Raw genomic sequence first — 44,942 nt, forward strand, 5'->3', positions numbered from 1 at the left:
TATGGTATTATTACCAGTTTTTGTTGTTTTTGTTTCAATAAATTCATACTATAATGGGAACTTTACATCTTTTTTTGCAGTTCAATTAATATGGGTTTTATTTTATTTTCTACAACATAGAAAAAGAATATTAAACGAAAAAGCTAATCTTATAGATAAATATAATAAAGATAAGGAAAATTACAAATTACTGTTAAAAGAACTAAATTTAAAAGAAGAAGGAGATTTAAGGGATGAAATCAATAAATTGAATCAAGAATTAAGCAATTTAAATCTAGATAAAAAAGATATTGATAGAATGGATATGAGAATTAAAGAACTAGAAAGAAAAAAAATTTCTCTTCAAACAGACTATGAAAAACAACACAAAGAACTAGAGAAAGAATTGCTTATGTTTGAAGTGGATAATTTAGAAAACTTAATAAAAGAGCATGAAAAACAAAAGGAGAAAGAAACTTTAATTAATGAGTTAAGAATTAGTAAGGAACTATTAAAAGTTATTTTAGAGTCTGATAGTTTTGATGATTTAGATAGAGAATTTTCAGGCATAACTAACTTAGATATTCCACTAGACTATGAAAATAAGAACGACTTAGTGCTGGAAATAGAGGCAAAAGAAAAAATGATAATTGAATTAGAAAAAAAATTAAGTAATATAGAAGGATCATTGAAGACTATAGGTAACTTATTCGAAGAAGAGTCTTTTTTAATAGAAGAAAATGAACTGCTATCACATAAAATTAAAGAATACGATTTAGAAATTAATGCAATAGATATGGCAATAAACAAAATCAACAAAATTTCTGAAGAAATACATCAAAATTTTGCCCCTGAATTTAATAGGATTATAGGTGAAAAAGTTAAATATATTACAAAAGGTAAATATTCTTCAATTAAAATGGATAAAGAGATGGGTATTTCAGTTTTGGAGCCAAAAACAGATATACTTATCAGTTTAGACAAACTTAGTTATGGGACTATAGACCAGATAAACTTTGCTTTGAGGTTAGCTTTAAGTGAGGAAATAGGCGCAGAAAAATTTCCTCTTATTATCGATGAAGCTTTTGTTTATTTTGATGAAGAGAGGCTGAGGAATACTTTGGAAATACTCAATAAGATTAGCAATCAAAGACAAGTAATCATATTTACATGTCATGATAGGGAAAAAAGATTGCTAGATGAGTTTAAGAATGAAATAAATTTTATACAATTAACTGATGAATAGAGGTGTAAAATGATTTATGCAATTGGTGATTTGCATTTAGATTCCACAAATACTAAGCCAATGGATATATTTGGAACAGAATGGGAAAATCATGAAGACAAAATATTCAGAAGTTGGTCAGAGAATGTAAAAGATGAAGACTTGGTTTTAATTCCTGGAGATATATCATGGGCACTAAAATTAGAGGAAGCTAAAAAAGATTTAGAAAAAATAGATAATTTACCAGGAATCAAAATTTTAATAAAAGGAAATCATGATTATTGGTGGGGTAGCACATCTAAATTGAAATCATTAGGTTTTAACAGCTTAAATTTTTTGAAAAACAATTCGTTTATATACAATGATATAGCTATAGCTGGAAGTAGAGGTTGGCTTCCAAGAGATTCTGATTTGTTTACTGAAGACGACTTAAAAGTATACAATCGAGAACTTATGAGATTAGAACTTTCTTTATCTAGTTTGCCTAAAAATGCAAAATTAAAAATTGCAATGTTGCATTATCCGCCATTTAATTTGAGCTTAGAGCCTAATGATTTTTTTGAGATTATGAAGAAATATAGTGTTGATATTTGTGTATATGGGCATTTACATTCTCAAGGGCATAAATATGCAGTCGAAGGAGATGTGGAGGGCATAATGTGTTATCTTGTGTCAAGCGATTATTTAGATTTTAAATTAAAAAAGATTTGGAGTGATGATATTGAAAGTAATAGTAAAAGAGAATTACGATGAGATGAGTAAAGTTTGTGCACAAATGATTGGATCAAAAGTAAAAGAAAAACCTAACATCATATTGGGGCTAGCTACAGGTTCCACACCTATTGGAACGTATAAGGAGTTAGTAAAAATGTATAAAGAAGGCCAAATTGATTTTAGCAAAATAACAACATTCAATCTAGATGAGTATGTGGGATTGGATAAAGACAATCCTAATAGCTACTATTATTTCATGATGGAGAATCTTTTCAAGTGGATAAATATCGATTTGAAAAATGTAAATATCCCAGATGGAAAGGCTTTAGATTTAAGTAAAGAAGTGGAGGAATATGAGAATAGATTAGAAAAGTCAGGAGGAGTTGATGTTCAGCTATTAGGAATTGGTGGCAATGGTCATATTGCTTTTAATGAGCCTGGCGAATATTTAAATACTAAGACATCTGTTGTTGACTTAACTGAAGATACAATTATAGCTAATTCGAGATTTTTCAATTCACTTGACGATGTTCCCAAAAAAGCAATCTCTATGGGAATTGGTTCAATATTAAAAAGTAAAGAAATAATCCTATTAGCCAGTGGAAAAAGTAAAAGTAAAGCACTATTTGAATTTTTGACTAAAGACAGAATTACTACGTATCTACCTGTGTCTTTCTTGCATCTACATTCTAATTTAACTGTCATATGCGATAAAGATGCTTATTCTTTAGTGGAAGAGAGTTGCTTATGCAAAAAGAACTAGAAGTAAAAATACTAAATGTTGATTTAAATGAAGTTGAGAGGAAGGTAATTGATCAAGGAGGTACGCTCATTTCAGATGAGGAACAGGAGAATATTTTAATAGATTCCACAAAAAATCCAATTAAGTCTTACACCGATGCATATCTTAGAATAAGAGAGACTAAAGATAGGTTAAATTCAAAAACTGACTTAACTTTAACCCTTAAGAAGAACATTAAGAATGATGATTTGAGAGAAAACTTGGAGCTAAATGTTAAAATAGACTCCAAAGAGACAATGTTGACTTTGTTAAGAGAATTGGGATTTGACAAAATAAATATTGGATATAAGAAAAGAAAGGTATATGAATTTAGGGATGCACAAATATTCTTCGATATTTGGGATGAAGCAACATACCCTTACCCCTATATTGAAATAGAGGTAGGAGATGAGAGCAAGCTATACGAAATACTTGATCTATTAGACATAGATAGAAGCAAAATTAGTCTAAAGTCTATTGTAGAATTGCAGAATGAATTAAAGAAGTAAACATAAAACCCTTTTTATCTACTATAATCACAATTTCGATAAAAAGGGTTTTGTGTAAATATTGAAAAAATAATTACATTTTTGTAAACAAAGTTATATAATTAACAAAGAAGAACAAATAGCTTTATTTATTGTTTATTTTCTAACTATAATATATAATGCTATTGAAGGCTAATATCTTTTGTAAAGGAGTTGGTATTGTGGAGTGCTGTGGTGCTAAAGATTTAAAAAAACACTTCAGAGACGAAGAAGTAGATCTAAGATTGATGGATGAAATCTTAGACAAGTACAAAAATGTACCGGGAAGTTTGATAACTATTTTACAGCATACGCAGGAAATTTACGGGTATCTTCCATTATCTGCTCTAGAACATATTTCTAGAGAGACTGGGATTCATACCTCACAAATTTATGGAGTTGCAACTTTTTACACACAGTTTAGGTTAAAACCAGTTGGAGACAATTTAATAATGCTTTGCAAAGGCACAGCATGCCATGTTAATGGCGCAGACAGAATAGAAGAAGCTATCAATGAAGAATTAGGAATTAATAATGGAGAGACAACTGAAGACAATGTATTTACACTAAATAATGTGGCATGTCTAGGATGCTGCAGCTTATCACCTGTAATGATGATTAACGGAATAACATATGGTAGTTTGACACCCGATAAAGCTAAAAACATATTGAGGGAAATAAAAGAAGCTACATTACAAAAAAGAGGTGAAAAGTAATGAAAGTAGTAGTTGGCTTAGGAAGTTGTGGTATAGCTGCTGGCGCAAAAAAAGTATACGATGTATTAAAAGAACAAGTAGACCAAGGATTAGATATAAAGCTCGACATAACAGGATGTGTCGGGATGTGCCATTTAGAGCCTATAGTCGATATATATTATGATGATGGTCAATTTGATAGATTTGTTAAAGTAAAAGACGATGAAATACTTGATTTAGTAAATAAAGCAATGGATAAGGACATAATTGCAGAAAAAAAGATTTCAAATGAAGATGAAGAAGCATTAAACAAACAAGTTAGGATTGCGATAGAAAATTGCGGAGTAATAAATCCCGAAAGAATTGAAGAATACATAGCTAGGGGAGGGTACAAAGCTCTTGAGAAATGCCTGACTCAATTGTCACAAGACGACATAATAGAAGAGATTAAGGTATCCGGACTAAGAGGCAGAGGTGGAGCTGGATTTCCAACATGGTTTAAATGGAATGCTGCTAAGATTGAGAAAGAAACACCTAAGTATATGGTATGCAATGCAGACGAAGGCGATCCAGGTGCTTTTATGGATAGATCCGTCCTTGAAGGAGATCCACATAGGGTATTAGAAGGCATGATAATTGGTGGGTATGCAATCGGAGCTCAAGAGGGAATTATATATGTAAGAGCTGAGTATCCACTTGCAATAAAGAGACTTGAAATAGCAATACAACAAGCTAAAGAGAAAGGTTACTTAGGGAAAAACATACTAGGAACAGGTTTTAATTTTGATATAAGAATAAAAGCAGGTGCTGGAGCATTTGTCTGTGGAGAAGAAACTGCATTAATAGCATCATTAGAAGGAGAAAGAGGTATGCCAAGGCTTAAGCCACCTTTTCCAGCACAAAAAGGTTATTGGGGAAAACCCACTAATATAAATAATGTGGAAACATTTGCAAATGTACCTTGGATTATTAGGAATGGGGGAAAAGCTTTTGCAAGTTTTGGCACTGATAAATCGAAAGGCACAAAAGTATTTGCTTTGACAGGTAAGATAAAAAAAGGCGGACTTGTAGAAGTACCAATGGGTATTCCAATTAAAGATATAATATATGACATCGGCGGCGGAATATTAAACGACAAGAAATTCAAAGCTGTTCAAATGGGAGGACCATCTGGAGGATGTGTTCCAGCATTTTTAGAGGATGTAACTGTTGACTATGAATCTTTGACAAAAGTAGGAGCTATAATGGGCTCTGGTGGGATGGTCGTAATGGATGAAACCACATGCATGGTTGATATGGCTAGATTTTTCTTAGATTTTACCAGAAAAGAATCTTGCGGTAAATGCGTTCAATGCAGACTTGGAACTAAGAGAATGTTAGAAATACTCGAAAGAATCGTAGATGGAAATGGACGAGAAGGAGACATAGAACTACTTGAAAAACTAGCAGTTGAAGTAAAAGATGCTTCACTTTGCGGACTTGTCAAACTGCACCAAATCCTGTATTGAGCACAATTAGATACTTTAGAGATGAGTACGAAGCACATATAAGAGATAAGAAATGCCCTGCAAAATCATGCAAACCTTTAATACATTATGAAATAGCAGACAATTGTATTGGATGCGGAGTTTGTAGAAGAAATTGCCCAGTTGGAGCAATAAGTGGAAAAGTTAAAGAAATTCACGTCATAGATCAAGAAATCTGCATTAAATGTGGAAAATGCTATGAAGTATGTAAATTTGATGCTGTAAATATATTATAAGAAGGTAGGGGTGAAATATGTCTTTAATTCATTTGAACATAGATGGAAAAGAAGTAGTTGGTAGGGCAGGACAGACTATATTGCAAATCGCTAGAGAAAACAATATAGATATCCCTACTTTATGCTATGATGAGAAAGTTGAAATATACGGTTCTTGTGGACTATGTGTTGTTGAAGTTGAAGGGAATCCTAAACTTCTTAGATCATGTGCTACTATGGCTAGTGAAGGGATGGTTGTTACTACTAATTCAGAAAGAGTTTTAAGCTCAAGAAAAAATACACTTGAATTACTTTTATCTGATCACACTGGAGATTGCAGACCACCATGTGTACTAGCTTGCCCTGGTAATACAGATTGTCAAGGATATGTTGGCTTAGCTGCAAATATGGAATTTAAAGAGGGATTGAAACTTATAAAGGAACAGTTGCCATTACCTGCTAGTATTGGTAGGGTATGTCCACATCCATGCGAAGATGCTTGTAGAAGACAATTGGTTGAAGAACCAATTTCGATAGCTCACATGAAAGCATTTTTAGCAGATTTAGATCTAAATAGCGAAGACGTATACATTCCAGAAATCCCAGCGCCTACAGGAAAGAAAGTAGCTGTAATAGGTGGAGGGCCTGGTGGATTATCATGTGCTTATTTCTTAAGAACTTTTGGGCATGAAGTCGATATTTATGATCAAATGCCTCAAATGGGTGGTATGCTAAGATATGGTATACCAGAATATAGGTTGCCATCTTATGTAATAGACAGAGAGGTTGAAATCATTCAAAGAATGGGCGTAAAAATGCTAAACAATATAAAAATAGGCAGAGACTTAGATCTTAATTATTTAAGAAAAAATTACGATGCTGTTTATATTTCTATAGGAGCATGGAAGAGTTCTAGCTTAAGAGTGCCAGGTGAAGATCTAGAAGGAGTAATGGGTGGAATAGACTTCTTAAGGAAAGTCACTATTAATGAACCTCTTGCAATAGGTAATAGAGTAGCTGTTGTCGGTGGTGGAAATACTGCGATGGATGCTGCTAGAACTGCAGTAAGATTAGGCGCAAAAGAAGTGTATGTTTTATATAGAAGGACAGAAGCCGAAATGCCTGCTGAAGAAATAGAAATAAAAGAAGCTAGAGAAGAGGGTGTGGAATTTAAATTTTTAGTTGCACCAATTGAGATAATTGGAGAAAATGGGAAAGCGACTAAGATTAAATTACAGAAGATGATGTTAGGAGAAGAGGATGCTTCGGGAAGAAGAAAGCCTATACCTATTGAAGGAGAATTTGAATTTATTGATGTAGACCTCGTAATTGGTGCAATTGGGCAGGAGTCGAACCTTGAAGGCTTTGAAATAATTGAAAAAACAAGAAAAGGAACTATTGCAGCTGATGAAAATGCTTTTACTACAAATGTAGAAGGCATATTCGCAGGTGGAGATGTCATTAACCAAGGAGCCAATATAGCTATAAAAGCAATAGGAGATGCTAAAAAAGCTTCAAAAGTAATCAATTCTTTCTTAGAAGGGAACCTAGTACCTTATAGAAAACCATATGTTGTAGAGAGAAAAGATTTTTCTAAAGAAGATGTTAAGGATAAAGAAATAAAATATAGATCAAAAATGAGACATCTATCTGCTGAGGAAAGGAGAGATAATTTTAGAGAAGTTAATCTAGGATTTTCAGTAGAAGAAGCAGTAGAAGATGCTAAGAGATGTTTAGAATGTGGTTGTCATGATTACTTTGAATGTAAACTTTATAGATATGCAAACGAATATGATGTAGAACCAGAAAAATATGATGGGGAAAAACATCACAGAGAAGATAAAGACAATCATCCATTTATAGTTCGCAATGTTGATAAGTGTATCTTGTGCGGATTATGTGTGAGAATTTGTGATCAAATAATGGATAATGGGGCTTTAGGCCTTGTGAATAGAGGATTTGATACAATTGTAAAACCAGCTATGGAATTAGATTTAACAGAAACAAATTGTATTTCTTGTGGACAATGTGTTACAGCTTGTCCTGTAGGAGCTTTACAAGAAAGGCTTCAAATTGAAAAATCTGTACCTGTTGAAACCGAAGAAACGAAGACAATCTGTTCATATTGTTCTGTTGGATGCAATATATACCTTAACACAAGAGGAAATATGCTTTATAGAGCATTACCAAAAGAAAACAGTGAAGTTGACAATGGGCTACTTTGTGCTAGAGGGAGATTTGGATACAATATTGCAAAACAGAATAAGAGGTTAGTAAAACCACTATTGAAAGTAAATGGAGAGTTTAAAGAAACAACATTTGAAGAAGCTCTATTAGTTACTGCTAAGAAACTTCAATCTACAATAGCTAAGTATGGGCCAGATTCAATTGCGATAGCAATATCAGATAGATATACAAATGAAGAGATATATTTAGCAAAGAGATTGGCTAACGATATATTAAAGACAGATAATATCACATGCTTTAACAGAAACTATGGAGGTATAGAAGAAGTTATTGGAGTAGATGCTTCAACTAGCACATTTAAGGAATTAGAAAATGCTGATTTTATATTGGCAATAGGAACAAATATGATGAAAAATCATACTATCGCTGCATTAAAAGTAAAAAATGCTGTTGAAAAGGGTGCTAAATTGATAACCATAAATGATTCCTATGATCAAATAAATGATTGGGCTAAGTTAAATATAACTCCTGAAAACAATTTAGATATTCTAAAACAGTTATTAAAAGCAATAATTGATCTAGGATATGAACCAAAGAAAGCAGATGGATTTGTAGAACTTAAAGAAAGCCTAAATGGAGTAATAGCTACAGAAGATATAATCAACTTAGCAAAAGATTATACCACAAGTAAGAAAGCTATAATAGTATTTGATGAAAACAACATAACTGACGAAGCTGAAAGACTCATAGCAAGCATAGCTGTTGTTTCTGGGCAAATAGGAAAAGCTAGAAGGGGAATAATTCAACTGAAACCAAAAAATAACAGTCAAGGATTAGCTGATCTTAAAATAGACAAGCCTAACTCTGAAATTAAAAATAAGATTGAAAACAATACAATCAAAGCGATGCTTATACTAGGAGAAGACATTGAAGGACTGCCTCTAGAAAAATTAGAATTTTTAGCTGTTAGTGATCTTTACTTGACAACTACTGCTAAAAAAGCAGATTGTGTAATTCCAGCAGTAAGTTATGCAGAATCTAAAGGGACTTTCACCAATAGCGAAAGAAGAATACAAAAATTACATTCAGCTATTCCAGCACTATCAGGATATCAAAACTGGGAAATAATATATGCTATGATGCAAATGTTAGGCGAAACCAAAAAATACAATTCAGTGAATGAAATTACTGTTGAAATGGCAAGAGAAACATATAATTATTTCGGTTTTGAGGATTTCGGAGAAAGTGTAATCTGGCCATTAAATTGTCAGGAAGTATTCTTACATGATGGATTTATGTTTGAAGATAAAAAAGCAAAATTGAAAGCTGTAAAAGATGCAAAATTATTTGAACCTAAAAAAACTACTGACTATGTAGAAAAAGAATTTAAAGAAAAATATGAATCTATTTATTAAAAGGTATTGAAATCAAAAAAAGTAGAGCTGATATAATTCAGCTCTACATTGCTTTTGAGTAGTATTCCACAACTAATTGATCTTCTATCTCAATTGGGATTTCTTCTCTGTTAGGCATTCTTTCTAGTTTTACTGACATATTTGATTCGTCCTTTATTAGATAGGGCAGTGTGTTTAATAAATTACTTTCAAAGTTGTTTTTAAAAAGTTCTACTGATTTCGATTTTTCTTTCAAAGTAATTATGTCACCGACGGATATAATATAAGAGGGTATATCCACTTTTTTATTGTTCACTAAAATATGACCATGGACTACCATTTGTCTAGCCTGCCTTATAGAACTTGCGAATCCAGCCCTATATACTATATTATCCAATCTAGTTTCTAATAGCTTAACAAGTGCATGTCCAGTTTGATCTGGAGATTTCTTTGCCATTTTTACATATTTTGTAAATTGCTTTTCCATGACACCATAATAAGCTCTTAATCTTTGTTTTTCTAATAATTGCCTTCCATATTCGGACAATTTTTTGTCAGCTCTAGAAGTGCCTTTTTGGGCTCTGTCCATAGCTTTAGGATGACCACAAACATTAAGTCCCAATCTTCTAGATTGTTTGAATCTAGGTTGTTTCATATTCGCCATTAAATTATCAACTCCTTTAAAATTGCCGCGATAATTTAAGCCGAATTAATTATAGCACAATATATGACCGTTGTAAATGATAATTATTATCAAATAGATGATCTTATTTTGAATTTTTATAAGCTTCTCTAGACCTTTCAATAGCCTCAATGGCTTCTTCTACGCCAGTCCATCCTCCAACTATGACTTCTTTACCTTCCAATCTCTTATATTCTTTAAAGAAATGCTCAAATTCTTTTTTTAGATGCGAACCCATATCATCTACGGATTTCATATCTTCATATCTAGGATCATTTAAAGGTACTGCTATTATTTTTTCATCTTTTCCTTTTTCATCCTCCATCATAAACATTCCGATAACTCTAGCTGTTATTAAGCATCCAGGGAAAGTAGGATGAGCTAGCAATACCATTATGTCTATAGGATCACCATCTTCTGCTAAAGTATCAGGTATGTATCCATAATCAGTCGGATAAAACATTGGAGAAAACAAAGCCCTGTCAAGTTCAAATACTTTGTATTCTTTATTATATTCATATTTATTGCTGCTGCCTTTTGGTATCTCGATAAAAGCTTTAACTATATAGTCCATAAATTTCCTCCTAATATGGTTATTGTATTAATAAATTATACCAAATAGTTTTAGAATTTACATTAAATAATATAGCTTTTATATTAAATCTGTTATATTATTTAGAGTATAGAAACTTAAGGGGGATATTTATGAAAATATATGTAAGTGCTGACATAGAAGGGATAACTGGTACTACTTCCTGGGATGAAACTGAAAAAAAAGAGCAGTCATATAATTACTTTTCTATGCAAATGACAAAAGAAGTAAATGCATGTTGTATGGCACTAAATAAAATGGGAGCTAAAGAGATTATTATTAAAGATGCTCATGATAGTGGAAGAAATATAGATCATAGTTATTTACCCAAAAATACAAAACTCATAAGAGCGTGGAGCGGAAGTATATTTTCTATGGTTGAGGGACTAGATGAAAGTTTTGATGCAATACTTTTCATAGGATATCATTCGCCAGCATCATCTTCAAATAATCCCCTATCCCACACTATGAGTTTAAAAATATCAAAAATAATGATTAATGGGAAGATAGCAAGTGAATTTTTAATTCATGCTTATATAGCTGAATACTTCAAAGTACCAATAGCATTTTTATCAGGAGATAAGGGTTTGTGTGAAGAAGTAAAACTATATAATCCGAATATAGCTACAGTCGCAGTAAAAGAAGGAGTAGGCAATTCCACTATTAATATTCATCCCGAATTAGCATTAGAGCTTATCGAAGAGAATGTAACCAAAGTATTTGAAACAAAATTGATAAGTAACAATATAGGCTTGCCAAAATATTTTTCTGTTGATATAGAATATTTCAATCATTATGATGCCTATAGATTTTCAACATATAAAGGAGTATCTAGATTAGGAGATAAAACAATCCATTATGAGTCAGATGACTATTTAGATGTTTTAAGATTAATAAGTTTCTGTGCTTAGAGGAGAAATCTATGGAAAATGACAAAAAAATTAGATCTAGAATTTTATCAATGATTATTCCTATTACTGGAGAAAATATATTGCAGATGACAGCAGGTGTTGTTTCTATGGCAATGGTTGGAAGAATTAGTGAAATTGCAGTTGGAGCTGTAGGATTAAGCAATATAATTTTCAGGATAATTTGGGCGATTTTCAAGGGGATCTCAACAGGAACCTCAGTTTATGTAGCGCAAGGGTTTGGGGCTAAAGACAATGATAAGATTAGAAAAACGACAATTTGTGCATTTGCTATATTAATATTTTTATCCTTGTTCTTCGTTTACATAACCAAGAGATATAGTTTGCAATTACTATCAATTTTTAATCCAACGTTTACTTTGTTGGAATCAGCAAATTCATATCTAAATATTATTGTGTTTAGTTTACCTTTTACAGCATTAATATTGCTAGTTTCAGGTGTTTTTCAAGGGATGGGAAATTCTAAGACTCCAATGTTTATAGTATTGGTTTTAAATTTTTTCAATATAATATTAAGTTATGTATTAATTTTCGGAAAACTTGGTTTGCCAGCTTTAGGGTTAAAAGGGGCTGCAATAGCATATGTGTCTAGTTATTTAATAGCTGCTATAGTTGGAGTAGTTGTATTGATTTACAGGGAAGAAATCTTTAAATTGAAATATTTAAAATTTAAGAAATTTATAAGTTTCAATGAAATCAATAAGCTAGTTAAATTTTCAATGCCTACAGTATTAGAGATGAGTTTTTGGCAATTTGCATCGATAATAATTACAAGAGCTATACTTAATTATGGGGAAACAGCTTATGCAGCTTATCAGTTAGGGCTACAAGCAGAATCCTTATCATATATGCCAGCAGCTGGCTTTGGAATAGCAGCTTCAACATTTGTAGGACAATCTATTGGTTCGAGGGATAACGAATTAGCAAGAAAATATATGAGATACATATACAAATACTCAATTATAATTACAACCATTGCATCTTTAGCATTGCTTATATTTCCTTACCAAATAATGAGACTGTTGACACCAGAAATTGAAGTTATAGCATTAGGTGCACAATATTTATTTGTGATGGGATTAGTTCAATTGCCTCAAAATATTGCAGGAGTTCTTAATGGAGCTTTAAGAGGAGCTGGATATCCTAAGATTAGCATGCTCAATATAGGAGTTGGCCTCTGGGGAGTTAGAATACCATTAGTGTTATTATTTACTCATTATTTTAATGCAGAGATATATTGGATATGGATTGCTATGGGTATAGATTTAACAGTTAGATTTATATTATCTCTAGTGACATTTAGAAAAAAAGATATCTACAATGTAAATACTATATTAAATTAGAGGAGGAAACGATGAGAATATTAATAAAAAATATAGATATAGTAACTATGGATGAGCAGGATAACGTATTTAAAAAATCCAATATTTTAATTGAAAATAATTTAATTAAATTTATAGGAAATGATGAAATTAATCCAAATATTGTAGATTATACAATAGATGGATTAAATAAGTTAGCGATGCCGGGGCTTATTAACTGCCATACTCATTTAGGAATGAGTATTTTTAGAAATTATGCTGACGATATGAATCTCTCAGAATGGCTAACGAAAAAAATTTGGCCTGCTGAAGCCAAACTACAAGCTGAAGATGTTTTTTGGGCTAGCTTGTTGAGTATGGCTGAGATGATTGCTTCTGGAACGACTGCATTTTGTGATATGTACTTTTTTATGGATAAAGTAGTAGAAGCATTAGAAATATCTAAGATGAGAGGGACACTTGCTAGAGGGATAGTTGAAGAAAATAATTTATCAGACTTTAAAATTAATGAGAGTGAAATGCTTTTTAAGGAATATAATAATTCTCTAAATGGCAGGATAAAAATAATGTTTGGGCCGCATGCTCCATATACTTGTAGCCCTGAATTTTTAGGGAAAATCATAAGTTCAGCATCAAAATTAAATGCAAGCATACATATTCATTTATCAGAAACAAAAGATGAAGTAGAAAACAGCTATAAAATTCTCAAAAAATCACCAATCAGACATGTTTATGACCTGGGGTTATTTGAGCTACATACAATTGCTGCACATTGCGTTCATATAAATGATGAAGACATTAATATATTGAAAGAAAAGAATGTTTACCCAGTGAATAACCCAAGTAGTAATTTCAAGTTAGCTAGTGGTTTTTCTCCTGTAAATAAAATGCTAAAAGAGGGAATAAAAGTAGCATTGGGAACAGATGGAGCAGCATCAAACAATAATCTTAATATGTTTAAAGAAATAAGCATGGCGAGCATAGTTAACAAAGCAGTTGACAATGATCCGATGAGCGTATCAGCTTTAGAAACGCTAAAAATGGCTACATTAAACGGGGCATACGCATTAGGATTAGAAAAAGAGATAGGCTCATTAGAAGTTGGGAAAAAGGCAGATATAATAATTTTAGACATGGATAAACCACATCTTTGCCCAAGAAATAATTACTTCTCAACATTAGCATATTCTGCTTATGGAAGTGATGTTGATACTGTAATTGTAGATGGGAATATTTTGATGGAAAAAAGAGAATTTAAAACTTTAGACATTGAGAAAATAAAGTATATGGCAAATAAAATTTCTAATGATTTATTAAATAATAGATAAATAATGGTTGCAAAACAAAATAATATATGGTATATTATCGAATAGATACTAAAATGCTAGGAATTGGTAAAGTACCATAATGATTACATCAAAGAGAGAACTTCATTTGCTGGGAGAAGTTTATGTATAGTTATAGGGAAGTGCACCAATGAGCAAAAAAGTTGAATATTTAGTAGACTTTTTCGGCTGCCACCGTTATTTGGCTAAGATATGAAAGTATCTAAAGAGATGGGATTTCCCAAACAGAGTGGAACCGCGAAGTAGACCTTTGCCTCTGTATATTTAATATACAGTCGCATAGGTTTTTTTATTTGAAGAAATATTAATAAAACAGGAGGCATTATTATGGTATATGAAAATATCTTAGAATTAATTGGAAACACTCCAATTGTTAAAACGAAAAAAGTAAATGAAAATCAAGCTGATATTTATGTTAAAATTGAAAGCTTCAATCCTGGAGGAAGCGTTAAGGATAGACCAGCATTATATATGATTAACGATGCATTAAAAACAGGAAAGCTGAAAAAAAATCAACCAATAATCGAAGCTACTAGTGGTAATATGGGAATTGCTTTAGCTATGATAGGAACAGTTTTAGGAAATCATGTAATTTTAGTTATGCCTGAGACAATGAGCATAGAAAGAAGAAAAATCCTAAAAGCATATGGTGCAGAGTTGATTTTGACCGAGGGAGCAAAAGGCATGAAAGGAGCAGTAGATAAAGTACAGGAATTATTGAAAGACAATGACTATTTTTGGCCAAGACAATTTGAAAACAATGCAAATGTGCTAGCACATTATGAAACTACTGCAAAAGAAATATTGAGGGATTTTGGAGGAAAGATAGATGCATTTGTTGCTGGAGTAGGCACTGGTGGAACAGTGTCAGGAGTGGGAAAAGCACTTAAAGAATTAGACAGAGATATTAAAATAGTTGCAGTTCAGCCTGAAAAATCCAAAGTTCTATCAGGAGAAAATCCATCATCACATGGGATACAAGGGATAGGAGCGAATTTTATTCCAGCAATTTACAACAACGATGTAGTTGACGAAATTATAAGCGTTAAGGATGAAGATGCTTTTGAATGGGCTAGATATTTAGCTAAAGAAGAAGGACTGTTAGTTGGTATTAGTTCTGGGGCAAATTACTTTGGAAGTCTTGAAGTAGCAAAAAAATTAGGTACAGGGAGAAAAGTTATTACCGTTTTGCCAGATACAGGAGAGAGATATCTTACTACTGCATTATTTAATTTGGAGTGATAAAAATGATTAAGACTTTAATAGAAGAAGGTAAAAATGTTTTACAAAAAGATCCTGCAACAAACAGTTTGTTTGAAGCAATCTTTTTTTCGCCAGGAGTTAGAGCCATAGCTGCCCATAAAATATCTCATTCATTGTATAAAAAAGGTCATTTTACTTTAGCAAGATGGATATCTTACAGGGCTAGAAAAAAAACAGGTATAGAAATCCATCCTGGTGCAAAAATAGGAAAAAGAGTTTTTATAGACCATGGAATGGGAGTAGTTATTGGTGAAACAGCAGAGGTTGGAAATGATGTTACTATTTATCACGGAGTTACCTTAGGTGGAGTAGGAACACAAAAAGGAGTAAAAAGACATCCAACTATTGGAAACAATGTAATGATTGGCGCAGGTTCTAAAATTCTAGGTCCAATTTATATTGGAAACAATTCAAAAATTGGAGCAAATGCTGTAGTCCTAAAAGATGTACCTGAGAATGCAACTGCAGTGGGTGTACCGGCAAAAATTATAAAAAAAGATAGTCATGATTATATTTATGCAATATAAAGGCAGAATTTGACTGCCTTTATTTTTTTACGCAAATTTTTGAATTATTATTAAAATAAAGTATAATATAAATGAGCGATAATTAATGGAGGAATAAAATATGAAATGTGAATATGATTTGATGAAACCATCTTGGTGCCCAGGATGTGGGAATTTTATGATTAGAGATGCTTTAAAAATTGCTTTAGAAGAACTATCGATACCTCCTTCTCAAGCAGTTTTAGTATCAGGAATAGGACAAGCTGCTAAGATGCCACATTATATAGGTATAAATGGCTTTAATGGATTACACGGTAGAGCATTACCACCGGCAATAGGAATTAAGATGGCAAATAAAGACTTAACTGTTATAGTAGAATCTGGAGATGGAGATACTTATGGAGAAGGCGGAAATCATTTTATTCACGCAATTAGAAGAAATATAAACATTGCTCATTTTGTTCATAATAATCAAATCTATGGACTAACCAAAGGGCAAGCTTCTCCTACAACTGCATTAGGGCAAAAAACGACTCTGCAGTATGATGGAGTTAAACTTAACCCTATTAATCCAGTAGCATTAAGTTTAACTATGGGAGCAGGCTTTGTAGCTAGAGGTTTTTCTGGAGATATAAAACATTTATCTTCAATAATGAAAGAAGCTATATTATATAAAGGATATGCACATATAGATATATTGCAACCATGTGTAGTATGGAATAAAGTCAACACATATAAATGGTACAAGGACAGGGTCTATAAACTAGACGAAAGCCATGATTTTACTAATTTTGATATGGCTTATAAGAAAGCATTAGAATTTGGGGATAAAATACCTATAGGCATTTTATACAAAGTGGAAAAAGAAACATATGAACAAAAGTTTTCATTCATTGAAAGTGGAGAGCCTCTTGTTAATGCCAAATTAGATCCTAACAATGCTAAACATCTGCTAAAAGAATTTTATTAGGAGGAGAATATGGACTATTCGATTTTGATAGGCGGTGCTGCGGGCCAAGGCATTGAAACTGTAGCAGAGTTAGTGGAAAAGATGATAAAGAGAACTGGTTATCATATATTTACTTACAAAGACTATATGTCTATGGTTAGAGGAGGACATAATTTTGTACAAATACGGTTTTCTGACAATGAATTATACACTTATGATAACAAGGTAGATATTATTTTTGCGATGACACAAGAAACAATTGATAAGCATAGTGCTAAACTTAAATCTGGTGGGCTTATAATTGGAGATGAAAGTTTTGTTGAGGAAAACTATTTAAAATTACCATTAAATAAAATCGCAAGAGATATAGGAAACAATAAAGTAATTGGGACAATTGGAGTAGGGTATATAGCTAAGCTATTTGGGGTTCCAAAGGATATTGCTAAAAATTCAGTTGAAGAAATATTTAAGAATAAAGATGTAGATTCAAATATTAAAGCATTTGAGGCTGGATACGAAATTGGGATACAAAAATATAAATTAGACAGATTTGAAGATGATAAAATATTAATAAACGGAAATCAAGCTTTAGCTTTAGGGGCTATAGCTGCAGGATTAAAATTTTATTGTGGATACCCTATGACGCCATCTACTAGTGTGATGAGCTATATTTCTAAGCATGCAGATGAAATGGAAATAGTTGTAGATCAAGTTGAGGATGAAGTCGCAGCTTTGAATATGGCCCTAGGGGCTTCATTTGGAGGAGTTAGGGCAATGACTGGTTCTTCTGGTGGAGGATTTGCCCTAATGATAGAAGCTTTGAGTTTAGCTGGAATAATGGAAATACCAATAGTTCTGTTCAACGCACAAAGACCTGGACCTGCAACTGGATTATCTACAAGAAGTGAGCAAGCTGATTTGAGATTTGTAATACATGCAGGGCATGGTGAATTTCCGAGAATGGTAATTGCATTAAGAACACCTGAGGATGCTTTCTATCAGACTGCCAGAGCATTCAATATAGCTGAAAAATATCAAATACCAGTAATACTATTGACGGATGAGTATTTGGCTGACTATGATATTACAATAAGACCTTTTGACTTCAATAAAATCAAAATAGAAAGATATATTTCTAACGAAAATGATATTGAAGACGAAAGATATAAACGATACAAATATACAACAAGTGGAATTTCCCCTAGATTAATTCCGGGGATTGCTAAAGAAAAGTTAATTTTAGTTGATAGCCATGAACACAATGAATATGGGAACATAGATGAATCTATAGAAACAAGAGTTAATATGATGAAGAAAAGAATGAAAAAATTAGAGGCTTTAAAAGAAGAGCTAATAGAACCTGAATTTATAGGAAATGAGGACTATGACTATCTATTAGTGGGATTTGGGTCTACTTATGGAGCTCTGAAAGAAACTGTTTCAAGGTTAAATGATGAAAACATTAAATTTGCAGCTTTAGTTTATGGAGACATATTTCCATTTCCAGTTAAGAGTCTAAATTTTTATGCTAAGAAAGCAAAAAAAGTTATGGTGGTTGAACAAAATTATTCGTCTCAATTAAAGAGTTTAATTGATGAGTATACAGATATAAAAGTAGAAAATTCAATACTAAAATATGATGGAAGAGCTATGAATGCTAATTATATAATAACTGAAATCAACAAAATCATAAAAAATAAACACTAAAATAGAGGTGTTAAAATGGAAGAGAATAGATCAACACCTAGATATGAAAAAATAGCATTAGACATAGCTAATGCAATATATAAGGGACAATATGAAGAAGGCGATAAACTCTACGGGAGATCTACTTTAGCCGGCACTTACAATGTTTCACCAGAAACTATAAGGAGGGCTATAAAAATACTTGAAGATGTAGGGGTAGTTGAATCATCTAAGGGAAGTGGCATAACTATTATATCCAAAGAAAAAGCATTTAAATATATAAATAGATTTAAAAACATTGAGAGCGTGACTTCATATAGGATTAAATTACAAGAATTATTTGATAAAAAGAATGAAATAGAAGAAGAAATATTACAAATTGTTGATAGAATAATAGAAAGAAGTAGTGTTTTAAGCAACATAACAGCATTGACTCCTTTTGAACTAGAAATTACTGATAAATGTAATTTTATAGGCAAGACAATAGGAGAGATTAATTTTTGGCAAAATACAGGAGCTACGATAGTAGGTATAAGAAGGCGGAATGAAACATTATTATCACCAGGTCCTTACGCAACAATAGAGCGCGGAGACATTCTTTTAATAATCGGAGAAGATGGAATTGTAGAAAGTGTAAAAAGATTTCTTGAAGGAGATTGATTTTAAGAGATTTATGGGTATCAATAACCAAAGGAGGTATTGAAATGAAAAAGATATTAGTGCCTGTAGATGGGTCTGAGTATTCAAAAAAAGCTTTATTGAAAGCAAAAGAATTCGGTATGTATAATGAATCTCAAATAATTATTTTGTGCGTGGTAAACAGCTTAAAAGACAATCCTTATATAATCGATCAAGATTTTACTACAGAATTGAGTAAAAAGAATATAGAGATTGGTAAATCGATACTTAATGAAGCTCTTGAATTATTTGCTGACTATCCTTATAAAGCAGAGGCAAGATTAAAAAACTCTGAAGACATAGCAGAAGCTATAATTGAAACTGCAGAAGAAGAAAATGTAGATTTGATAGTTATGGGAAGAAGAGGAATGAACGAATCATCTAGATCTCTTTTGGGAAGTGTTTCTAATAAAGTATTAAATTATATAAACAAGTCAGTTTTAGTAGTAAAATAGGTAGCTTAAGCTACCTATTTTACTTTGTATAATTATCAAAATACCCTTGAATATAAACTAGAGGGGTACCTTTATCTCCACTTCCAGATGTCAAATCTGCTAATGAGCCAATCAAATCAGTTAGTCTTCTTGGAGTTGTTCCTTGGGAAATCATCTCTCCAACTAAGGAACCATCTTTATTAGCAATATAATCAGAAATTGCCTTTCTTAATTCATCACCAGATAAATCTTTGAACAAATCATCTGCTAAGTATTTTAGTTTAACTTCATTTGGAGTTCCCTCTAAGCCTTTGGTATAAGCTGGTGAAACAACAGGGTCAGCTAGCTCCCATATTTTCCCAACAGGATCTTTAAAAGCACCATCACCATAAATCATAACTTCGATGGTCTTTCCAGTTAAATTTTTAATTTCTTTTTGAATAGCTTCAACAATTGGTTGACCATCTCTTGGGAATAATTTAATTTTCTCTTCACTTGATTTATTGGAACCTAATAGCCCATATTGAGGATTATAACCACTACCATTAATAGGAGATGTTAATATTTCATCTAATCCATATATCTTGATTCCACCATATTTTTTTAGAAGACTTTTAGTGCGTTCTCGTGTATGGATATCGCAAGCTAATACATTCTTTGTATAATCCAAAATTGTAAGAGGATTATTTGAAAATATTATTTCATATTCTACATTGAATTCGTCTAATATTGATTTATAGTACTCTATATAATCTACACCGGTGAATTTATGCTTGTTGTAGCCAAAATATTCTCTAAATTGTTTTTCTGTTAAAACATCAGTCCAAGGATTAACTCCTTTTATATCTAAAACGTCCATATCGACTAGGTGATTACCAACTTCATCTGAAGGATAGCTTAACATAAGAGTTATTTTTTTTGCACCTTTAGCAATTCCTTTTAAAATAATCCCAAATCTATTTCTGCTCAATATTGGGAATATCAATCCAAAATGTTCACCTGAAAATTTATTCATGATATCTACTGATATATCATCAATAGTAGCATAATTACCTTGTGCACGAGCGACAACAGATTCTGTTATACACAAACAATCTCTATCATTAAGCTCAAAATTAACTTCTGAGGATGCTTTCAATAAAGTGTCAATAGAAATTTTAACAATGTTATCTCCTTCTCTTATTATGGGAGTGCGTAAACTTCTAACGGTTGTTCCAACAATTCTTTCCATGATAACCTCCTAAAATATTGGCTTAGTTTATGAATTAAGTATATAATATATTATGTCATTAGTAAAATAAATATATTTAATAACAAACATAAGGTGAGATTATATGGTAGAAAAATTAGATTTGTATAAAGTCTTTAATGAAGTTGCTATACAAAAAAGCATCACAAAAGCAGCAAAAAAGCTTTACGTTAGCCAACCAGCTATTTCTCAAGCTATATCTCAATTGGAAGATGAATTAGGAGTAACATTATTTATTAGAAATTCAAAAGGAGTAAATTTGACCACTGAAGGCAGAATATTGTTTAAACATGTAAATGCAGGGATAAATCAGATTTTAATGGGGGAAATAAAGATACTTGAATCAAAGAAAATGGACTTTGGTTCATTGATAATTGGAGTTGGGGATACAATATTAAGGTATATGCTGATAGACACTTTGCTTGAATACAAACAAAAATACCCTAAAATACAACTAAGGATTATAAACAGAACGTCAGATGAATTAGTTAAACTTGTTGAATCTGGGGAAATTGAATTGGCAATATGTAATTTACCAATTGATAATTCGAATTTAAAAACAAAAAAAATAAGAGAAATTCAAGATATTTTGGTAACTAGCCCTAAACATTTTAAGAATATAGACGATAATATATCTTTAAGAGATGTATTGGAGTATCCACTAATAATGTTAGATAAGAGATCAAATACTAGAAAATATGTAGAAAATTATTTGTTTTCAAAAGAAATAATTATTCGGCCTCAAATCGAATTGGGTTCTCATGATTTGGTATTAGAATTTGTAAAAAACGGATTTGGTTTTGCATTTGTGGTAAAAGAATTTTCAGATGAGTACATTGTTAGGGGAGAAATCATTCAAGTTAAAACAGAAATAGATATACCCAAAAGGAGTATTGGCATTTGTTATATAGATGAAAAAACATTATCACATGCAGCATATGAATTTTTAAATATTTTACAAATATAATCTAATAGACTGGGTATAAATCCACTATAAATATTTATGGAGGGCAATATGACTTTAAAAGATTACGATGATGAAAATAAAATAAGTTTGCTCAACGATAAAAATCCCAAAAAAGAAAGTTTAAAACTGACATTTATATATTTAATAATTGGGACCGTATGGATTTATTTCTCGGACAGAGTCGTGCTATTGTTTACAGATAATCCTAGAACTATATATTTGATTTCATTATATAAAGGATGGTTTTATATTTTTATAACTGCATTTATATTCTATTATGTCATAAAAAATCAGTTTGAAAAGTACATTATAGCTTTGAGAAACACCTTGAATGCATATGACGAAATTTCCAATCTAACTGTAAAACTTGATAAATTGAAAAAAGATTATAACATTTACGAGGACAAGTTAAAAGACATGCAACAATTTTTCGATTTATCTATAAAAGGATCAGAAAATGGGATATGGCGTTGGGATATAAGAGACAACAAATACTACACATCTATATTAACAAAACCTCAATTTGGATATTCAGAAGAGTATCAAAATCAAGTTAATACAATTGAAAAATGGAGAGAACATATTCACAAGGATGATTTAAAATATTCTATTGAACGCTTTGAAAAGGTATTGAATTCCGGTGATGAAATTTATGAAAATGCTTTACGAGTGAGAACTAGAAGCGGAAATTACAGATGGATAGTAACATCTGGGAAAATCTTGCGAGATGATTCAGGTAATCCTATAGCAATTGGTGGTTCACATTTAGATATAACAGAAAAATTAAAGTTAGAAGAAGAATATAGAAAGCAAGGAGATTACTTAAATATATTATTAAATGATATATCTTTAATAGTAATCAACTGTGATGTAGAAGGTAAAATTCAAAGCATTAATAAATTCGCACAGCAATTTCTTGGATATGATGAATTTGAACTAATTGGTAAAGATATTAGATATTTAATACCTGATGAAGAAAACAAAAGAGATGTTGAGCAATTTATCCCGCTTATCTTAGAAGGAGTAATGATAAAAGATACTGAGACGGAGTTATTAACTAAGGAAAATATTAAGAAAACAGTATTATGGAGTAATACTTATTCATATGATGACTATGGAAAAGTAAGTGAAATTATATTTATTGGAAGTGATATAACACAAAGGAAGGAAATGGAGAAACAATTATATAACTTAGCTTATTATGATCAGCTAACAGGTTTACCTAATGTATATAAACTTCAAGAAGATATTCATAAATTTATAGAAAAAGCGATAAATGATGATTTGGAAATTGTATTTGTATATTCTGACATAGATGATTTCAATATAATTAATGAGATTTATGGTCATAGTGAAGGAGATAAATTACTTGTTGATATTTCAAAAAAAATAACTTCTTTTTTTCCGTTTGAAAACTATGTTTATAGATTTGGTGGGGATGAATATGTAATTATATTGTTACTTAATAGCAAAGAACGAAAAAATAAATTAGATGATAAAATAAATGAAGTATTAAAATATTCAAATGAAGCTCATTCTATGTTACATAGAGAATATAATATAAGTTTTAGTGCTGGAGTAGCTTTTTATCCTATTCAAGGAAGGGATTATGAGGATCTGCTTAAGAAAGCTGATTTAGCTTTAAATCATGCAAAAAAATATGGGAAGGGAAGGACTGTTGTTTATTTTGATGAACTTGATAAAAAAATAAAGGAAACTGTGCAACTAAATGAAGATTTAAAATTAGCTATTGATCGAAATGAATTTTTCCTATTATATCAACCTCAGATAGATTTAAAAACAATGAAAATTTTCGGAGCAGAAGCTTTGATAAGGTGGAAAAGACCAAGATATGGGATAGAAAGCCCATTATATTTCATTCCACATGCTGAAAAAACCGGAGATATTATTAAAATAGACTGCTGGGTAATCGAAGAAGCTTTAAAAGAGATTAATCAACTCTCTTCAATTGGATTAAATGATATCAAAATATCGATTAACATATCAGGAAATTTAATAAGCAATTTAGAAGAACTTAAGCGTATTATTAGCTGTCTGTCTTCAAAATATGAATTTAAAAATACTTGTTTTGAGATAACAGAAACTAGCTTGATAGAAAACCTTGAAAGCAGTTACGAAGCAATTGAAACAATAAAGAATGTTGATGGGAAAGTTGCACTAGATGATTTTGGAGTTGGTTATTCTTCTTTGTCATATTTACAAGTCTTATCTATAGATTTACTAAAAATAGATAAATCATTTGTAGAATTGATTGATAAAAATATTGAAGATAGAAAAATCATGGAGATGATAGTGCGCTTGTCTCATGAATTAGGAATGGAAGTCTTAGCTGAAGGGATAGAGACCAAGGAACAGCTAGAACAAATTAAAGAGATAGGATGTGACTATGCTCAAGGTTATTATTTTTACAAGCCAATGCCTAAAGAAGAATTTGAAGAATTGATGCGAAAGCAATTAAACATTTATTAAATGCATTTAAAAGATAATCCTATTAAAAGGAGAAAAAAATGAATAATAAAGATGGAAGCATAAAATTAAAATTATTAATTAAAACTTCAGATAACACATTAATTTCAATAATTGAAGCTTTGTTTAGAGATAATAACATCCCTTACATTCTAAAGGAAAAAGGCTCAGGAGGCTATTTAAGAATTATTAGTGGCCATTCAATTTACGGCACTGAAGTTTATGTATCTGAAGAAGATTTTAACAAGGCTACAGATTTATTAGACCTTATATCGAGCGAAGATATTAAGGACTAGCTATTTTCTTTAGATACTTTACATTGTTAAATAAATTGGTTATAATCAATTTAATATTTTACTAAAATCCCTTTACTTTATATGGTAAAGGGACTTATAATATCATATAGGGTGATGAAATGGATAAAAAAACAGTTTTAAGCGGTATACAACCTTCAGGCTCTCTTACTTTAGGCAACTATATCGGAGCATTAAGGAATTTTTCTGACTTTCAAAATGAATATGAATGTTATTATTGCATAGTAGATTTACATGCTATTACAGTGCCTCAGGTACCTAAAGATTTGAGAAAAAATACTTTAGAAGTATTAGCTCTATATTTAGCATGTGGATTGAATCCCGATAAATCGACCATTTTTATACAATCACACGTACATGAACATGCTGAACTTGCCTGGGTGTTAAACACTATAACATATATGGGACAACTAAATAGAATGACTCAATATAAGGATAAATCAAGGAAATATAATGAAAGCATAAACGCAGGATTATTTACATATCCTGTTTTGATGGCTGCAGATATATTGCTTTATCAAGCTGATTTAGTTCCTGTAGGAGAAGATCAAAGACAACATTTAGAATTAGCTAGGGATTTAGCGATCAGATTCAACAATAAATACAGTGACACATTTAGTATACCTGAACCATTCATTAGAAGCACAGGTTCAAAGATAATGAGTTTACAGGATCCATCTATAAAGATGAGTAAATCTGATCCTGATAAAAATGCATATATTTTACTTTTAGATGATAAAGACACGATTTACAAGAAAATAAAGAGAGCAGTAACTGATTCTGAAAACCATATAGACTATAATGACAGGCAATTAGGATTAAAGAATCTAATAGACATTTTTTCTTCTTTAACAGATAAAAGGGCAGAAGAAATAGTTGAAATGTATCAAAACAAAGGATATGGAGAATTCAAAGATGATTTAGCTGAAATTATAATTGATTGTTTAGAGCCTATCCAAAGAAGATATAAAGAATTAATATCAGATAAAGAATATTTAGAAAAGATTTATTCCATAGGAGCAATTAAAGCAGAGAGAAAAGCTAATATTACCCTAAGGAAAGTATATAAAAAAGTTGGTTTTGTACCTAAACCTGACATGATTAAGTAATATTGTTAATTTTTAAATAAATTTGATAGGGGAGAAAAACATTGACATTACCTAATATCATAACATTCTTTAGATTGCTATTAGTACCAATTTATCTTTTAGTTTATTATTCTAATCTAAAAAATAGGATAGTAGTTGCTGGAATTATTTTCTTTTTAGCAGGCATATCAGATGTGTTAGACGGATATATTGCTAGGAAGTATAATAAATCAAGCAAATTAGGGACAGTCCTAGATCCTTTTGCTGACAAATTGATGGCATTTGCAGTTATGATTTCATTTTATTCAGATGGGTTAATGCCTTTATGGATATTGATACCTATATTCGTTAAAGAACTTGTTATGATATTAGGTGGTACAAAGTTATTGTTTAAACATGATAATTCTGTTATACCATCAAATAAGTTTGGTAAAATTGCTACTTTTCTTCTTTATTTATCAGTATTTTTAATAATAGTAAAAGTTCCACATTACATAATAATACTTTCATTAACACTTACTTTAGTTGCAAATCTATTAGCATTTTATAATTATTTAAAATTATATAAAATAGCAACGAAAAACGGTAATTGACAATTTCTACTGCTTAAATTATAATTAGATAAAATTATAACTACGATGATAAAGAGGAGTAGCCTTTTTCCAATTATAGAGAGCAGGCTCTAGGCTGGAAAGCTTGCATTGTGAAACTGGCGAAGGTAGCTTTTGAGTTTCTAAACTGAATTAATAGTAGGTTTAGACGGATAAACCCGTTAGAGATACAAAGAGCCATAATTTTTTATGGAATTAAGGTGGTACCGCGGCCCTTCGTCCTTATTTAGCAGAGGATGAAGGGCCTATTTTTTAAGGAGGGATATAAATGCGAGAAAATTTACAGAAGAATTATGATCCAAAAGATTTTGAAGAAAAATTATATAATTATTGGAATGATAATGGTTATTTTACACCAAAGGTTGATAAATCTAAGAAACCTTATACTATAATGATGCCACCTCCAAATGTTACAGGAACACTTCATATGGGACATGCTTTAAATAACACAATACAAGATATTTTGATTAGGTATAAAAGGATGCAAGGGTATGAAGCGTTGTGGCTACCTGGAACAGATCATGCAAGTATATCAACAGAAGCGAAAGTTGTTGAAAAATTAAAAAAAGAAGGCAAGACAAAGGAAGAACTTGGTAGAGAGAAGTTTTTAGAAGAAGCATGGGATTGGACAAGAATTTATGGTGGAAGAATCAAAAATCAACTTAAAAAATTAGGAGTTTCTTGTGACTGGTCAAGAGAAAGATTCACTTTGGATGAGCACATGAACAAAGCCGTAACTGAGATGTTTGTAAGGTTATATGAAAAAGGCTTAATTTATAGAGGAGATAGAATTATCAATTGGTGCCCAAGTTGTCATACAGCTATATCGGATGCAGAAGTAGAACATGAAGAAGCTCATGGGAATATGTATTATATAAAGTATCAGATTAAAGATACTGATGAAGCAATAGTTATTGCAACCACAAGGCCCGAAACAATGTTTGGAGATCTAGCTGTTGCTGTAAACCCAAATGATGACAGATATAAAGATTATGTAGGGAAGATTGCAATTCTACCATTATCAAACAGAGAAATCCCAGTTATTGCTGATGAATATGTCGAGATGGATTTTGGGACAGGAGCATTAAAAATCACCCCATCTCATGATCCAAATGATTTTGAAGTTGGTGAAAGACACGATTTGGGACATTTAATCGTATTAGATGAGGATGGCAGGATAAATGAAAATGGTGGTAAATATAAAGGACTTGATAGATTTGAAGCAAGAAAAAAAGTGGTAGAAGACCTTAAAGAATTAGGATATTTAGTCGATGTAAAAGAACATGATAATGCTGTAGGGCATTGCGAAAGATGCAAAACAATAATAGAACCTATCATATCTAAACAATGGTTTGTTAAAATGGAACCACTTGCTAAACCAGCAATAGAGGCATACAAGAATGGGGAATTAAATTTTATTCCAGATAGATTTGGGAAAGTATATCTTCATTGGTTAGAAAATATCAAAGATTGGTGTATTTCAAGACAACTATGGTGGGGACATAGATTGCCAGTATATTATTGCCAGAGCTGTGGAGAAATTGTCGTAAGTAGAGATGACATTGATCAATGTCCGATATGCAAAAGCTCAAATATAAATCAAGATACTGATACACTAGACACTTGGTTTTCATCAGGGCTATGGCCTTTTTCGACATTAGGATGGCCCGATGATACTCCTGATCTTGAGTACTTTTTCCCGACAGACACCTTGGTTACAGGTTATGACATAATATTTTTCTGGGTAATAAGAATGGTTGTAACAAGCTTAAGTGAGATGGGAGAAGTTCCGTTTAGAGATGTATTTTTAACAGGACTTGTCAGGGATTCTCAAGGAAGAAAAATGAGCAAATCACTCGGAAATGGTATAGATCCGTTAGAATTAATTGAGGAATATGGAGCTGATGCCTTAAGGTTTACACTAGTTACAGGGAACTCTCCTGGAAATGATATGAGGTTTTATACAGAAAGAGTAGAAGCAAATAGAAATTTTGCCAATAAATTATGGAATGCTTCTCGATTTTTGCTTATGAATTTAGAGGATGATTTTGAAAGTTTAAGAGAAGATGAGATGAAATTAGAAGATGAAGATAAGTGGATTCTAACCAAACTTAACGACATGATTCCTCAAGTTAATGATAATCTAGATAAATACGAATTAGGTTTAGCAGCTTCAAAAATATACGAGTTTTTGTGGGATGATTTTTGTGATTGGTATATTGAGATGGTAAAAACAAGATTATATGGTGAAGATGGTATAAGCAAAAAAACAGCTCAAACTGTACTTTTGTTGGTATTAAAAGACATCTTAAAATTGTTGCATCCATTTATGCCATTTATAACAGAAGAAATATGGCAGCATCTTCCTGAGATTGACAAACCTCTTATTATTGAAAATTGGCCTACTAAGAGCCAAGAGATGATTTTTCCTAAGGAAAAAGAAGAAATCGATTATGTAAAAGTCGCAATTAAAGCTATAAGAAACATAAGAGCAGAAATGAATGTATCAAATACAAAAAAATCTAAATTAATCTTTGTTCCAGATAATGATGAAATAAAAAATACAATAATTAAAAATTCAAGGAAATTTATAACTCTTGCGAGTGCAGAAGATATTGAAATAGCTGAAAATAAGACTGATTTTGGCATGGATTATGTATCTATAGTGCTAGAAAGATGCATTGTTTATATTCCGCTAAAAGATCTTATAGATGTGTCTAAAGAAATTGAAAGATTAAGGAAAGAAAAGCAAAAATTACAAGATGAAATAGATAGAGTAGACAATAAATTATCGAATATAGGTTTTATATCTAAAGCACCTAAACATATTATTGACGAAGAAAAAGAAAAGAAAGACAAATACAGTCAAATGTTAGATTCTGTTTTAGAAAGATTAAGTTTAATGGAAAGATTATTGGAGGCAAATAAATGAATTATGAGGAAGCTATAAATTTCATTGATGACAAAAATAAATATGGCTCAAGACTAGGATTGGATTCTATTAAAAAACTCTTGAGTTTACTCAATAATCCTCATCATAATTTAAAATATATCCATGTTGCAGGAACAAATGGAAAGGGTTCAACTTGTGCATATTTAACAAACTGCTTGATAGAAGCAGGCTATAAGACAGGGCTCTATACATCTCCACATCTAGAAAGATTTACGGAGCGAGTTCAAGTAAATGGAAAAGAAATAACAGAAGAAGAAGTAGCTATATTAACTGAAAAAGTAAAAATAGCATGTGATGAAATGGTCAGACTTGGTTTGGAGCATCCAACTACTTTTGAAATAATTACAGCTATAGGATTTTTGTATTTTTATGAAAAAAAAGTGGATATAGTAGTTTTAGAAGTTGGTCTAGGGGGGAAAGGAGATGCGACTAACGCAATAGAGTCCTCCCTCGCATCAGTTATAACAACCATATCATATGATCATATGGAAGTGTTAGGGGATACATTAGAAAAAATAGCAATTCAAAAGGCTGGGATAATAAAAAGGAATGGATTAGTAATCTCTTATCCTAAAGAAAAGGGAGTTCAGGATGCAATCAGGGCTGTCGCAAATGAAATGAATGCAAAATTTATAGAAGTACCAATTGAAAATGTAAATATAAAGCAGTTATCAGATGAAGGAAGTGTATTTGATTTTTCATACAAAACACATCACCTTGAAAACATAAAGACAAAAATGATCGGAGAACATCAAGTCTATAATGCTGTAACAGCAATAACAACATTGTTGACTCTGAAGGATAATAAATCGATTGAAATTTCATATCAAGACATAAAAAATGGAATTTTAAGAACAAATTGGCAAGGGAGAGTAGAACTTTTAAGAAGGAATCCTCAATTTTTGATTGATGGCGCACATAACTTAGAAGGAATAGAGTCATTAGTAAAATCCTTAAAAAATTTCAAGTTTAATAGATTGATATTAGGCATTGCTATTCTAAAAGATAAGGATTTTAGTCACATGCTTAAACTCTTAGTGCCTATGGCAGATATAATAATAGCTACTGAAGCTAAAACCGATAGAAAATTAGATGCAGAAAAGATGAAAGAGCAAATAGAAAACATATGGAATAAAGATCAAGTTATAGTGGAGAGGAATATTAATTCTGCAGTCAAGAGAGCATTAGAAATAGCTAGAGAGGATGACTTGATAATATTTACAGGTTCTCTTTATATGATAGGAGAAGTAAGAGATGCAGTTAAAACAACTTGATTTTAACTGCATTGACCATAATATCTTAAATCATATAAATAAATCAAGAATAGATTTATGAAAATATGCAGGATTTTTGTTCCATTTATCGCACAATAATTTGGCTTGATTTTCTGATGGAACACTTAAATATAAGCTAAATAAGATTTCATCTTTTTCAATTAACTTTAAGCTCACTTGAAATTCTCCATTTTCTTTATGGTAATAATCTGATGAGACTTCTTCTTTTATTTCGTCTCGCTTTTCTGGGATTTTGAAGATGCTCGACAGAGTATTTTTTTCTTTATCATTTAAGATATCAATTAAATAATCTAGAGCTTGAGAACCCTTATCAGTTATTTGGTATTTAATATTTTCATGACTTTCTATTTCATAAATGTATTCATTAACAAGTAGGTCCTTAATATGTTCTTGAATTAAAAAATAATTAATGTCAAATTTATCAATTAATATTTCCGTTAAACTAATATTGTCTATAGGGGCTGGAGATTCTTTTATTGTGAACATCAAAATTAACTTTTGCCTTACTACTTCCTGAGAACTTAGATTGTACATAACATCACCTATTAATTAGTATATATTGATTATATCATATACAAATTAAATTAGAATACCTATAGAAAAGGAGTGAAAAAATGGACACAAAGTTGATTATTGGTGTTATAATGTTTGTAATATTGTTTAGTATGCAATATACGCTAAACCTTATTCTTAAAGAATTAAGAGAAATAAAAGTAAATCATCAAAGAATATTAATAGAGTTAGAAAGGAGAGAAAAAATTGGAACAAACTAAGAAAGAAAGAGTATTATTTTCTAGAGATGAAATTGCTGAGAGAATCAAAGAAATGGGTATAGAAATAAGCAACTATTATAAAAATGATGAGATAGTAGTAATTTCTCTATTAAGAGGAAGTTTCATATTTGCTGCAGACATAGTTAGAGAAATAAAATCACCTGTTGAAGTTGACTTTATGACTACGGCTAGCTATGGAGACGCGGAAGAGTCATCGGGTAAAGTCGATATTATTCAAGATATAAGAGCAAACATCAAAGACAGGGACGTACTGATAGTTGATGATATAATAGATACTGGCAATACTTTATTAAAAGTAATAGAACATTTACAAAATAAATCTCCTAGATCCATTAAGATATGCGTTATGCTAGATAAACCAAGTAGAAGGAAAGTAGACTTGCAACCAGATTTTGCTGGGTTTGTAATTCCAGATGTTTTTATAGTAGGATATGGACTTAATTATGGAAATTACTACAGGAATATTCCATATATATTTACTTTTGAATAAACAAAAGGAGCGTGAAAATGGGAAATAGAAAAGCACCAACAATAAATGAAGCTAATCTGTTGTATTTGATTTTGGGGATTTTACTGTTAACAGTTGGAAGTGTAGTTCAACAAATTAATCTAAACGTAGGACTTTTAGTTACCGAATATATTTTAATACTAATTCCTGTAATACTTTTTTTGAGATTAAAAGGATATTCAGTAAAAAAAGTTTTACGTATAAAACCAATAAATATTAAAGAAGTTATATTCATTTTTTTTATTATTGTTTTTTCATATCCTATAGCAGTTTTTTTTAATTTCATCATAATTACAATTATAGATTTATTTAGTGATGTAACTAATGTTGGGGTACCAATACCTACTACTATTAATGAATTTTTGATAAGTTTATTCGTTATAGGAATTACTCCTGGCATATGCGAAGAGGTTTTTTTAGAGGCTTGATGCTTAATTCATATGAAAAATTAGGCAAAAACAAAGCAATAATTATAACTTCGTTATTGTTTGGGTTGTTCCATTTTAATATATTTAATTTAGTTGGGCCGGTTTTTCTTGGGATAATACTTGGAATTATATATTTTAAAACTAACAGTATATTCGGAGCTATGCTTGGTCATGCAATAAATAATTCTATAGCTTTAACACTAGGTTTTCTTGCAACTACTAGATTTAATGAAATAGAAGACATAGTTACAAACACCCCAAATATAAGCCAAACTCAAGAAATATTATATGCTTTTATGACTCTGTTTATTTTATCGCTGATATCGACAGCTATATTAGTTCAGTTATTTAAAAATTTTCCTAAGAAGGAAAATATAGTAGAGGAAGACGAATTATTAGAATTAAATATCGATGGAGATATGGACACAATAGAAAAAATAAATTGGGCTCCTATAACAATAGTTATATTGATATTTATATTTATTAACTCTATGCTATTCATAATATTTTAAAAGAAAGGCATGATACACATTTTGAACACATACGAAAAATTTGCATTCATCTATGATGAATTGATTGACGATATTGATTATGAAAAATGGGGTAATTTTATTAATAAAATCATATTAGATCATGGAAAGAAAGTAAAATCAATCCTTGAAATTGCATGTGGAACCGGTAAATTAACATTACAACTATCGAAAATATGTCAGGAAATAGATGCCTTTGATATTTCATCTGATATGCTGTCTATTGCATATAACAAATTTCAAGACAATGATTATGTAAATTTTTATAACTTAGATATGGTAGATTTTGATTTTAATAAAGAATATGATTTGATAATTTGTGGATGTGATAGCATTAATTATATTTTGGATACTGATGATTTGGATAAGGTATTTTCAAATGTTAGAAAGCATTTGAAAGATGATGGGCTCTTCATTTTTGATATAAATTCTTATGAAAAGATTGCAAATATGATAGGAAACAATATTTTTTATGAAGACAGAGGGGATATATTTTATTTATGGGATAGTTCATTTGATAAAAACAATGATATATGCGACTATTTTTTAACTTTCTTTATATTAAAAGGGAACAATTCATATGAAAAATTTCAAGAAAATCATACGCAAAGAGCATATAAAACAGACTTTATTTGTGAGAAATTGGTTAACAATGGATTTGACAGGGTATACATATATGATGATTATACTTTTAAGAAAATTGATAAAGATACCCAAAGGGTAACTTTTGTAGCAAGTATAAGCAACGCAAAGGAGTGAAATGAATGAAAGACTATTTAATTAGAGCTATAGATAAAGAAAAGAGAGTAAGAATTTATGTGGCAACAACTACCCATTTAGTTGAGCATGCTAGAAAAATTCATGGGACTTCTCCGACTGCAACAGCTGCTTTAGGGAGGGCTTTGACTGCTGGAGCGATAATGGGTACAATGATGAAAAATGATAAAGACTTGTTAACTTTAAAAATATCAGGCGGTGGACCATTAGGAGACATAGTAATAGTTTCTAGAAATAATGGGACAGTCAAAGGGCTTGTTGGAAACCCTAAAGCAGATGCGCCAAGCAAAAATAATGGGAAGTTAGATGTTGGCAGTATAGTTGGAAATGATGGGGTAATAACGGTGATTATAGATATGGGCTTAAAAGAGCCATACGTTGGTCAAGCTGAAATCATTTCGGGAGAAATTGCTGAGGATATTGCTAACTATTACATGAGTTCAGAGCAAATACCAACAGCTGTTGCGTTAGGTGTTCTAATTGACAGAGACACTTCTGTAAAAGCATCTGGAGGATATATATTGCAACTTCTACCAGGAATAAAAGACGATGAAATAACAATGATTGAAAACAGTTTAAGAAATATCAAACCTATATCAACACTTATTGATGAAGGTTCAAGTCCTGAAGATATAGTTAAAGATATATTGCCTGAGTTCGAGATGGAAATAATAGATAAAATAGAATTACAATATAAATGCGATTGCAGTAGAGAAAAGATAGAGTCTATGCTAGTTAGCTTAGGGAAAAAAGAGATAGAAGATATAATAAATGAAGATGGGAAAGCGGAGGTAGTTTGTCACTTTTGCAATACAAAATATAATTTCAATAAGTCCGAATTGGAGAAAATACTATTGACAATCAATAAATAATCCTGTATACTTTCATTTGTGATTTGGTTAAGATAACCTTTATAAATCTTAACTATCTTGCGGGAGTGGCTCAGTGGTAGAGCATCGCCTTGCCAAGGCGAGGGTCGCGAGTTCGAATCTCGTCTTCCGCTCCATAAGGCGGCATAGCCAAGCGGTAAGGCACAGGTCTGCAAAACCTTGATTCCCCGGTTCAAATCCGGGTGCCGCCTCCAATACTGCAAATTATTACCTTCTGACATTTTCAGAAGGTTTTTTTTATAAAATTCAAGGAGAACAAAGTTGAAATCGTCATTTATTCCCGATGGAGTTGCTAATTTAGCAATAATAAATAAAAATATAAATAAGAATATTGAACTCAATTTAAAGAAATACTTTAAATACATAATCTACACGCATTCAAACGATAAAATCCTTGATTCATTAGCAGATCATGTTGACATGTCTATGCATCCGATTGAAAAAAATGTTCTTGTAGTATCACCAAATTTATATTCAAATTATAAGCACTTAGAAAAATTTGGATTAAAGATAATTAAGGGAAATACTGAATTATCTAATAAATATCCAAACGATATATGCTATAATTGTTTAAACTTAGGTGATTACTTCATTCATAATATTAAATATACAGATAATAATATATTAGACTATTATTCATACAAAGGGATTAAGGGAATAAATGTAAAGCAAGGATATACTAAGTGTTCAGTTTTGATAGTTGATGACAATCATTTTGTAACTTCAGATAAATTTATTTCAAAACAACTTAAAAATATTGGAAAAGAAGTTCTATTAATAAACCAGGGCTTCATAGAGCTTAAGGGTATGAACTATGGAATGATAGGGGGTTGTGGTGGAAATTATTCACCTAAAGATATCATTCTAACAGGAAGACTGTTTAATCATCCTGATTGTCAAAGGATCATAACATTTATAGAAAATGCTGGTGTAAACATTCATTATTTATCAGACGATCCGATCGAAGATGTGGGAAGTATATTTTGTTTCAAAGTTTAAATAAAGGAGTGGGAAAATGGCGGATAAAAAAGTGAACCCAAGCATATTACCAGGTTTTATGGAATTGCTTCCAAATGAACAAATTTTATTCAACAACATGATAGAAAAGGTAAAGGATAGTTATGAAAGGTACGGATTTTTACCAATAGATACACCTGTGATTGAAAAATCAGAAGTTTTACTGGCAAAGGGTGGTGGAGAAACTGAAAAACAAATCTACAAAGTAGTAAAAGGAGATACAGATATGTCGTTAAGATTTGATTTAACTGTTCCTTTGGCCAGATATGTAGCAATGCACTTTCATGAGTTGTCTTTTCCATTTAGGAGATATCATATTGCAAAAGTATATAGGGGAGAAAAGAATCAGAAAGGAAGATTTCGAGAATTCTATCAAGCAGATATTGACATAATCGGAAATGGAGAATTAAGTATTTTAAATGATGCTGAAATACCTTCAGTGATATATACTACATTTAAGGAACTGGGATTTGAGAACTTCACGATAAAGATTAATAACAGAAAATTATTACAAGGGTTTTTTGAGAATTTAAACATAAATAATTATCAAGAAGTTCTTAGAATAGTAGATAAGCTAGAAAAGATTGGAATAGAAAATGTAAGAAAAGAGTTGCTTGAGATAGGAATAAATCAAGAAAAATATGAAAAAATTAGAGATTTCATTATGTTTGAAGGGGATAATCTCTCTACCCTTAGTTTTCTTAAAGAGCTTAAGATAGAAAATGTAACTTTTTCTGATGGTTTGAAGGAACTTGAAACTGTTTGTTATTATATTGAAAAATTTGGAGTTCCTAAGAATAACTTTAAAATAGATTTAACAATAGCCCGAGGGCTTGATTATTATACTGGCACAGTTTATGAGACTTTTTTAAATGATTATCCTAAGATAGGGAGCATATGTTCAGGAGGCCGCTATGATAATTTAAGCGAGTTCTATACAAACCAGAAGTTGCCAGGAGTTGGAATATCTATAGGATTAACAAGATTGTTTTATCAACTAAGAGAAGCAGGAATTATATCTGCTGATAACGAGAAACTGATTAAAGCATTAGTTATTCCGATGGATGATTATTTAGACCAAAGTATTGAAATTTCTAATTTATTAAGGAAAAATGATATATCTACTCAAATATATTTAGAAAATGCTAAGATGAGCAAAAAATTAAATTATGCCAATAAAATTAATGTCCCTTATGTGATTATTGTTGGAGAGGATGAAGTGAATAGTAATATTTATACTGTAAAAAACATGAAAACAGGGGAGCAAACAAAAATGACTATAGATGATATAATTTTAGAGCTATCATCTAGAAATTGAATTTTAAGTTGACAATTTATAATGTTATTTAGAATATATTTATTTATAATTATGCATAAAATACTAATAAATAAAATACTAATAAAATATTAATTAGATAAAACACTAGAAAAAATTCAATATAGATATTTAAGTTATTGACTATAATATAATAATTTGATATTATTTATCTAAATTAAATAGAGAAGCAATGAAGGGAAGAGTAGATTGATAAAATCAAGCCAAGAGAGAGAAACAATAGCTGGAAGTTTCTCCTTGATTTACAATTGAAAACCACCCCTGAGCTAACCTTTGAAAAGGATTCGCTAAATGCGTTATTTTAAATGAGTAAAAAATAGGGTGGAACCACGGTCTCTCGTCCCTACAGTAATGTAGGTATGGGAGACTATTTTTATAGGAGGGATTAATATGATAAAAGTTACTTTGCCTGATGGTAGCATAAGAGAATACAACAAAGGTGTTGAAATTTTAACCGTCGTAGAAGACATATCTAAATCGTTAGCTAGAGAGGCTTTAGGAGCTGTAGTAAATGGTAGAATTATGGGATTACAGGAAAAATTAAATGAGGATTGTGACTTTAGAGTAGTAAAATTTGATGATCCTGAAGGAAAGAAGATATTCTGGCATACTTCATCTCACATCATGGCATTTGCAATCCAAAGGCTTTTTCCAGATGTCAAATTTGCGATTGGGCCAGCTGTTGAAAATGGATTTTATTATGACTTAGACACTGAACATAGATTTGCACCAGAAGATTTAGAAAAAATAGAAGAAGAAATGAAAAAAATCATATCTGAGGGCTATAAGCTTGAAAGGTATGAAATGCCAAGAGATGAGGCACTCAAGTTCTTTAAAGAAAAGAATGAGATTTACAAAATCGAACTGATAGAAAATTTACCAGAAGATGAAATAATTTCATTTTACAAATTAGGGGATTTCATAGATTTGTGTGCAGGACCTCATCTTTACGATGTTAAAAAAGTTAAAGCGATAAAACTAATGAGCATAGCTGGAGCTTATTGGCGTGGTGATGAAAAAAACAAAATGCTTCAAAGAATCTATGGAATAAGCTTTGAAAAGAAAAAAGATTTAGATGAATATTTAAATAGATTGGAAGAAGCGAAAAAAAGAGATCATAGGAAACTCGGAAAAGAACTCGATTTATTTACTATGCATGATGAAGGTCCTGGATTTCCATTCTTTCATCCTAATGGAATGATAATTAGAAATGAACTTGAGAACTTTTGGAGGAAGGAACATACTAAGAGAGGATATGGAGAAATTAAGACTCCTTTGATTTTAAATGAGCAATTATGGCATCAATCTGGGCATTGGGATCATTATAAAGAGAATATGTATTTTACTACGATAGATGAAGAAAATTTCGCAATAAAACCTATGAATTGTCCTGGCTCTATATTGATTTACAAATCAAAGATGTACAGTTATAGGGATTTTCCGTTGCGATTGGCTGAATTGGGATTAGTACACAGACATGAGCTTTCAGGAGCATTACATGGGTTGATGAGAGTAAGAAGTTTCACTCAAGACGATGCCCACATATATGCACTTCCTTCACAAGTTAAAGATGAATTAAAGGGTATAATAGAATTAGCAGACTATGTATATAATATCTTTGGTTTTAAATATAAAATTGAGCTATCAACACGACCAGAAAATTCTATGGGAACAGATGAACAGTGGGAATTAGCTACTAACAGTCTTATAGAAGCATTAGAAGAGAAGGGAATAAAATACCGTATTAATGAAGGCGATGGAGCTTTTTATGGACCTAAGATAGATTTTCATCTTGAAGATGCGATAGGTAGAACTTGGCAATGTGGAACAATACAGTTAGATTTTCAAATGCCTGAAAGATTTGATCTGACATATATTGACAGTGATAATGAAAAGAAGAGACCAGTTATGATTCATAGGACAATCCTTGGAAGTATGGAAAGATTTATGGGGATTTTAATTGAACACTATGCTGGGAAATTTCCTCTTTGGTTATCTCCAATTCAAGCAAAAGTATTACCTATATCTGATAAATTTAATGAGTATGGGTATAAAATAAAAGAAACATTAGAAAACAGAGGTATTAGAGTCGAAATAGATGATAGAGCAGAAAAAATAGGATATAAAATTAGAGAAGCTCAAGTTATGAAAATACCATATATGCTTGTTATTGGAGAAAAGGAAGTAGAAAATGAATTGGTTTCAGTCAGGAAGAGAGATTTAGGGGACATAGGGCAAATGAGCCTTAATGATTTTTTAAATATTGCAGATGATGAAATAAAAAACAAAAAATAGTTACCCAGGAGGGATAATATGGATTTTGACAAAGAAATAATGGCATTGAAAGAGGAACTTGTTAAATCTACTCAAGAAGTTATTAGAATTAAATCCGTTGAAGGCATATCGCAACCTGGGATGCCATTTGGAAAGGGCCCTTATGATGCACTTTGTTATGTCTTGGAGCTTGGTGAGAAATTAGGATTTAAGCCAAAAAATTTAGATGGATATGCAGGACATCTTGATTTTGGCGAAGGGGATGAAGTGGTTGGCGTTTTAGGACATCTTGATGTAGTACCAGAAGGTGAAGGATGGACATATCCACCATTTGATGGACATATTCAAGATGATAGGATTTATGGTAGAGGAGCTATTGATGATAAAGGTCCAGTAATCGCTGCATTATATGCAATGAAGGCGATTAAAGAAAGTGGTGTAAGATTAAATAAAAAAATAAGGCTTATACTAGGAACTAATGAAGAAACTGGATGGGGCTGCATGAAACATTATTTTGCTAATGAGAATCCCCCAAATATGGCTTTTACACCTGATGCAGAATTTCCGGTAATTCATGGAGAAAAAGGCATAATAGTCTTCGATTTAGTATATAAGCTTGAGTCAATTTATAATGATAGTTTCACCCTTTTAAGTTTAGAAGGTGGAAATGCAGCTAACATGGTACCTGATTATGCTCAAGCAGTTATAAAAGTAAATGAAATAGATAGGGCAATAGATGGCTTAAGAAGATATGCAAATGAAAAAGGATACCAGGCTGATATTAAAGAAGAAAATGGGAATTTAAAGATATCAATTAGAGGAAAATCTGCTCATGGCAGTACGCCTGAAAAAGGGGAGAATGCAATCACATATCTTATCGATACATTGCACTCTTATTTTAAAGGAGATATATCATTTTTTAAATTCCTCGATTGGTATGATAAATCATTAGCATTTAAATTCAATGGTGAAAACTTTGGATGTGAATTTCAAGATGACATATCGGGCAAGTTAAATTTAAATGTTGGCGTTATAAAATTTGTAGAGAATAAAATAATAATTTCCATAAATATAAGATATCCAATTTCATATAAAAGAGAAGATATTTATAAAAGCATTAAAGAAAATCTCAAAGATTTACCAATAGATATCATTGAAGGAAAAGCTGACAAAGATCCACTTTATGTGCCTAAAGATGATAAACTTGTAAAGACACTAATGCGAGTATACCAAGCACAAACTGGTGATTATAAATCTGAGCCACTAGTAATTGGTGGTGGAACTTATGCTAGAGCTATGAAAAATGCTGTTGCTTTTGGACCTGTATTTCCGGGACAAGAGGAGTTAGCACATCAAAAAGATGAATTCATTTCTATTGAGAATCTTGAAAAACTAACAAAAATATATGCACAAGCATTATATGAGTTAGCAAAATAAATTTGACAAAAATTAATATTTACATTATAATAGGCTGGTAATTTAATATAATTTATTTTATTTAAGTAGAAGTTTCCGCTTCTCACCTTATAGTTATTGTACTGATAAGGTTATACGAAAAAGGCATGGTATATTATACTTTTTTGGGTATTAAGCGGACACTTTTGTGTCCGCTAAATTTTTATGGGGGTGTAGGATTATAAAAGAACTTCAAATCAATGAAGAAATTAGAGAAAAGGAAGTAAGATTAATTGATGTTGATGGGACTCAGCTCGGAATAGTTCCAATAAAGAAAGCTCTTGAGATTGCAAATGAGAGAAGACTTGATTTAGTTAATGTTGCTCCGACAGCAAATCCACCAGTTTGTAGGATTTTAGATTATGGCAAATACAAGTATGAATTGACTAAGAAAGAAAAAGAAGCTAGAAAGAATCAAAAGATAATAAACGTTAAAGAAATTCGTTTAACGCCTAATATTGAAGAACACGATTTGCAAGTAAAAGCAAACCGAGCTATTGAGTTTCTTAAAGATGGGGACAAAGTAAAAGTAACAGTCAGATTTAAAGGTAGAGAAATGGGACGTACTGATATTGGAGAAGAAGTATTAAAAGATTTTATCAGTAGAGTTGAAGAATTCGGTAAACCAGAAAAAGAAGCTAAGTTAGAAGGGAAGAATTTGGTTGTAATTTTATCACCAAAAGCATAATAAAGGGAGGAAAAGCAATTGAGAAAAATGAAAACACATAGAGGATCAGCAAAAAGGTTTAAAAGAACAGCTACAGGAGAATTAAAAAGATATAAAGCATATAAAAGCCATAAGACTGGCAAAAAGACATCAAAAAGAGTAAGAAACTTAAGAAAAAGCACATTGGTAAGCGCTAGTGATAAAAGAAGAATTAATTCAATGTTACCAAATTAATTTAAACGTAATTAGGAGGAGAATATAATGGCAAGAGTAAAAAGAGGAGTAAATGCAAAGAAGAGACATAAAAAAGTTTTAAAACAAGCAAAAGGTTATTATGGTGCAAAAAGCAAACTGTTTAGGCCTGCTAATCAAGCAGTGATGAAATCATTAAATTATTCATATATCGGCAGAAAACAAAGGAAGAGAGAATTTAGAAAACTTTGGATTGCCAGAATAAATGCTGCATCTAGACAAAATGGCCTAAGTTACAGTAAATTTATAAATGGATTGAAGAAAGCTAATATTGAAGTAAATAGAAAAATGCTTTCTGAAATGGCTATTAATGATGCTGAAGGATTTGCAAAATTAGTAGAAATAGCTAAAAACGCTTAATGCATAAGTTCCGGAAAAGGAACTTTTTTGCATTATATGCATTATCGGAGGACTTTATGGAAACTGTTAAACGCAATTTATTGACTAGATTTAAACTTAATCCACCTCGTTCATTGGCGCTGGGTTTTATGCTGTTGATAGTGATTGGAGCATTCCTTTTGAATCTTCCTATAGCTTCACAAGATGGTAAGAGCATAGGCATTATAGATGCTTTATTTACTTCTGCATCAGCAGTATGCGTAACTGGTCTAGTAGTAGTTAATACTGCTACACATTGGACATCGTTCGGACAAGTGGTTATTTTATTATTAATACAAATAGGTGGTCTTGGGATAATGACAATGGCTACCATTGTAGCAATAATTTCTGGAAGAAAAATTTCTTTTAAAGAAAGATTAGTAATAAAAGAACAATTAAATCAGGAAACATTATCAGGACTTGTCAAGCTTACAAAGTATGTAATTTATTTGACTTTGGCTATTGAAGCATTCGGAGCTATCATTTTATCAACGAGGTTCATTCCACAATATGGATTGAAAGAAGGGATTTGGTTTTCTATCTTTCATTCAATCTCAGCATTTTGTAATGCTGGGTTTGATATTACTGGTAATAGTTTTATTGATTACAACAATTCAGCCATTTTTATTCTAACAATTTCATCATTGATTGTTTTGGGTGGGTTAGGATTTGGAGTAATTTTAGATGTAGTCAGAAATAGAAGTTGGAAAAAATTATCTCTACATTCAAAATTGGTTATTTCTTTTACTGTATTTTTAATAGTAACTGGCAGCATTATATTTTACTTATTAGAGTCAAATAATCCTCTGACAATGCAAGATTTCACATTAAAAGAAAAGATATTAGCATCTATGTTTTCTTCTATTACACCACGTACAGCTGGATTTAATACCATAGACACTTCAGCATTAAGACAAAGCAGCTCCCTATTTACTATAATATTAATGTTTATTGGAGGATCCCCTGGGTCTACTGCTGGAGGAGTAAAAACTGTAACAATGGGAGTGCTTATTATATCTACAATTAGTATAATTCGTGGTGAAAGAGATGTAGAGGTGTTTAAAAGAAGAATACCATACGAAACTATTTTTAAATCTATAGCAATAATAATAATAGGAATGACAATTGTTTTTTTTGTCACATTCATCTTAACTTTAACTGAAGATCAAGAATTTTTAAACTTACTTTTTGAAACAACTTCTGCTTTTGGTACTGTAGGACTATCCAGAGGAATAACCTCAGAATTAAGCCGTTCGGGCAAAATCATATTAACTATGACAATGTATGCTGGTAGAGTTGGTCCTTTAACTTTAGCTTTTGCAGTTGGATATAAAGAAGAACACAAAAGATATAGATACGCAGAAGGTAATATTACGGTAGGATAGAGGAGGATATAATGAAATCATTTGTTGTTGTGGGATGCGGAAGATTTGGCTCAGCTGTTGCAGAAACATTGTATAATTTAGGTAATGAAGTATTGGCAATAGATGGCAACGAGGAAGTTATAGAGGAGATTTCAGGGCATGTAACCCATGCGGTTCAAGCGGATGTTATGGATGAAAATGTCATGAAAGAATTGGGTATAAGAAATTTTGATGTTGGAATTATAAGCATAGCTTCCAACTTAGAGGCTTCTGTCTTAGCTACTTTGATAGTTAAAGAATTAGGGGTAAAAAAAGTTGTTGCTAAAGCTCAATCAGATATTCATGGAAAAGTTCTCAAAAAAATAGGGGCGGATAAAGTAATTTTTCCTGAAAGAGACATGGGAGTTAGAGTTGCTCATAATTTATCGTCTAAGGGCATTATAGATTTTATAGAATTATCACCTGAATATAGCATTATGGAAATTCAGTCTATAAAACAATGGGCAGGAAAGAGTTTGTCACAGTTGAGACTTAGAAATAAATATGGAATCAATGTAATGGCTATTAAGAGAGGAACAGAAATTAATGTTTCACCAGGGCCAGATGATGTAATATGCGATGGTGATGTTTTATTAGCTTTAGGTAGCATATCTGATATGGCTAGGATAGAGGAGAAGGCAAGTGAATAAGTTTATAGAAATTTCATCTAGAGATAATAAATTAGTGAAATTTGTGCATAGTCTAGAAAAAAAATCAAATAGATGGGATAAGAAGTCATTTGTGATTGAAGGAGAGAAACTTTTAATAGAAGCGATAAAGACAAATCAAAAGATAGAATTTATTATGCTTTCAGAAAAGGTCTATTCAAGTGATAGATTTAATGAAATCATTGAAACAGTTAAAGATAATGTAAATTTCTATATTTTAGAACATAAGCTATTTCAGACTATTAGCAACTTAGAAAATTCTCAAGGGATTCTAGCCGTTGTATCTTTTAATGTTAAAGAATTGAAAGATATTAGCATCAGAAACATTATTTTTTATTCTGATGGAATTCAAGATCCTGGAAATTTAGGGACTATAATTAGATCAATTGATGCATTTGGGTTGGGTGGTATTATTATTGGAGAAAACACTGTAGATCCATACAATCCAAAAGTAGTTAGAGCAACTATGGGATCCATTTTCAGGGTTCCTATTTTTTTAAACAGAAATGGAATAAATGGTTTAAGTTATTTACAAGAAAAGGGTTTTAGAATTTTAAGTACAGTTCCAAAAGAAGGAATTCACATAAATGAATTTGATTTCAAAACAGGAGATTGTATAGTAATTGGAAATGAGGGCAATGGAGTTTCTGAAGAAATAAAACTTTTAGCATCAGATCACTTGATGATAAACATGAAAGGTAATGCTGAATCTCTAAATGCAAGTATTGCAGCTGCAATTATTATGTATGAAATATCTACTAAAGTATAATTTATATGGTATAATAAATAGAAAGAATTTTTCCTATTTGACTAATATCAACGAAAGGAGCAAATGATGGAGAAAAAGCTCAATAATCTATTAAAATCAGCAATAGAAGAAATTGAACAAGTGAATGATTTAGATGAATTAGAAAAAATAAGAATTAAATATCTTGGTAAGAAAGGCCAGTTAACACTTATTTTGAGAGAAA

General features: G+C 31.1%; 44 protein-coding genes, 2 tRNA genes, 1 pseudogene and 3 other annotated features. Of the genes and pseudogenes, 43 read left to right on the forward strand and 4 right to left on the reverse strand.

What is annotated here, in order from left to right; genetic code table 11:
* The 8 genes from ACTB1H_RS02095 to ACTB1H_RS02130 form a co-directional block, all read left to right on the forward strand.
* Positions 1-1,225 (forward strand): ATP-binding protein (locus tag ACTB1H_RS02095; RefSeq protein ID WP_463261185.1); only part of this gene is annotated, 1,225 nt, incomplete at its 5' end.
* A 9-nt stretch (positions 1,226-1,234) separates the two neighbouring features.
* Positions 1,235-1,957, forward strand: coding sequence for a metallophosphoesterase (locus tag ACTB1H_RS02100; RefSeq protein ID WP_463261186.1), 723 nt, complete (start codon positions 1,235-1,237; stop codon positions 1,955-1,957).
* Positions 1,926-2,681: a glucosamine-6-phosphate deaminase gene (gene nagB, locus ACTB1H_RS02105; RefSeq protein ID WP_463261187.1), complete on the forward strand. Its 756-nt coding sequence runs from the start codon at positions 1,926-1,928 to the stop codon at positions 2,679-2,681. The genes ACTB1H_RS02100 and nagB overlap by 32 nt, the downstream gene beginning before the upstream one ends.
* Positions 2,666-3,208, forward strand: coding sequence for a class IV adenylate cyclase (locus tag ACTB1H_RS02110; RefSeq protein ID WP_463261188.1), 543 nt, complete (start codon positions 2,666-2,668; stop codon positions 3,206-3,208). Before nagB ends, ACTB1H_RS02110 begins: the two co-directional genes overlap by 16 nt.
* Positions 3,209-3,408: 200 nt before the next feature.
* Positions 3,409-3,942, forward strand: coding sequence for an NADH-quinone oxidoreductase subunit NuoE (gene nuoE / locus ACTB1H_RS02115; RefSeq protein WP_463261189.1), 534 nt, complete (start codon positions 3,409-3,411; stop codon positions 3,940-3,942).
* Complete coding sequence (locus ACTB1H_RS02120) at positions 3,942-5,429, forward strand: NADH-ubiquinone oxidoreductase-F iron-sulfur binding region domain-containing protein (RefSeq protein ID WP_463261190.1); 1,488 nt, start codon at positions 3,942-3,944, stop codon at positions 5,427-5,429. Before nuoE ends, ACTB1H_RS02120 begins: the two co-directional genes overlap by 1 nt.
* Positions 5,426-5,683: a DUF362 domain-containing protein gene (locus tag ACTB1H_RS02125; protein ID WP_463261191.1), complete on the forward strand. Its 258-nt coding sequence runs from the start codon at positions 5,426-5,428 to the stop codon at positions 5,681-5,683. The genes ACTB1H_RS02120 and ACTB1H_RS02125 overlap by 4 nt, the downstream gene beginning before the upstream one ends.
* 17 nt (positions 5,684-5,700) lie before the next feature.
* Positions 5,701-9,264, forward strand: a complete 3,564-nt coding sequence (locus ACTB1H_RS02130) for a molybdopterin-dependent oxidoreductase (protein WP_463261192.1) — start codon at positions 5,701-5,703, stop codon at positions 9,262-9,264.
* Positions 9,265-9,307: 43 nt separating this feature from the next.
* Here the strand turns inward: ACTB1H_RS02130 and rpsD are convergent, their stop codons facing one another.
* A complete protein-coding gene (gene rpsD / locus ACTB1H_RS02135; RefSeq protein ID WP_463261193.1) occupies positions 9,308-9,907 on the reverse strand; it encodes a 30S ribosomal protein S4 in 600 nt (199 codons plus the stop codon).
* A 103-nt stretch (positions 9,908-10,010) separates the two neighbouring features.
* Positions 10,011-10,499: an inorganic diphosphatase gene (locus ACTB1H_RS02140; protein WP_463261194.1), complete on the reverse strand. Its 489-nt coding sequence runs from the start codon at positions 10,497-10,499 to the stop codon at positions 10,011-10,013.
* A 131-nt stretch (positions 10,500-10,630) separates the two neighbouring features.
* Here ACTB1H_RS02140 and ACTB1H_RS02145 point away from each other — a divergent pair, with 131 nt between their 5' ends.
* From ACTB1H_RS02145 to ACTB1H_RS02185, 9 genes are all read left to right on the forward strand, one after another.
* Complete coding sequence (locus ACTB1H_RS02145; protein WP_463261195.1) at positions 10,631-11,428, forward strand: M55 family metallopeptidase; 798 nt, start codon at positions 10,631-10,633, stop codon at positions 11,426-11,428.
* An 11-nt stretch (positions 11,429-11,439) separates the two neighbouring features.
* On the forward strand, positions 11,440-12,789 hold the full coding sequence (locus ACTB1H_RS02150) for an MATE family efflux transporter (protein WP_463261196.1): 1,350 nt from the start codon (positions 11,440-11,442) through the stop codon (positions 12,787-12,789).
* Between the two features lie 11 nt (positions 12,790-12,800).
* Positions 12,801-14,096 carry an amidohydrolase gene (locus ACTB1H_RS02155; protein WP_463261197.1) on the forward strand — a complete coding sequence of 432 codons (1,296 nt, stop codon included), beginning with the start codon at positions 12,801-12,803 and terminating at the stop codon, positions 14,094-14,096.
* 49 nt (positions 14,097-14,145) lie between these two features.
* Positions 14,146-14,375 (forward strand) — a binding site (T-box leader).
* A gap of 66 nt (positions 14,376-14,441) precedes the next feature.
* Positions 14,442-15,356, forward strand: a complete 915-nt coding sequence (cysK, locus tag ACTB1H_RS02160; RefSeq protein WP_463261198.1) for a cysteine synthase A — start codon at positions 14,442-14,444, stop codon at positions 15,354-15,356.
* Positions 15,353-15,904, forward strand: coding sequence for a serine O-acetyltransferase EpsC (epsC, locus tag ACTB1H_RS02165; protein WP_463261199.1), 552 nt, complete (start codon positions 15,353-15,355; stop codon positions 15,902-15,904). Before cysK ends, epsC begins: the two co-directional genes overlap by 4 nt.
* A gap of 100 nt (positions 15,905-16,004) precedes the next feature.
* Positions 16,005-16,853 carry a 2-oxoacid:ferredoxin oxidoreductase subunit beta gene (locus ACTB1H_RS02170; protein WP_463261200.1) on the forward strand — a complete coding sequence of 283 codons (849 nt, stop codon included), beginning with the start codon at positions 16,005-16,007 and terminating at the stop codon, positions 16,851-16,853.
* 9 nt (positions 16,854-16,862) lie between these two features.
* Entirely contained in the window at positions 16,863-18,539 is a 1,677-nt protein-coding gene (locus tag ACTB1H_RS02175) for a 2-oxoacid:acceptor oxidoreductase subunit alpha (protein WP_463261201.1), read from the forward strand.
* A 15-nt stretch (positions 18,540-18,554) separates the two neighbouring features.
* On the forward strand, positions 18,555-19,178 hold the full coding sequence (locus tag ACTB1H_RS02180) for a TrkA C-terminal domain-containing protein (RefSeq protein WP_463261203.1): 624 nt from the start codon (positions 18,555-18,557) through the stop codon (positions 19,176-19,178).
* A gap of 44 nt (positions 19,179-19,222) precedes the next feature.
* The gene (locus tag ACTB1H_RS02185) at positions 19,223-19,651 is read left to right on the forward strand and encodes a universal stress protein (RefSeq protein ID WP_463261204.1); all 429 of its coding nucleotides are present in this window, start codon (positions 19,223-19,225) and stop codon (positions 19,649-19,651) included.
* Between the two features lie 19 nt (positions 19,652-19,670).
* Here ACTB1H_RS02185 and ACTB1H_RS02190 read toward each other — a convergent pair whose 3' ends face one another.
* Positions 19,671-20,861 carry a coenzyme F420-0:L-glutamate ligase gene (locus ACTB1H_RS02190; RefSeq protein ID WP_463261205.1) on the reverse strand — a complete coding sequence of 397 codons (1,191 nt, stop codon included), beginning with the start codon at positions 20,859-20,861 and terminating at the stop codon, positions 19,671-19,673.
* A gap of 103 nt (positions 20,862-20,964) precedes the next feature.
* Here ACTB1H_RS02190 and ACTB1H_RS02195 point away from each other — a divergent pair, with 103 nt between their 5' ends.
* The 7 genes from ACTB1H_RS02195 to ACTB1H_RS02225 all read left to right on the forward strand — a co-directional run bounded on the left by ACTB1H_RS02195 (position 20,965) and on the right by ACTB1H_RS02225 (position 30,573).
* Positions 20,965-21,846, forward strand: coding sequence for a LysR family transcriptional regulator (locus ACTB1H_RS02195; RefSeq protein ID WP_463261206.1), 882 nt, complete (start codon positions 20,965-20,967; stop codon positions 21,844-21,846).
* Between the two features lie 48 nt (positions 21,847-21,894).
* A complete protein-coding gene (locus tag ACTB1H_RS02200) occupies positions 21,895-24,336 on the forward strand; it encodes a sensor domain-containing protein (RefSeq protein WP_463261207.1) in 2,442 nt (813 codons plus the stop codon).
* A gap of 38 nt (positions 24,337-24,374) precedes the next feature.
* Entirely contained in the window at positions 24,375-24,629 is a 255-nt protein-coding gene (locus tag ACTB1H_RS02205; RefSeq protein ID WP_463261208.1) for a putative signal transducing protein, read from the forward strand.
* A gap of 119 nt (positions 24,630-24,748) precedes the next feature.
* On the forward strand, positions 24,749-25,756 hold the full coding sequence (gene trpS / locus ACTB1H_RS02210; protein WP_463261209.1) for a tryptophan--tRNA ligase: 1,008 nt from the start codon (positions 24,749-24,751) through the stop codon (positions 25,754-25,756).
* Between the two features lie 41 nt (positions 25,757-25,797).
* The gene (locus ACTB1H_RS02215; RefSeq protein WP_463261210.1) at positions 25,798-26,328 is read left to right on the forward strand and encodes a CDP-alcohol phosphatidyltransferase family protein; all 531 of its coding nucleotides are present in this window, start codon (positions 25,798-25,800) and stop codon (positions 26,326-26,328) included.
* 36 nt (positions 26,329-26,364) lie between these two features.
* Positions 26,365-26,573: a binding site (T-box leader), on the forward strand.
* Positions 26,574-26,614: 41 nt separating this feature from the next.
* The gene (locus tag ACTB1H_RS02220) at positions 26,615-29,278 is read left to right on the forward strand and encodes a valine--tRNA ligase (RefSeq protein WP_463261211.1); all 2,664 of its coding nucleotides are present in this window, start codon (positions 26,615-26,617) and stop codon (positions 29,276-29,278) included.
* A complete protein-coding gene (locus ACTB1H_RS02225) occupies positions 29,275-30,573 on the forward strand; it encodes a bifunctional folylpolyglutamate synthase/dihydrofolate synthase (protein ID WP_463261212.1) in 1,299 nt (432 codons plus the stop codon). Before ACTB1H_RS02220 ends, ACTB1H_RS02225 begins: the two co-directional genes overlap by 4 nt.
* 30 nt (positions 30,574-30,603) lie before the next feature.
* On the opposite strand, the gene ACTB1H_RS02230 is transcribed toward ACTB1H_RS02225, so the two are convergent.
* A complete protein-coding gene (locus tag ACTB1H_RS02230; RefSeq protein ID WP_463261213.1) occupies positions 30,604-31,128 on the reverse strand; it encodes a DUF4364 family protein in 525 nt (174 codons plus the stop codon).
* 80 nt (positions 31,129-31,208) lie between these two features.
* Between ACTB1H_RS02230 and ACTB1H_RS02235 the strand changes: the two genes are divergently transcribed.
* From ACTB1H_RS02235 to pheS, 19 genes and pseudogenes are all read left to right on the forward strand, one after another.
* The gene (locus ACTB1H_RS02235; RefSeq protein WP_463261214.1) at positions 31,209-31,367 is read left to right on the forward strand and encodes a hypothetical protein; all 159 of its coding nucleotides are present in this window, start codon (positions 31,209-31,211) and stop codon (positions 31,365-31,367) included.
* Positions 31,354-31,878, forward strand: coding sequence for a hypoxanthine phosphoribosyltransferase (gene hpt, locus ACTB1H_RS02240; protein ID WP_463261215.1), 525 nt, complete (start codon positions 31,354-31,356; stop codon positions 31,876-31,878). Before ACTB1H_RS02235 ends, hpt begins: the two co-directional genes overlap by 14 nt.
* 17 nt (positions 31,879-31,895) lie before the next feature.
* Positions 31,896-32,324: a hypothetical protein gene (locus ACTB1H_RS02245; RefSeq protein WP_463261216.1), complete on the forward strand. Its 429-nt coding sequence runs from the start codon at positions 31,896-31,898 to the stop codon at positions 32,322-32,324.
* Positions 32,324-32,836 carry a lysostaphin resistance A-like protein gene (locus tag ACTB1H_RS02250; RefSeq protein ID WP_463261218.1) on the forward strand — a complete coding sequence of 171 codons (513 nt, stop codon included), beginning with the start codon at positions 32,324-32,326 and terminating at the stop codon, positions 32,834-32,836. The genes ACTB1H_RS02245 and ACTB1H_RS02250 overlap by 1 nt, the downstream gene beginning before the upstream one ends.
* A gap of 21 nt (positions 32,837-32,857) precedes the next feature.
* Positions 32,858-33,613: a class I SAM-dependent DNA methyltransferase gene (locus tag ACTB1H_RS02255; RefSeq protein ID WP_463261219.1), complete on the forward strand. Its 756-nt coding sequence runs from the start codon at positions 32,858-32,860 to the stop codon at positions 33,611-33,613.
* A gap of 5 nt (positions 33,614-33,618) precedes the next feature.
* A complete protein-coding gene (gene hslO / locus ACTB1H_RS02260) occupies positions 33,619-34,503 on the forward strand; it encodes an Hsp33 family molecular chaperone HslO (RefSeq protein ID WP_463261220.1) in 885 nt (294 codons plus the stop codon).
* A gap of 59 nt (positions 34,504-34,562) precedes the next feature.
* Positions 34,563-34,637 (forward strand) — tRNA-Gly (locus ACTB1H_RS02265).
* Positions 34,638-34,640: 3 nt separating this feature from the next.
* A tRNA-Cys gene (locus ACTB1H_RS02270) sits at positions 34,641-34,715 on the forward strand.
* A 67-nt stretch (positions 34,716-34,782) separates the two neighbouring features.
* A complete protein-coding gene (locus tag ACTB1H_RS02275) occupies positions 34,783-35,520 on the forward strand; it encodes a DUF6873 family GME fold protein (protein WP_463261221.1) in 738 nt (245 codons plus the stop codon).
* A gap of 16 nt (positions 35,521-35,536) precedes the next feature.
* Positions 35,537-36,856, forward strand: coding sequence for a histidine--tRNA ligase (hisS, locus tag ACTB1H_RS02280; protein ID WP_463261222.1), 1,320 nt, complete (start codon positions 35,537-35,539; stop codon positions 36,854-36,856).
* Between the two features lie 181 nt (positions 36,857-37,037).
* Positions 37,038-37,222: a binding site (T-box leader), on the forward strand.
* A 42-nt stretch (positions 37,223-37,264) separates the two neighbouring features.
* Positions 37,265-39,169, forward strand: coding sequence for a threonine--tRNA ligase (gene thrS, locus ACTB1H_RS02285; RefSeq protein ID WP_463261223.1), 1,905 nt, complete (start codon positions 37,265-37,267; stop codon positions 39,167-39,169).
* A gap of 18 nt (positions 39,170-39,187) precedes the next feature.
* Positions 39,188-40,585 carry a dipeptidase PepV gene (gene pepV / locus ACTB1H_RS02290; RefSeq protein WP_463261224.1) on the forward strand — a complete coding sequence of 466 codons (1,398 nt, stop codon included), beginning with the start codon at positions 39,188-39,190 and terminating at the stop codon, positions 40,583-40,585.
* A 166-nt stretch (positions 40,586-40,751) separates the two neighbouring features.
* The gene (infC, locus tag ACTB1H_RS02295) at positions 40,752-41,291 is read left to right on the forward strand and encodes a translation initiation factor IF-3 (RefSeq protein ID WP_463261225.1); all 540 of its coding nucleotides are present in this window, start codon (positions 40,752-40,754) and stop codon (positions 41,289-41,291) included.
* 18 nt (positions 41,292-41,309) lie between these two features.
* Positions 41,310-41,504: a 50S ribosomal protein L35 gene (gene rpmI, locus ACTB1H_RS02300; protein ID WP_463261226.1), complete on the forward strand. Its 195-nt coding sequence runs from the start codon at positions 41,310-41,312 to the stop codon at positions 41,502-41,504.
* Between the two features lie 27 nt (positions 41,505-41,531).
* The gene (rplT, locus tag ACTB1H_RS02305) at positions 41,532-41,882 is read left to right on the forward strand and encodes a 50S ribosomal protein L20 (protein ID WP_135271045.1); all 351 of its coding nucleotides are present in this window, start codon (positions 41,532-41,534) and stop codon (positions 41,880-41,882) included.
* Positions 41,883-41,938: 56 nt separating this feature from the next.
* Positions 41,939-43,285, forward strand: coding sequence for a TrkH family potassium uptake protein (locus ACTB1H_RS02310; protein ID WP_463261227.1), 1,347 nt, complete (start codon positions 41,939-41,941; stop codon positions 43,283-43,285).
* 11 nt (positions 43,286-43,296) lie between these two features.
* Complete coding sequence (locus ACTB1H_RS02315; RefSeq protein ID WP_463261228.1) at positions 43,297-43,953, forward strand: potassium channel family protein; 657 nt, start codon at positions 43,297-43,299, stop codon at positions 43,951-43,953.
* Complete coding sequence (locus tag ACTB1H_RS02320) at positions 43,946-44,740, forward strand: TrmH family RNA methyltransferase (protein WP_463261229.1); 795 nt, start codon at positions 43,946-43,948, stop codon at positions 44,738-44,740. The genes ACTB1H_RS02315 and ACTB1H_RS02320 overlap by 8 nt, the downstream gene beginning before the upstream one ends.
* A 66-nt stretch (positions 44,741-44,806) precedes the next feature.
* Positions 44,807-44,942, forward strand: a pseudogene (pheS, locus tag ACTB1H_RS02325) (phenylalanine--tRNA ligase subunit alpha); the annotation flags it as partial.

Source organism: Soehngenia sp., assembly GCF_055108775.1.

Coding starts and splice junctions, on each gene's coding strand:
- ACTB1H_RS02100 (WP_463261186.1), top strand. CDS start 1,235: ATGATTTATGCAATTGGTGATTTGCATTTAGATTCCACAAATACTAAG.
- ACTB1H_RS02110 (WP_463261188.1), top strand. CDS start 2,666: ATGCAAAAAGAACTAGAAGTAAAAATACTAAATGTTGATTTAAATGAA.
- ACTB1H_RS02120 (WP_463261190.1), top strand. CDS start 3,942: ATGAAAGTAGTAGTTGGCTTAGGAAGTTGTGGTATAGCTGCTGGCGCA.
- ACTB1H_RS02130 (WP_463261192.1), top strand. CDS start 5,701: ATGTCTTTAATTCATTTGAACATAGATGGAAAAGAAGTAGTTGGTAGG.
- rpsD (WP_463261193.1), bottom strand. CDS start 9,907: ATGGCGAATATGAAACAACCTAGATTCAAACAATCTAGAAGATTGGGA.
- ACTB1H_RS02140 (WP_463261194.1), bottom strand. CDS start 10,499: ATGGACTATATAGTTAAAGCTTTTATCGAGATACCAAAAGGCAGCAGC.
- ACTB1H_RS02145 (WP_463261195.1), top strand. CDS start 10,631: ATGAAAATATATGTAAGTGCTGACATAGAAGGGATAACTGGTACTACT.
- ACTB1H_RS02150 (WP_463261196.1), top strand. CDS start 11,440: ATGGAAAATGACAAAAAAATTAGATCTAGAATTTTATCAATGATTATT.
- ACTB1H_RS02155 (WP_463261197.1), top strand. CDS start 12,801: ATGAGAATATTAATAAAAAATATAGATATAGTAACTATGGATGAGCAG.
- cysK (WP_463261198.1), top strand. CDS start 14,442: ATGGTATATGAAAATATCTTAGAATTAATTGGAAACACTCCAATTGTT.
- ACTB1H_RS02170 (WP_463261200.1), top strand. CDS start 16,005: ATGAAATGTGAATATGATTTGATGAAACCATCTTGGTGCCCAGGATGT.
- ACTB1H_RS02175 (WP_463261201.1), top strand. CDS start 16,863: ATGGACTATTCGATTTTGATAGGCGGTGCTGCGGGCCAAGGCATTGAA.
- ACTB1H_RS02180 (WP_463261203.1), top strand. CDS start 18,555: ATGGAAGAGAATAGATCAACACCTAGATATGAAAAAATAGCATTAGAC.
- ACTB1H_RS02185 (WP_463261204.1), top strand. CDS start 19,223: ATGAAAAAGATATTAGTGCCTGTAGATGGGTCTGAGTATTCAAAAAAA.
- ACTB1H_RS02190 (WP_463261205.1), bottom strand. CDS start 20,861: ATGGAAAGAATTGTTGGAACAACCGTTAGAAGTTTACGCACTCCCATA.
- ACTB1H_RS02195 (WP_463261206.1), top strand. CDS start 20,965: ATGGTAGAAAAATTAGATTTGTATAAAGTCTTTAATGAAGTTGCTATA.
- ACTB1H_RS02200 (WP_463261207.1), top strand. CDS start 21,895: ATGACTTTAAAAGATTACGATGATGAAAATAAAATAAGTTTGCTCAAC.
- ACTB1H_RS02205 (WP_463261208.1), top strand. CDS start 24,375: ATGAATAATAAAGATGGAAGCATAAAATTAAAATTATTAATTAAAACT.
- trpS (WP_463261209.1), top strand. CDS start 24,749: ATGGATAAAAAAACAGTTTTAAGCGGTATACAACCTTCAGGCTCTCTT.
- ACTB1H_RS02220 (WP_463261211.1), top strand. CDS start 26,615: ATGCGAGAAAATTTACAGAAGAATTATGATCCAAAAGATTTTGAAGAA.
- ACTB1H_RS02225 (WP_463261212.1), top strand. CDS start 29,275: ATGAATTATGAGGAAGCTATAAATTTCATTGATGACAAAAATAAATAT.
- ACTB1H_RS02230 (WP_463261213.1), bottom strand. CDS start 31,128: ATGTACAATCTAAGTTCTCAGGAAGTAGTAAGGCAAAAGTTAATTTTG.
- ACTB1H_RS02235 (WP_463261214.1), top strand. CDS start 31,209: ATGGACACAAAGTTGATTATTGGTGTTATAATGTTTGTAATATTGTTT.
- ACTB1H_RS02245 (WP_463261216.1), top strand. CDS start 31,896: ATGGGAAATAGAAAAGCACCAACAATAAATGAAGCTAATCTGTTGTAT.
- ACTB1H_RS02250 (WP_463261218.1), top strand. CDS start 32,324: ATGCTTAATTCATATGAAAAATTAGGCAAAAACAAAGCAATAATTATA.
- hslO (WP_463261220.1), top strand. CDS start 33,619: ATGAAAGACTATTTAATTAGAGCTATAGATAAAGAAAAGAGAGTAAGA.
- hisS (WP_463261222.1), top strand. CDS start 35,537: ATGGCGGATAAAAAAGTGAACCCAAGCATATTACCAGGTTTTATGGAA.
- thrS (WP_463261223.1), top strand. CDS start 37,265: ATGATAAAAGTTACTTTGCCTGATGGTAGCATAAGAGAATACAACAAA.
- pepV (WP_463261224.1), top strand. CDS start 39,188: ATGGATTTTGACAAAGAAATAATGGCATTGAAAGAGGAACTTGTTAAA.
- rplT (WP_135271045.1), top strand. CDS start 41,532: ATGGCAAGAGTAAAAAGAGGAGTAAATGCAAAGAAGAGACATAAAAAA.
- ACTB1H_RS02310 (WP_463261227.1), top strand. CDS start 41,939: ATGGAAACTGTTAAACGCAATTTATTGACTAGATTTAAACTTAATCCA.
- ACTB1H_RS02315 (WP_463261228.1), top strand. CDS start 43,297: ATGAAATCATTTGTTGTTGTGGGATGCGGAAGATTTGGCTCAGCTGTT.